Source organism: Mesorhizobium sp. (genome assembly GCF_041661565.1).
Taxonomy (GTDB): Bacteria; Pseudomonadota; Alphaproteobacteria; order Rhizobiales; family Rhizobiaceae; genus Mesorhizobium.
Genome location: NZ_JBAZUD010000007.1, coordinates 1 through 57,671 on the forward strand (window position 1 = coordinate 1; position 57,671 = coordinate 57,671).

Below are 57,671 nucleotides of genomic sequence, written 5' to 3' on the forward strand. Positions count from 1 at the left end.
GAATGACCGACACGGCTTGTTTACCTGAACGACAGTTTCCTCGGTTTCCGCAGCGTCACTTCGCCTGGCTGCCACTCTGAAACAGCCTTTCTAAATCTTTCTTAAGGCGGATGTGGCACTGCTTGGCCCCCAAGAGTTGGGATTCAGGCGTTGAATCTGAGAAAAAAGAACGAGATCCCGGTCGACGTCTATATTCCGTTCGTGGAAACCCTGTTTCGCGACGGGATGACGCTTTCGATCGGCATTCTCGCGCAGACTTTCCTGATTGGTCTTGTCTGGTGGAAGAATGGCGACCCGCTTTATTTGCTGGTCGCCATCTCGATGATTCTCGTCGGCATATTCCGCATGAGAAACTTTCGAAAATACAACAGCATGCCCTCGCCGACGACTTGGGAAGAGGCGCACAAGCGCGAGAATGATTACATTCTCTATGGCTCCCTGCATGGTTTGACGCTGGGCGCGTTCTGCCTGCTCGGCATCTATTTCGCGCGCGACAATTTCGCCGAGATCGCCTCCGTCTGTTTGACGCTGGCGACCGCCACGTCCATCGCCGGCCGCAACTACGGGTCGCCGCGCATGGTCACCATTCTGACCCTTGCCCTGACCTGGCCGATCTCGCTGGGGTTTCTGCTGCGCGGCGACATCTATCACGTTCTGCTTGGACTGTCGGCGGCGCCGTTCCTGTTCGCCATCCGCAAATTCGCCAACACCGTGCGCGATGTGCTCTTCGCGGCCGTGTCGGAAGAGAAGAAGGCCAATCGCATCGCCCAGCGCTTTAACAGGGCGCTCAACACCATGTCGCATGGCCTCGTCATGCTTGGCCCCGACGGGCGCGTCGCAGTGGCCAACGCCGAGGCCGCGCATCTGATGTCGCTCAAATCGGCCGATGCGCTGCTCGGCCGGTCGATCCACGGTCTTTTGATGCGCGGCGTTGCCGGCGGCATGCTGGCGCCGAAGGACTGCCGCTATATCGAGGCCCAGCTGACCCGCGCCCTGCGCGAGGGGCGCGACCGCAAGGTCCTGGTTTCCCTGGCCAACGGCCAGCACTACGAGTTCTCGGCCCGCGAGGGCAGCCAGGAACTGGGTGTCATCACCTTCGAGGACGTGACCGCCCGTGTCGAAGCGGAAGAAAAAATCCGCTTCATGGCACGCTATGACAATCTGACCGGCCTGCCCAACCGGGCCTATTTCCACGAACTGGTCGCCGAAGCCATGGCGTCCGGCGACCGCGATCGCCTCTGCGCCCTGGCGGTGCTCGATCTCGACGATTTCAAGAGCGTGAACGACACGCTTGGACATCCGATCGGCGATGGATTGATCTACGCCGTGGCCGAACGGCTCGCCGCCATTGCCAGGCAAGGCATCAATGTCAGCCGTTTTGGTGGCGACGAGTTCATGATCTTCTTCGACCGCGTCGAGGACCAAAGCGATCTGACCGGCAGGCTCGACGAGATTTTCGCCGCCTTGCAGGGGGAGGTGGACGTCGCGGGTCATGGGCTGCGCATCCAGTCCAGCGGCGGCGCGGTGCTGTCGCGGGTCGGGGACACCGATGTCGACGCCATGATCGTCAAGGCGGACCTCGCGCTCTACAAGGCCAAGGAACTTGGCAAGAACAGCTGGCGGCTGTTCGAAGCCTCGATGGATGCCGCTTTCCGCAACCGCCAGCTGATGAAGGCCGACCTGCGCGGCGCGGTGGAAAGCAAGAGCTTGCGGGTCGTCTATCAGCCCATCGTGGCGATGAGCACCATGCGCATCGCCAGCTGCGAGGCGCTATGCCGGTGGGATCACCCCGATCTCGGCCCGATCTCGCCCGGCATCTTCATACCGCTGGCCGAGGAAATGGGCATCATTTCCGAAATCAGCACCTTCGTGCTCGAGGCGGCCTGCACCGAATGCGCCAAATGGCCGGACCAGACCAGCGTCTCGGTCAACCTGTCCGCCAAGGATTTCCGCAGCCGTGACGTCATCCAGAAGGTTCGCGACGCGCTGGTCCGCTCCGGCCTTGCCGCCGGCCGGCTGGAGATCGAGGTCACCGAAACGGCGCTGCTCGACGACAAGTCTCTGACGCGGCAGTACATCGAGGAACTGAAGCAGCTTGGCGTGCGCATCGCGCTTGACGACTTCGGCACCGGCTATTCGAGCCTGAGCTACCTGCACAAGCTGCCGCTCGACAAGATCAAGATCGATCGCTCGTTCCTTATGGACGTCACGCAGAACAGGCGTTCGCTCGAACTGCTCAAAGGCATTGTCAACCTGTCGCGCCCGCTCGGTCTGTCCGTCACCGTAGAGGGCGTCGAGACCTTCGAGCAGCTCAAGATCCTGGCCCTCGAGGTCAAGCCCGACCTGGTGCAGGGGTTCCTGTTCGGTTCGGCGCTCAGCGCCTCTGGCATCGAGACGATGTCGAGCACCGTGTGGCCCTTCGCAAAGGACATCAGGACGGCCAGGAAAGCGGTACGCCGCTGATTGCGCGCCTTGCGTCTCGGGACTTCATTCCATCCAGCATTCCGCGGCGTCGGGCCGGGCTCGGCTCCTGCCCACGGCAATCTATGCGGCGGCGTCTTTCTGCCAGCATGAAAAACCAAGAAAACCATCAAATTTTAGTAATATTTTGTTGAATGTTAACCTTAACGACTGGTAAACGATCCCCTTCCCATTTTCATCTTTACATCGCATAACCCTGACGTAGTGTCGGTTTGCGGCGTCAATGTGCGGGGTATGAGTAGATGATTGTGCAGTTGAGTTCGGTTCGCTCAGCAGCGGACCTGGACGGCAAGGACGCCTCGGACAACATGTCCGGCTTCGCACGCAACGTCTCCGCGATGCTTGAGCGAACTGAATATCGTCGTTGCGACAAGGGCGAGGATCTCGAGGATATCTACCGCCTGCGCTACAAGTCATATCGCTCCAACGATATGGTGCCCGACAACGAAAATCAGACCATCTACGACGAACTCGACGAGACGCCGAATGTCTACCGCTTCGGGGTCTATATCGACCAGGTGCTGCTCAGCACGCTTCGAATTCATCACGTGACCTTGGCAACGCCGATGTCGCCGTCCACGAAGGCTTTCGGCGACATTGTCAGGCCGATGCTCGCCGACGGTTTGAGCTTCATTTGCCCCAGCCGGTTTGCCTCCGACCCCGAATGGTCGCGCATCTATCCGCAGATCCCCTATTTGACGTTGCGGCTTGCCGGCATGGCGTGTTTCCACTTCAACGCGCCCTATTGCCTGTCCACCATTCGCGAGGACCATGCCGGCTTCTACAAGCGGATCTATTATTCCGAGAAGATCAGCGAGCCGCGCGCGTATCCTGGCGTCTTCAACAAGGTCGTGCTCTACCGCGCCGACGTCAACGCCATCCGCGAGCGGTCCCTGTCGCGGTTTCCCTTCTTCCGTTCGACGCCGATGGAACAGCGCATGCTGTTCGATACGCCGCATGCGGGCGAGCTTGCGCCGCTGACGATCCTGCCGACCGCGAAATATTACCGCGAAGCCGCCTGAAATCGCGCGCGCGCGATTTCGCCGGGCGAACGTGGAGCCTTTGGGCCGCTTCAGCGTTTTCGGGGATGCCAAGGGCGGCACCGGCGCCAGCTCATGGCCTCGAAGCCTGGTAAGGAACATCTCATGCACATCTCCCAGCTCGCTCTCACCCCGCTCATTTCGCTGATCGCGGGCGTTCTGATCCTGGTGATGCCAAGGCTGCTGAACTACATCGTCGCCCTTTACCTGATCGTCGTCGGGTTGCTCGGACTGTTCCCGCATCTCGCCGGCTGAAGACGGTCCGAAGGGTGACCAGCGCCGCCTTCGAGCCGACGGCGCGCCTGCCGTCAGCTTTTTGGGGCGGCGTGACGTAGGTTGCCCGTCGGCCTTTACGACTACGATGCCATCCGAACCGCTCTGAAGACTGCATGTCGCCCCCGGAGATGAGTTCTCCCTGAGGGCCCTGTGGGCTGCGGTGCGGCAAGAGCGCCATTGCTCTCGGCCCAGCTTTTCGCTATGTGCCTGAAAGATGTCTTCGAAGGGGTACTTCCATGGCTGATCACTCGGCGAACGGGCCTGTCGAACTGGGCGCGAAGATGGACTATGCCGAGCACGACCGCACCTATGCGGGATTCCTCGCGCTGGCCAAGTACGGATCGCTTTTCTGCGCCGCCATGCTTCTGGCCATGGCCTTCGGCTTCTTCGCGGGCGGTTTCTTCTCGGCGACAATCCTGTTCGTTCTGATTCTGGCCGTCGGCGCCTTCCTCCTCCGATAAGAATTTCCGACATTTCGTCCACGGCGCCGCCGCGAGGCCGGCCGGCGTCCTGCGGGAACAGTTTCCGGCCGAAAGGATCATGCGGTGGGACAGACGGTTTTCATCCCTCGTGAACTCGATGCCAACGAGCCTCGTGTGGCGGCATCGCCGGATACGGTGAAGCGGCTGACCGCACTGGGCTTCGATGTCGTCATCGAGACCGGCGCCGGCACACGCTCGCGCATTCCCGACGAGGAGTTCGCCAAGACGGGGGCCACCATCGGCAAGGCTTCCGATGTCGCCAAGGCCGATGTCGTACTCAAGGTGCGCCGGCCAAGCGATGCCGAGCTCAAGAGCTACAAGGCCGGTGCGGCCGTCATCGCCATGATGGATCCCTACGGCAACGATGACGCCGTCGCGGCTCTGGCCAGGGCCGGTGTCACCGCGTTCTCGATGGAGTTCATGCCGCGCATCACGCGCGCCCAGTCGATGGACGTCCTGTCCTCGCAAGCCAATCTTGCCGGCTACCAGGCGGTGATCGACGGCGCTTCCGAATACGATCGGGCCTTGCCGATGATGATGACGGCGGCGGGCACCGTGCCGGCGGCTAAGGTCTTCATCATGGGCGTCGGCGTCGCAGGCCTGCAGGCGATCGCAACGGCGCGCCGGCTTGGCGCGGTCGTCACCGCCACCGATGTGCGCCCCGCCGCGAAGGAGCAGGTCGCTTCTCTCGGCGCGAAGTTCCTGGCCGTCGAGGACGAGGAATTCAAGGCCGCCGAAACGGCCGGCGGCTACGCCAAGGAAATGTCGAAGGAATACCAGGCCAAGCAGGCGGCACTCACCGCCGAGCACATCGCCAAGCAGGATATCGTCATAACCACGGCGCTGATCCCCGGCCGGCCGGCGCCGAAGCTGGTCTCGGCCGCGATGGTCGCTTCGATGAAGCCGGGCTCCGTGCTCGTCGATCTCGCTGTCGAGCGCGGCGGCAATGTCGAGGGCGCCGTGGCCGGTCAGGTTGTGACGACGCCCAACGGCGTCAAGATCGTCGGCCATCTCAATGTGCCGGGCCGCATCGCCGCATCCGCATCGCTCCTCTATGCGAGGAACCTGTTCTCTTTCCTCGAGACGCTGGTCGACAAGACGACCAAGACGCTGGCCATCAACCGCGATGACGATCTCGTCAAGGCGACGATGTTGACCGACGGCGGCAAGATCGTCCATCCGGCGTTCGTCAAGGCTGATCAGCAGCCTCATGTCGAGCCGGCCGCGATCCAAGCCACGACAATAGTTGCCGACGCCTCGGCCGAGCCGGCCGCCCGCAAGGCGGCAACCAGGAAACCGGCCGCGCCCAAATCGCCCTCGTCGAAGCCGAAAGGGATAGCGTGATGGATCAGACCCTGCAGAAGGCTCTCGACCAGCTCGATCAGGCAAGCGCCGCCGTCCGGCTGGCGGTGCACGACATGGCAGCCGCGCCCGGCGCTGCCGATGCGGCCGGTGGAGCCGCGCACGCGCTGTCGGGCGGCGCCATCGATCCCTTCGTCTTCCGCTTCGCCATCTTCATCCTGGCGATCTTCGTCGGCTATTATGTCGTCTGGTCGGTGACCCCCGCGCTGCACACGCCGCTGATGGCCGTCACCAACGCCATCTCCTCGGTCATCGTCGTCGGCGCGTTGCTTGCGGTCGGCATCGCCGCCTCAGGCATCGCCGCCGGCTTCGGCTTCGTCGCGCTGATGCTGGTCTCGGTCAACATCTTCGGCGGCTTCCTCGTCACCCAGCGCATGCTGGCCATGTACAAGAAGAAGGACAAGTAGAGCGCCATGAACGCCAACTTCGCGTCCTTCCTCTATCTCGTCTCCGGCGTCCTGTTCATCATGGCGCTGCGCGGCCTGTCGCATCCGACCACCAGCCGCCAGGGCAATCTGTACGGCATGGTCGGCATGGCCATCGCCATTGCCACCACGCTGGCGCTGGCCACCCCGTCGGCCGGGCGCTTCGGCCTCATCGTGCTCGGCCTCGCCATTGGCGGCGGCGTCGGCGCCATCACGGCGCGCCGCATCGCCATGACCTCGATGCCGCAGCTGGTTGCCGCCTTCCACTCGCTCGTCGGCCTTGCGGCCGTCATGGTCGCGGCCGCGGCCATCTACGCGCCGGAAAGCTTTGGCATCGGCACCGACGGCGACATCCATGCGCAGGCGCTGATCGAGATGAGCCTGGGTGTGGCCATCGGCGCCATCACCTTCACCGGCTCGGTCATCGCCTTCCTCAAGCTCGACGGCCGCATGTCGGGCAAGCCGATCATGATCGGCGGCCGCCATTTCATCAACGCCGCGCTTGGCATCGCGCTGATCGTGCTGATCGTGCTGCTTGTCACCACCGAGTCCAAGCTGGTCTTCTGGCTGATCGTCGCGGCATCGCTGGTGTTGGGCATCCTGCTGATCATCCCGATCGGCGGCGCCGACATGCCGGTCGTCGTTTCGATGCTCAATTCCTATTCCGGCTGGGCGGCGGCGGCGCTCGGCTTCACCCTGGGCAATCTGGCGCTGATCATCACCGGCGCTCTGGTCGGTTCGTCAGGCGCCATCCTGTCCTACATCATGTGCAAGGGCATGAACCGAAGCTTCATCTCCGTCATCCTTGGCGGCTTCGGCGGCGAGACGGCCGCTGCAGCCGATGACGGCATCGAGCGCACGGTCAAGCAGGGTTCGGCCGACGACGCCGCCTATCTGATGATGAACGCGCAGAAGGTGATCATCGTGCCCGGCTACGGCATGGCGGTGGCCCAGGCGCAGCATGCGCTGCGTGAGATGGCCGACAAGCTCAAGGCCAATGGCGTCGACGTCAAATACGCCATCCATCCGGTCGCCGGCCGCATGCCCGGCCACATGAACGTGCTGCTCGCCGAAGCCAACGTGCCTTATGATGAGGTGTTCGAACTGGAGGACATCAATTCCGAGTTCGCGCAGGCGGATGTCGCCTATGTCATCGGCGCCAACGACGTCACCAACCCGTCGGCTCGTGACGACAAATCCTCGCCGATCTACGGAATGCCGATCCTCGACGTCGACAAGGCTCGCACCTGCCTGTTCGTCAAGCGTTCGCTGGGCTCCGGCTATGCCGGCATCGACAACACGCTGTTCTACAAGGACGGCACCATGATGCTGCTGGGCGACGCCAAAAAGATGACCGAGGAGATCGTCAAGGCCATGGATCACTGAACCGACCAAACGGTGATCTCATACCTCAAAAAAGAAAAGAGCCCGGTTTGAAGCCGGGCTCTTTCATGTCTGGGAGATGCTGGCGGTTAACGGGTGGTGATGAAAACCGCTTCCTCGTCGTCGCGCTGCCTGCCGCCGAGCGCCGCAGCGGCACTGGCAATGAAGGCACCGATGACAAGCGACAGGGCGCCCAGCAGGGCAAACGTCGCGCTTGCCTTCCTGGCAGCGTCAGCCGCCTCCTTGGCCTTGACCTTGGCGTCCTCCACCTTGGCGACGAGCGCGTCGACACGTGCCTTGGCATCAGCCTCGGAAAGACCGGTGCGGGCAGCGACCAATTGCGCAAGGTAAGTCTTGTCGTCGGCGGAGATCTCGCCGGCGGCGGCGCTGGCCATCAGGATGCGAGAGGCCTGTCCCGTCGCAGCTGCATCGCTGTCAGCATTGGCGGCGGCGAGCCTGGCCGGATCGGCCGGTCGAAACAAAGAGTCGACCAGGTAGGACGTCGCATTGTCGGCCGAAGCGTTGTCTGCGTTGGCCGAGGCGCCGGCCGATGCACCGAGCGCAGCGCTCGAAGCAACCGTGGACACCGCCTGGACGCCGGTACCGAGTGCTGCGGACAAGGCCGAGCCCAGAATGCCGACGACAAGCAAGGTAGCCAATGCCCAGGCAAGGAAGCCGTGGGCTGTATCACGGAAATAGACCTCGTCCGTGTGGACACCGACCCATTTCGTGCGAAGACGTCCGGCCAGATAGCCACCGACACCCGAAGAGAGCCACTGGACAATGACCAGCCAGATGGCGGTCGACACCGCGAAGGTGGTGATCGATGCGCCTGAGCCGGACCATGGCGAAACCATGGTCAGTCCGAGCCCGGAGCCGAGCAGCATCAGGATGAACGTCAGCGTGGAGGCTGCGAACGCGCCTGCGATGATCGGTCCCCAGCTGACGGCGGTGGATGACGATTCCGTCGAGGCGGATACGTCGACAGCCGATAGGGTGGACTGCATTTCCGCCCCCTACCGTACGAACAGCATAAGAAGGATGATGATCGGAATCGGAATACCGAGCAACCAGAGCAAAATTCCACGTCCCATGAAGGCCTCCTGTGAGAAATTGTGATCGATGCTGTCACAATGTCTTGCAGGAAGTTCCGTTCCGGGCCGCTGCAAAATGATTTGATTGGTACAGACGGAACAAACGGGGGGCCATGGGCAGCAACGCCCCCCGAACTCGAGATCAGATATCCAGATTGGCGACCGACAGCGCGTTGTCCTGGATGAACTCCCGCCTCGGCTCTACCTCGTCGCCCATCAGGCGCGAAAAGAGCGAATCCGCGTCCGTCGCGTCAAGCACCTTGACCTGCAGCAGCGAGCGAACATTCGGGTCGAGCGTGGTTTCCCAGAGCTGTTCGGCATTCATCTCGCCGAGACCCTTGTAGCGCTGCATGGTCAGCCCCTTGCGGCCCGTCGCGAAGACCGCGTTGAGCAGTGCCAGCGGCCCCGAAATGGTTTCGGCGACATCCTTGCGGCGCAGGACCGGGGGCGCGTCATAGACCTCGCTGAGGCGCGGTGCATAGCGGTCCAGCTGGCGCGCGTCGGCCGAATTGATCAGCGCCAGGTCGAGATGCGCGTATTCTTTGACACTGCGCACCGTGCGCTCGAACACATAGCCGCCAGTGCCTTCGTTCGATGTCGACATGCGGCCGGTCCAGCCGCGTTCGGTGTCCTCGGCGATGATGTCCAGTCGTTTGGCCACCCGATCGGCCATGGCGTTGGCGCGTCCCAGATCGGTGAACACCTCGGGGTTCAGGCCGCCGGCGATCGCCGCCTGTTCCACCACGCCCCTGTTGTAGCGGGTGTGCAGGCCGTTGATGAGCTGACGCACGGCCAGCGCGTCGTCGATGGCGGCGCGTAGATCCTGTCCGGTGCGGACCTCGCCAGAGCCAAGCGACAGCGACGCCTCTTCAAGCCCCGAGCCGATCAGGAACTCTTCGAAGGCGGCCTCGTCCTTGATGTATTGCGAGCTCTTGCCGCGCGTGACTTTGTAGAGCGGCGGCTGGGCGATGTAGAGATGGCCGCGCTCGATCAGTTCCGGCATCTGCCTGAAGAAAAATGTCAGCAGCAGGGTGCGGATGTGGGCGCCGTCGACGTCGGCGTCGGTCATCAGGATGATCTTGTGGTAACGCAGCTTGTCGGCGTTGAACTCGTCCTTGCCGATCGAGGTGCCGAGCGCGGTGATCAGCGTGCCGATCATGTCGGAGCCGAGCATGCGGTCGAAACGCGCCCGCTCGACATTGAGGATCTTGCCGCGCAAAGGCAAAATGGCCTGGTTCTGCCGCGAACGCCCGCCCTTGGCCGAGCCGCCGGCGGAATCACCCTCGACGATGAAGATTTCTGATTTCGCCGGGTCGCGTTCCTGGCAGTCCGCCAGCTTTCCAGGCAGCGAGGTGACGCCGAGCGAGCTCTTGCGGGTGATGTCGCGCGCCTTGCGTGCAGCCTCGCGCGCCGCCGCCGCCTGGATCACCTTCTCGATGACCACCTTGCCCTCGGTGGGGTGTTCCTCCAGCCAGGTGCCGAGCGCCTCGTTGACCAATCCCTCGACGACTGGACGCACTTCCGACGAGACCAGCTTGTCCTTGGTCTGCGACGAGAATTTCGGATCCGGAACCTTGACCGACAGCACCGCCGTCAGGCCTTCGCGGCAATCGTCGCCGATCAGCGAAACCTTTTCCTTCTTGGTCAGGCCCGAGGATTCGCCATAGCCGGTGATCTGGCGCGTCAACGCCCCACGGAAGCCCGCCAGATGCGTGCCGCCATCGCGCTGCGGAATGTTGTTGGTGAAGGCCAGCACATTCTCGTGGTAGCTGTCGTTCCACCACATCGCCACTTCCACGGTGATGCCGTCGCGCTCCGCCTTGATGGCGACCGGCTTGTCGATCAGCGGTTTCTTGACCCGGTCGAGATATTTGACGAACTCTTCCAGCCCGCCGTCATAGTGCAGCTCATGGCGCACGATGTCGGCGTGACGCGCATCGGTCAAAACGATGCGCACGCCGGAATTGAGGAAGGCGAGTTCGCGCAGCCGGTGCTCCAGCGTGCCAAGGTCGAACTCGACCATGGTGAAGGTCTCTGCCGACGGAAAGAACGTGATCTCGCTGCCGCTGCGGCCCTCATAGGTGCCCGGCTGCTTGTCTTGCTCGTAGCTGCCCGTCGCCTTCAGCGGTGCGTCGGCGTTGCCATGCGTGAAGCTCATCTCGAAAATCTGGCCGTTGCGGCGGACCTTGAGTTTCAGCCATGCCGAAAGCGCGTTGACCACCGAAACGCCGACGCCATGCAGGCCGCCGGAAACCTTGTAGGAGTTCTGGTCGAACTTGCCGCCGGCATGCAGCTGCGTCATGATCACTTCGGCCGCCGAAATGCCTTCCCCGGTGTGGATATCGGTCGGAATCCCGCGGCCATTGTCGATAACAGTCACCGAGCCGTCGGGGTTGAGCGTCACGGTGACGAGGTCGGCATGACCGGCCAGCGCCTCGTCGATGGCGTTGTCCACCACCTCATAGACCATGTGGTGCAGGCCCGACCCGTCGTCGGTGTCGCCGATATACATGCCAGGGCGTTTGCGGACAGCGTCCAACCCCTTCAAAACCTTGATGGAATCGGCGCCGTATTCGGCGTCGGCGCCATTGGCGTTCTCGTTCTGGTCGCTCATGAAAACCTGTTGTCTGGATGCCGCTTGCTCAGCGCGAAAAACCGGCCCCGAATCGCGCCTCTGATATTGCCTAGATATAGGCGCGAAAGGCGGTTTTTCCAAGGTTTGCGGGCATTTCCAGGCCGAATCCGGAGCTGGCAGCCGGCTATTTTTTTCGAGCGTCGAATTTGGCGAGAAGGTCGCGCAGATATCGGATCGTCGATTTGTCCCTGGGCGCCAGCCGGCCGGTGCGGTCGAGTTCCACCGTCAGGTCCAGAGCCTTGGTCAGCACGGCCTTCGGATCCTTGGCCACATACGCGTAATTGATATAGGCCTGCACCAGGTCAAATTGCCAGATCGCATTGTTCGGATCGGATTTCGCCAGGTGCTGGCGGATCTTGAGGCTGGCCTCGAAGGCTTTCCGGGAGCCCTCGAAGTGGCGCTGTTTTGTCTCCATCATGCCGATTTCGGCCAGAGTGATCGAGAGGTCGCGCTGCCAGTCCGAATTGGCCGGGTCGAGCTTGGCCAGCCGGTCGGCAATGGCAAGGCTGTCCTGGTAGTGTCGCAGCGCGCCGCTGACATCGCCTTGCTGATCGAGCACACCGGCCACCTTCTCCAGGCAGACCGACAGGTCGCGCTGCCATTCGCTGTTGGCGGGGTCGCCGGCGGCAAGGTCCCGCGTTACAGCCAGTGCTTGCTGATACGAATTCAGCGCCGCGGGCCAGTTCTTCTGGTCGCTCAGCGCGTTGCCGATCTTGACATGACTGATCGACAGGTCTCGCTTGAGATCGGTATGGTCAGGGTCCCGGCGCGCCAGTTCTTCGGCGATCGCCTGGCTGTTGGAGTAGGCCGCGAGCGCACCGGCCACGTCGCCGCGCTCGCGCATCACGTCACCGATCCTTTCCTGGCTGACAGCGACAGCGCGCTGGCGCTCAGGGTCATCGGGCTTGTTCTCGGCCAGCGCCAGCCGAATTCTCAGGCTCTCTTCAAAGGCCGTCTGGGCGCCGTCCAACTGGCCGGCGGTCCGCGCAAGGTCGCCGATTTCATCATAGGTAATCGTCAGGTCGCGCAGCAGACCGGCGCTGTTCGGCTCCGCATCGACCAATTGCTGCTTGATCGACAGGCTCTGTTGATAGGCCTTGGCGGCGGCCCCCACGACGCCTTGCGTCGCCAGCACGTTGCCGATCTTGTCGTTGGCCGTGGCCAGATCGCTAAGCCAGACCTTCTTGTCCGGCATGCCTGCGGTCAGGTTTTGCAGTATGTCCCTGGCCGCCTCGTAGTTTTCCAGCGAGGTTGGCAGGTCGCCCTGAGCCATCCTTATGTTGGCGAGCTTGATATGGCTGACGGCGAGATCGCGCTTGACGCTGGGGGCGGTTTCCTGACGCGACCGCTGCTCGAGATTGGCCAACAGTGCGGCAAAGGCGCGGCCGGCCGCCTCGACGTTGCCGACAGTCGTATAGAGAACGCCCAGTTCCTCCAGCGTGCGGCTCTGGCGGTCGGCCTGTTCCAGGCTGAGCGGGGTCTGGCCGGCTTCGCCATAGAGCGCCAGCACGGATTCGTAGTCGCCGATGGCGGTGGCATAGTCGAGCTCGGCGCGCGCCGCGCCGCCGGACAGAAAACGCGTCGCGGCTTCGGACAGCGTCCGGCTGACGAAATTGACCTTCAGCGCGTTGCGCGAGACGTTGTCGATGTCGGCCGCCTTGGCGAGGATGGCGCGGGCGCCGTCGAACGCGCCGAGCGAAAGCTGTTCCTCGGCCTGAAGGCGCAGTTCGGTCACCTTCGGGTCGTCGGAGGCGAGCATCTTCATCTCGCCGCGCACCTTGACGAAGGCGTCGGCCGCCTCGCGCAACCGGGCATTCAGGCTGTCCGCCGAAAGATGGCTCGCATCGGCGCTGATCAGCGCGCCGTAGAGCGGCGCCAGCGGCACGTCCGCATCGCTGGCGATCTGTTCCACCTCGACGCGCATTTCCGGCGTAACGTCGGCCATGGCCAGCAAAAGCCGTTCGCGTTCCGGCAATCGTTCCTTGGCCTCGGCGGCAAAGAACAGTTTCGGCAGGCCGCTCTCGACATAGGGCAACTGCTTTCCCCGCGACAGATCATAGACCTCCTGCTGCACCAGCGTCAGCACCGAGCGGATTTCGAGCCCGTCGGTGCCGAGATACTTGGTCAGCGCGGTGGTGAACGGCGAGTTTTGTCCGGTGCCGTCGGCGGCCGTCTCGCCTGGCGCCGCAGAGAAGGCGAACAGGATGTTTTCCGCGCGGCCAATCCTGCCGAGACCAGGCTTGACCTTGTCCGCGATATCCTTCGCCAGAGACGTCGCGCCACGCCCTTCGCTCATCGTGCCGGAGAACGGATCGCTGCGGCAGGCGTCGAGCACGACCAGCCCGACCTTGGCGATGGCGGCGACAGCGTCGCGTACCTCTTCCAGCTTCAGGCTGGTCTTGGCCAGCGCGTCCAGCGAGGACGCGTCGGCATCGACCGGCAGCAGCCGGTTCTCGCCAGAGATTTCAACGCCATGCCCGGAAAAATAGACGAGCGCCACATCGGCGCCCTTGGCATCCTCGCGAAAATCGTCGAGCGCGCGCCGCATGCGCCTGAGGTCGCGGTTGGTCTCCAGCACCACCTCGAAGCCCAGCGTCTTCAGCGCGGCTTCCATCGCTTCGCCGTCATTCACGGGGTTGGCCAGCGGCCGGACCAGCCGGTAGTCGTCATCGGCCATCACCAACGCCACGCGCCGTTCCGCCGCCCCGGCGGCGGTGGTCGCGAACATCAGCAGCGTGGCAAACAGCAGGCGCAAGTCGAACCGCCCCCCGGCTGGTTGATCGACGCGAGCATTCCACCTCTTTACGGCATGGGCAAGCCGCGCTCTTGGTCGAAGCCGGGCTCGTTCAAGCAGTGCGCAGCGGCTTTAGCGCTTGGCTCCAGCGCAGCAACTCGTCCAGCATGGTCCTGGCGCCGCCCTGGACCTGTTCGCTGGCGTTGAAAGCGCCGTGTTCGTCGAGCAGTGTCTGGTACATCGGCAGCGCGATGCCCTCGGAGATCGGCATGACGCCGACTGCGGCCAGCAATGGCTTGAGGGACTGCGCCGCGCGCAGGCCGCCGGAGACGCCGCCATAGCTGAGGATACCGGCGGCTTTGTACTTCCATTCCCGCGACAGGTAGTCGATCGCGTTCACGATCGCCGGTGCCGCGAAGTAGTTGTATTCCGGCGCCACGAACACGAAGGCGTCGGCGGCATCGATGGCCTTCGACCAGGCCTTGGTATGCTCGTTCTGGTAGTTGCCGAGCCGCGGATGGTGCGGCTCATCCAGCACCGGCAGGTTGAACGCGTGGATGTCGGTCAGCACCGGTTCGAACTTGCCGTGCTCGCGCGCGAATGCCTCCAGCCACTGCCCGAAGACAGGCCCGGCGCGGCCGGGCCGCGTGCTGCCGATGATGATGTTCAACTGATGTTTCAAGGTGGGCTCCTTTGCCTGGCGGTATCTGTTGGTAACCGTCACTACGGCAGCGCGCCTTGATGGACAAGGCAGGACCTCGCCCACGGCCGTCACGATTGGATGAACACACTGTCTGGCCCCGGAGTCCGCCAAGCCCAACAAATGCCTGCCGTTCCGTCACATGGACGCCCGGAGTGCCAGCCACTACATTGACAGGACCAGCGGAGCACTTCATGGACGCACAGCCCGCCCCCTTCGTTCCCCCGGCGCCGAAGCCGCGCACGACGCCGCCCTCGACGCTGGAGATGATCCGCATCGTCTACCGCAATCCGCTCGAATTGTGGGGCGAGCTCACCTACAACGAGCCATGGATTTCGGCGAATGGCGTCGGCGGGCATCTGATCGTCGCCAATGATCCGGGGCTGATCCGCCATGTGCTGGTCGACAACGCCAAGAACTACAAGATGGCGACGGTGCGCCAGAAGATCCTGCGGCCGATCCTGCGCGACGGGCTGCTGACCGCCGAGGGCGAGGTCTGGAAGCGCTCGCGCAAGGCGATGGCGCCGGTGTTCACGCCGCGCCACATCTTCGGCTTCGCCCAGCCGATGCTCAAGCGAACCCGGGAGTTCGTCACCCGCTACGAAGCGGGCGGCACGTCTGACATCGCCCACGACATGACGCTGCTGACCTACGACATCCTGGCAGAGACGCTGTTCTCCGGCGAGATCGCCGGCGAGCCCGGCAGTTTCGCCCACGAGATCGACCGCCTGTTCGAGACCATGGGCCGTGTCGACCCGCTCGACCTGTTGCGCGCGCCCGACTGGCTGCCGCGCCTGACCCGCCTTCGCGGCCGCAAGACCATGGCCTATTTCCGCAAGATCGTCACCGACACGGTCAAGATGCGCGAGGCCAGGTTCAAGCGCGATCCCGAAGGCGTGCCGCAGGACTTCCTGACGCTTCTGTTGAAGGCCGAGGGACCCGACGGGCTGACGCGGGCCGAGGTCGAGGACAACATCATCACCTTCATCGGCGCCGGCCACGAGACGACGGCGCGGGCGCTGGGCTGGACGCTTTATTGTCTGGCGGAATCGCCGTGGGAGCGCGCCAGGGTCGAGCGGGAGATCGACGAGGTGCTGGCGCGCGAGTCCGATCCGACCAAATGGCTCGACGCCATGCCGTTCACCCGCGCTGCCTTCGATGAGGCCCTCAGGCTCTATCCGCCGGCGCCGTCGATCAACCGCGAGCCAATCGTGCCGGAGACGTGGAAGGATCTTTATATTCCGAAGCACGCTGCCGTGCTTGTCATGCCCTGGGTCGTCCATCGCCACAGAAAGCTCTGGGACAGGCCGGACGCGTTCCTGCCCGAACGGTTCCATCCGGGAAATCGTGAAAAGATCGATCGCTTCCAGTATCTGCCCTTTGGCGCCGGGCCGCGTGTCTGCATCGGAGCCAGCTTCGCCATGCAGGAGGCGATCATCGCGCTCGCCATCCTCCTGTCGCGGTTCCGCTTCGATACCACCGCCGAGACAAAGCCCTGGCCGGTGCAGAAACTGACCACGCAGCCGCAAGGCGGGCTGCCCATGCAGGTCACGCCTCGCTAGGCATGCCGATATTCAGGTGATGCCGGCCTGCGAACGATGGCTTCCTGCGCTTCCGGTGCTCACGTACCAAAAGTACGCTCCGCTCCGGTTCTCGTAACCCACCGTTCTCGGCTCGGCCTGACCTGAATCTCAACACGCCTAGGACTTATGCTACGGGCTTGCGCTGCTGGAACTGACCGGCGGCGCGGAAGCGCCAGAGATAGCTCGGCAGGATCGTCGCCAGCGATTGCGGCTGGATGCCCAGCCCGGCGAACGTCCGGTTGGCCTTGACCGCCGCGTCCGAGACGATGTTGTGCTCGCGCAGCTGCGTCACCTGGTCCTTGGTCAGCAGCGGATTGGGCAGCAGGCCGAGGATCGAGGCCTGGATGTTGGCCACCCACCACGGCACCGGCACCAGCAGGCGCTTGCGCTCGATCACTTCGAGCAGTTCCTCCATGCACTCCTTGAAGGTCAGCACCTTCGGCCCGCCAAGCTCGTAGATCTGGCCGCCGCCAACCTTGCCGTCGACCGAACGCGCCACCGCTTCGGCGACGTCGCCGACATAAACCGGCTGGAACTTGGTCTGGCCGCCGCCGATCAGCGGCAGCACCGGCGAGTAGCGCGCCATGTTGGCGAAGCGGTTGAAGAATTCGTCCTCGGGTCCGAAAATGACCGATGGCCGGAGGATGACGGCGTCCGCGACCGTATCGAGAACGGCCTTTTCGCCAAGCGCCTTGGTGCGCGCATAATCCGATTCGGACTCCGCATCGGCGCCAAGCGCCGAAACATGCGTAAGGCCGGCACCCACCGAGCGGGCCGCTTCGGCCACGGCGCGTGCGCCGAACTCGTGCACGGCGGCAAATCTCTGCCGCCCGCCCTGATGCAGAATGGCGACCAGATTGACGACATGGTCGGCGCCTTGCACCGCGCGGTCGACCGACCAGCGCATGCGCACATTGGCTTGCACCGGCTGGATCTGGCCGACATTGCCGAGCGGCTGCAGGTGGCCGGCAAGATCGGGCCGCCTGCAGGCCACCCGGATGCGATAACCGCGCTTGGCCAAGGCGCGCACCACATGGCGACCGACAAAGCCTGATCCGCCAAAGACGACGACCAGCTTTGGGGTCTGCAGGATTTCGGTCATGGCTGGCTCCGGCGCTCGCAAGCTTGGCTGAAGCCGTTTCATAATCCGTTTCGCGCCAAAGGCAAAGGGCGACGCGTCGTCGCTGTCGCCCTTGTTTGCAGGGCAATTTTCAAAAATGTGCGGAGCAGGACCCGTTGGCAATTCAAACGCAGAAAACCCCGCCGAAGCGGGGTTTTCCGGATGACATCATGCGAAGCCAGGGGCCGACGGAGCGGCCTGACCTGAGACGGTATCAGGAGGGCGTGAAGCAAGTACGCCCACCCCAGCCCTGAACATCCGACATGGTGCCACCGACCTTCTTGCAGGCCGCGATGAAATCGGCACTGCAGCTGGCAAATTTTGCGTGACCGTTCTTGCAATAATGATCCTCGGTGGCGCCGCCGCTCGGAGCGGCGATGGCGCCGGGTGCGGACGGTTTCACCGGAGCTGCCTTCAAATTGGCCGCCTGGGTGGCACCCATGAACGAGCCGAAAAGAAGAACCGCGGTGAGCATGGTGATCTTGGTGTTGGTCATGGCAATTTTCCTTTATGTTTCGGTCGAGTTTCCGGGGCGCGAAGGGAACATCCTTCGCATCAAACAGGCTTTCGCTTTCGGTTTGCTGTTTCCCCCGGCGTGGGTCGGGCAAGCTCGCCTTGCCCTGGACAAAGCTGGGTCGTCGCAACGCGCAAAAAGGTTCAGCGGCGCGCACAAAAAATCGCGCCCTGCCACGCAAGGCGCAGGCAGGGTTCACATAACTATCTGATAAATAAGATTATTCAGGCCGAATAGCGCGCCGCGAATTCGGAAATGCGCTGCACCACCGCCTTGGAAGCGGTGATGCCGCGCGCCTGTGCCTTTTCCGCGGCTTCGGCACGGGACCGTCCTGGCACATGCACGCCGAAGCGGCGTCGCAGCCGGTCGAGCTGGTCCCTCATCCGCCGTTCGAAGTCCGGGTCGAGCAGCTTGGGCTCGATCGCCAGCACGAACAGCCCGGTTCCGGGGCTGTCCGGCCCGCCGGTGAACCATGGCGCGTCGAGCGACCAGTTGGCGCCCGACAGGCCGGCCGCCAGCACTTCGACCATCAGCGCGATGTTGGCGCCGCGCTGGCCGCCGAAGGCAAGCATGGCGCCCTTCATGGCGGCCGCCGGATCGGTGGTCGGGTTGCCGCTGGCGTCCAGCGCCCAGCCTTCGGGGATGGTCTTGCCGTCTTCCGCCGCCTTGCGGATGTTGACGAAAGCGGTGGCGCTCGACGACTGGTCGATGACCAGCGGCGCGCCATCGGCGGCGGGCGCGGCAAACGACATCGGGTTGGTGCAATAGACCGGCTTGACCGAGCCCGAGCCGGCAAGCACGGCAGGCCCGTTGGTCGCGGCGAACGATACCATTCCCTGCGCCGCCAGCCGTCCGGTGAAATAGCCAAGCGCGCCGCACGTATATGCATTCTTCTGCGAGAAGATGGCGACGCCGAACAGCTTCGCGGTCTTGACGAGGTCGTCGATGGTGCGGTCGAATCCGGTATGCGCAAGCCCGCCGCGCGCGTCGGAGAGATAGATCGCCAGCGCCGGCCGAGTGATCACGGGATCGGCGTTGCCATCGATGCGGCCGGCTTCCAGCCCTTCGAGATAGTCGATGAAATGCGACAGCCCGACGGTCGCAAGTCCCTCGGACTCGGCTGCGATAATCGAAGCGGTCAGCGATTGCGCCGCTTCCTCGTTCGCGCCGGCGCCGAGTGCCGCCATCCGGCATAGCCCTGTTGCCTGGTCGAGACTGAGTTGCATCGGGATAAGTTCCTGAGTGAGTGGCGAATAGGGGATAGCGAATAGCGTAATGGCGAGCTGTCGGCTATCGCGCGGTCCCCGGACCCCGATAACTACTCGCTATTGGCTATTCGCTGCTACCCAATTTTGTTGGGAATCCGGGCCGCTATCCTGCCGAAGGCGAAGACCAGGATGCCGGTGATCGTCATGTAGATCAACGCCAGCAGCAGCAGCGGTTCGTAGGTCAGCAGGGTGTCCTGCCGCACCTTGGACGAGACGGCGAAGATGTCGATGACGCTGATCGTCGCCACCAGCGGGGTCGACTTCAGCTGCAGGACGGTTTCGCCGGTCAGCGTCGGCAGCGCCCGGTAGATGGCTTGCGGCAGCCAGATGCGCCGGAAGGTCTTCCAGCGGCTCATGCCGAAGGCGCGCGCGGCCTCGAGTTGTCCCTTCGGCACGCCGGCAAAGGCGCCGCGCATCACCTCGCCCTCATAGCCGGCGAAGGAAAAGGTCAGCGCCACCACGCCATAGGGCCAGGCTTGCCGCAGATAGGGCCACATCCAGGATTCGCGGATCCAGGGATATTGCGGAAATAGCGAGCCGAGGCCGTAATAGAGCAGCCAAAGCTGGATTAGCAGCGGCGTGCCCCGGATGACGGTGCAAAAGGCCTTGGCGGGCGCCGCAAACCAGAAGGATCCGGTGGCCTGCGCCAGCCCGAGCGGCACGGCGAGCAGAAAGCCCAGGACGCAGGTGACGGCAAGGATCCATAGCGAGCGCCAGATGCCGGCCAGGCCCATCTCGTAATATTGCGGCAGCCAGTCCCAGCGCATGAAGAACACAGCCGACAGAACGAGACCGATCGCGATCAGGATCAGCACGATGCGGTGCGGCTGCAGCCACAGTGACGTTCTCGCGGCAACATTGATGATGGCCGTCTCGTTTGCCATCAGCGCGCCTCCTTCAGCGAAGGCATGCCGCGCCGCGACCAGGCCTCGACGCGTCCGATGAGGAGGTTCGATAGCAGCGACAGCAGCAGGTAGAGCACGCCGGCCGCGACGAAGAAGGTGAAATAGGCCTTGGTCACGCCGGCCGCCTGACGCGTCGCCAGAGCCAGCTCGTAGAAGCCGACGACCGCCAGCAGCGCGGTGTCCTTGGTCGCGATCAGCCAGAGATTGGCAAGCCCCGGTATGGCGAAGGGCAACATCGCCGGCAGCGTGATGCGCCGCAGCAGCAGGCCGGGAGACATGCCGTAGGCGCGGGCCGCTTCGATTTGCCCCTGCGGAATGGCAAGGATGGCCCCGCGGATCACTTCCGTCGAATAGGCACCCTGGACAAAGCCGAGCACGGCGATGCCAGCCGCCAGGCCGCTAATGTCGATGCGCTGATAGCCGATCGCCGTCAGTGCCTTGTTGATGAGATCGGTTCCGGCATAATAGAGCAGCAGGATCAGCACCAGTTCGGGCACGGCGCGAACGATCGTGGTGTAGACCGCAAGCAGGTCGCGCACCACCGGGCCGCCATAAAGCTTGCCATAGGCGCCGCCGGTGCCGATCAGCAGGCCCAGGACCGTGGCGCCGAGCGCGATCTCGATTGAATGGAGAAGCCCAAGCAGCAAAGCCCCGCCCCAGCCCGGCGGGCTGGGCGAAAGCAGGTCGATGATGCCGGCCGCGGAGGCCGAGAGAAATGCGTCGATCAGCGTCGCCCCCGAATTGCTGGCGTCAGCCGCCGTCAGGTCCGCTCAGCGGAAAGCGTGCGTGGACAGGCCAGGCGAGACCGCACGGCGCGAGGCCGTGCGGCTTTTGTTCATGCGCCGGCGACCTTCAGTTCGCCTGGTTCTCGGCACCGAAGATATCGAAATCGAAGTATTTCTTGGTGATCTCGGCATACTTGCCGTTGGCGCGGATTGCCTTGATGCCGGCGTTGATCTTTTCCTTCAGGTCGGTGTCTTCCTTGCGCACACCGGCGCCAACGCCGGGCCCGAGGATCTCCACGTCCGGCTCGACCATGCCCTTCAGGTCGCAACAGGCCTTGCCCTGGTCCGATTTCAGGAACGCGTCGAGCGCGATCGAATCCGCCTGCACCGCGTCGAGGCGGCCGGCGGCGAGATCCTGGTTGGCCTCGTCCTGGGTCTGGTATTCCTTGATCTCGGAAGCCGTGGGGCCAAAGTGTTTCTTGGCATAGGCGGCGTGCGTGGTCGAAACCTGCACGCCAAGCACCTTGCCCTTGAGGTCATCGGGCGTCGCGCCGAACTTCTGGTCCTTCGGGCCGATAATAGCTGTCGGCGTGTTGTAATACTTGTCCGAGAAGTCGATCGTCTTCTTGCGCTCGTCGGTGATCGACATCGAGCTGGCGATGACGTCGATCTTCTTGGTTGTCAGCGCCGGAATGATGCCGTCCCAGGCAACCGGGGTGATGACGCAGTCGAGTTTCTCCTCCGCGCAGACCGCGTCGATGAATTCGATCTCCCAGCCCACCCATTTGCCGGACGCATCCGGCGAGGTGAAGGGCGGATAGGGCTCCGCGGCGACGCCGATCTTGATCGGATCTGCCTTGGCCGCGCCCATGGCGGCGACGCCAAGCAGCAGCGCTGCGGCGAATGTCTTCAGAACGGTCTTCATGTAACGACTCCCAGTTTGTTGTTGGTTCCCGGTTTTCTTCCGCCCTGACGCTTCCTAGCCGATGTTGCGGATGAACTGTTTCAGCCTTTCGGATTTGGGCGCGCCGAAGATCTGCTCCGGCGGGCCTTCTTCCTCGACCAGCCCGTTGTAGAGGTAGACGACATGCGTCGCGACCTCGCGGGCGAACTTCATCTCATGGGTGACCAGCACCATGGTGCGGCCCTCGCGCGCCAGGTCGCCTATCACCCTCAGCACTTCGCCGACCAGTTCGGGGTCGAGGGCGGAGGTCGGTTCGTCGAACAGCATGACACGCGGATTGATGGCCAGTGCACGCGCGATCGCGGCGCGCTGCTGCTGGCCGCCCGAAAGATAGGCCGGATAGACGTCGCGTTTCTCGGCCAGGCCGACACGGGCGAGCAGCTTTTCGGCCTCGGCGATGGCCACGTCGCGCTTGACGCCAAGCACGTGCACCGGAACCTCGATGACGTTCTCGATCAGCGTCATGTGGCTCCACAGATTGAAATTCTGGAACACCATGCCGAGCTTGGAGCGAATGCGTTCGATCTGCTTGCGGTCGGCCGGAACGGTGTGGCCGTGGCTGTCGGCCTTCAGCTTGATCTCTTCGCCATTGACGCGGATGACGCCGCTGGTCGGGTTCTCCAGGCAGTTGATGCAGCGCAGCAGCGTCGACTTGCCCGAGCCCGAGCCGCCGATGATGGCGATCACTTCGCCGTCGCGCGCCGACAGCGAGACGCCCTTCAGCACATGCAGCTCGCCGAACTTCTTGTGCAGGTTCTCGACATGGATGGCTTCGGCGGCGCCTTCTTGCGCCATGTGTTTCGATGCGGATGCGGCGCCTGACGCCATCATGGCTTCGACGCCCCACGGAGCGGTCGAGCCCATCGCTGCTGGTATCTTTTACCCATTACCCGTCACTGGACAGAGTTCCCATTCTCAAGATGGACCGTTCCACTTGCCTCCGTCAACCGTGCTTTTTTGGACCATTGATCATGGCTTGCCGAGTGGCTATTGGCAGGTGAGGCTTTTCAGGAGAGTTCATTGGACAGAGCTTACGGGTCGCAGTCGATGGCCGGGCCGTTGAAGCGTGTGCTCATGCGCTCCGCAACCAGCGCCATGCGTCATGCCAAGGCGCCGGATTGGCACTACGGCCCCGGTTTCGATGCGCGGAAAGCCGCTGTCCAGCATGAACAACTGACCGCCATGGTCGCGGCCTCGGGAGCCGAGATCGAATGGTTGACGGATGCCGATGACGGCCTGGCCGACTCCGTCTTCACCCATGATCCGTCGCTGGTGGCCGATCAGGGCGCGATCATTCTCTCGATGGGCAAGGCGCTGCGCCGCGCCGAACCAGGTCTGCACGAGGCGGCCTACATCAGCATGGGCGTTCCCATCCTGGGCCGCATCGAGGCTCCCGGCCAGGTGGAAGGCGGCGACTGCGTCTGGGTCGACAAGACCACGCTCGCTGTCGGCCGTGGCGTGCGCACCAATCAGGCTGGCATCCAGCAGCTCTCGGACCTGCTCTCGCCCAAGGGCATTTCGGTTCTTGGCTTCGACCTGCCGCTCTGGCAAGGCGAGGAAGCCTGCCTGCACCTGATGTCGGTGATCAGTCCGCTCGCCGACGACCTGGCTCTGGTCCACGCGCCGCTTCTGCCCGCCGCCTTCTACCAGATGCTGCGCGCGCGCGGCATCGGATTGGTCGAGGGCGACGCCGACGAGTTCATGGCGTCCAACGGGCTCAGCCTCAATGTCCTGCCGACAGCGCCGCGCCAGGTCATCGCGGTTGCCGGCTTTCCCCGGACGGCGGCCGCCATGCGGGCGGCCGGCTGCACGGTTTCGACCTTCGAGGCGGACGCGCTCTGCATCGCCTGCGAGGGCGGCCCGACCTGCCTGACGCGACCGGTGCTGCGCCAATGACAATCGCTCGGGCCACCACCGGGACGACCGTCGGCGAGGCACTCATTTCGCTGCTCGAGGCGCATGGCGTCGATACCGTGTTCGGCATTCCGGGCGTGCACACGGTTGAGCTCTACCGGGGCCTGGCGCGCTCGAAAATCCGCCACGTCACGCCCCGCCACGAACAGGGCGCCGGCTTCATGGCCGATGGCTATGCGCGCGCCAGCGGCAGGCCGGGCGTCGCCTTCGTCATCACCGGACCCGGACTGACCAACGCGATCACCGCCATGGGCCAGGCGCGCGCCGATTCGGTGCCGATGCTGGTGATATCGGGCGTCAACGCCACGCCGACCCTGGGCAAGGGCCTGGGCTATCTGCACGAACTGCCCGACCAGCGCGGCATGATGGAGAAGGTGGCGCTGTTTTCGACGCGCGTCACCGAGGCCGGCGAATTGCCCGGCGCGCTGGCGCGGGCCTTCGCGCTGTTTTCATCGTCGCGGCCCGGCCCGGTGCATATCGAGATCCCGACCGACGTCATGGTCAAGACAGGCCAAGGCCTCGCCGCCATGTTGGGCAACGCCGCGCCGCCAGAGCCGGACGCCACGGCGATCGCCAGCGCCGCCGGGCTCATCGCCGCCGCGCGCCGTCCGGTCATCCTGGCCGGAGGCGGCGCCAAGCGCGCCGAACACCCGTTGAGGCGCCTGGCCGAGCGACTGGGAGCGCCGGTCATCCAGACCGCCAATGCGCGCGGCCTGCTGCATGGTCATCCGCTCTGCGTGCCGACCAGTCCCAGCTTGAAAGCGGTGCGGGTGCTGATGGCCGAAGCCGACCTGGTCATCGCCGCCGGCACCGAATTCGGTCCGACCGACTATGACGGCTACAGCGACGGCGGTTTCGTCCTGCCCGACAACCTGATCCGCATCGATATCGGCGCCGACCAGCTTGCCCGCCGCCCCGTGACGGTCGCCATCCAGGCCGATTGTGGCGAGGCACTTGAAGCGTTGCTCCTGGAAACCGGCCAGGTTGCCGCCAGCGAGAGCGGCCCGGCACGCGCGGCAGCGACGCGCGAAGCCGCCTTTGCCGAACTTGCTCCGGTGATGCAGGCGCAGGTGCGCGCCGTCGAGATGATCCGGGATGCGCTGCCCGGCTCGATCATCGTCGGCGATTCCACGCAGCCGATCTATGCCGCCAACCTCTATTACGACCACGACCGTCCGGGCGGCTGGTTCAACGCCGCCACCGGCTTCGGTGCGCTTGGCTATGGCCCGCCGGCGGCGATCGGCGCGGCCCTTGCAATGCCAGACGCGCCGGTTGTCTGCCTGACCGGCGATGGCGGGTTCCAGTTCACACTGTCGGAACTGGGCGCCGCGCTCGATGCCCAGGCGGCGGTCATTTTCGTCGTCTGGAACAACAGAGGCTACCGCGAGATCGAAACCTCGATGCTCGATGTCGGTGTCGAGCCGGTCGGCGTGTCGCCGGCGCCACCGGATTTCTGCAAGCTGGCCGAAGCCTACGGCATCGGCGCCCAGCGGCTTGGCGACATCGGCGAGTTGCCGCGGGCATTGCAGGACGCGCGGGCAACCGGATTGCCGCGCGTCATCGAGATTACCGTCGATTGAGGCATCCGCCCGGGCGTCGGTTTGCCAGCATGCGTCGGCCTTTCGCCGGCTTGGCTTCTGGCCGGGACGAGCGATGGAGCCGGCGCGTCGCTGTTGTCGGCGGCCTACTCATGCAAAGACGCGACGGCTGCCATGTCGAGATATCGGTTGAGTGATCGCGCAAAAGGCGCGACGCTTCGCGTCGGGCGCGGCAATCAACATAATTATAAGAAAATATCAGGAGCGGTCCAAGGATGACGGAAACACTTCAGGGAAGGCATATCGTCGTGACCGGCGGAACCGGAGCGCTGGGCGGCGCGGTCGTCGGCAAGCTGCTGGGCGAGGGCGCGATCTGCCACGTGCCGAATGCCCACGCCACGGCGCCAGCCCATTTCCCCTTCGCCGCGCATGACCGGGTCATGCTGGCACACAATGTCGATCTCTCGGACCCTGCCAAGGTCGAGGCATTCTACAGCCAGGTTCCGGGCCTCTGGGGGTCGATCCATCTGGCCGGCGGCTTTGCCATGGCGCCGGTGGAAAAGATCGAGTCGGCATCCTTCGCCGAGATGATGGACACCAACGCGCGCACTGCCTTCCTGTGCTGCCGCGCCGCGGTGCGCTCGATGCTGGCTTCGGACACGGCCGGCCGTATTGTCAATATCGCCGCGCGGGCGGCGTTGGAGCCACGCAAGGGCGCCGGCGCGATCGCCTACGCGGCCAGCAAGGCGGCAGTGGCGGCGATGACTGTGGCGATGGCCGAGGAGCTGAAGCACAAGGGCATCCTGGTCAATGCCGTGGCGCCGTCGACACTGGACACGCCGGCCAACCGCGCCGATATGCCCGATGCCGATTTCACCAAATGGGTCAGCCTCGAGGCGGCCGCCGAAGCCATCGCCTATCTCGCCTCGCCGGCCAACCAGGCGATGAGCGGCACGCTGGTGCCGATCTACGGCCGGGCCTGAGCGGAGAGCGTCGAAGCGGGGCAGCCGGCGTCCGATCCATCGGGATTGCGGTAGCTGTAGATTCGCAGCGGCGATGACGCGTCGGTAGGGCACTCCCTCAGCCATGCCGGCGGGTGCCCCTCCATCAGCGCCGCAGCGAATGGATAGGCGGTTGCCAGATCTGGCGAAGGCGGCCCGCGCCATGCGCAAATCGCAACATGCGTCGCCTTGGAGGCATCGAGAATCGCGCGCGGGTCGGCGGTAGCAGGATCGAGGAAGCGATAGCTCCGTTCGATGCCTTGGGCCGAAGGGTGGTTGGGGATCGTCACGACCTTCGGGCCTTGCGCAAGAGCGACAAAATGCGACCCGATCAATGGCGGCGCAAGAACGACGGCGCCTGCCGGCCAACCCCGTTGCGGCTCGAGATGACTGAAATAGCAGCTGTCGGCGAACTCGGCAGCGGGAATCGCTGCCTCGGATGGTCTCACCGCCAGGTGGTATAGAACCATGGCTGCAGACAAGACGAGACCGGGGACGATCAACGCGTATCTGCGCGATCCCACCGGCACGGGAGAGTCCAGGTAGCGGGCCAGTCTGGCGTCGCGCGGCAGGAAACTCGCCAGCACGAAGACCAGGCCGATGGCGGAAAAAATCGGGAGATAGCGAAAGTAGCGGAAATAGTCGATCGCCAGCACCAGCGCGAGTAGCGAAAACAGTGCCAGTATGATGCGGGGCCGGCTTCGGCCATGCGGATCGAGGCAGACGACAACCGGGGCAAGCGCGCCGACAAAAAGCAGCGCCATGCTGGGAAAGCTTGCCGACAGAACGAAATCAGGGCGCCGAAACAGGCTCAATTCCTGGAGAATTCTGTTGAGCATGTTGTCGCGAACGTAGGCGTCGAGCGAGCCATAAGGGCCGCCCAGGCATTGTGGAAACAACATCACCAGCGCCGCCAGGCTGGCGGCCGCGAACACCAGCAGAATTGCCGCGCGCGCTGCCCATCCGCCGCGCCGGCCGACAAGCAGAGGCACGATGGCAAATGAAAGCCCGGCCGCGGCCAGTGCCGTCATATGAGGCACCGAATAAGTGTCGCATCTGACGGCGGCATAGGCTGAAGGCGGCACGATTGCGGCGAACAGACCGATCGCGCCTATGGCCAAGGCCAGCCCAAAAGCGACGATCCTGTCTTCGCCGCCCTCGTGGCCGAAGATCCAGTCAAAGGCGTAGACTGCCATCACGAGACCATAGAACGGCGCGAATTCGGCGCTGACGGCAATTGCCAGGGCCGCCAGCAGCCCGTTGACGAAGGCTGAAAAGCGGCTCGGCGACATCATAAACACCAAGGCCGCAAGCAGCAGCAATATTTGCAGATTGTGATAGTCGATCCGCCCCGGGGCGTACTCGAGAAAGGTGCGCACGGCAAAGATCAAAGCCAGCGGCAGCGCAACGGCCGGATAGGCAAAGCCGATGGCGATCACCAGTCGATTGTAGAAATAGAGCGCCGGCGCAAGCAGCAACAGGGGAACTGCTAAGCTTGCCAGCATCAGCGCCGGCTCGAGGCCGGTCAACGGCGCGAGCAGCCGCGCGAAGGCCACATAGGGCAGGTCCACGATCCATGGCCAATGCGAAATATAGGGCTCTGGCTGGACGATGCCGGGCAGCGTCCGGTCGAAGATGTTGCCCGTTTCAAGCAGGGTACGGACTTCATGCAGTTTCAGGAGGTCGTCCGCGTCGCCATTGAGCCGGACGTCCAGGGACCACAGAACGGTCATCAGGATCGCCATTGCGCAATAGCAGAAAAAGGCCGGCGACCTGATGTAGAGGCGTAGCAACCACGACGATCCGTTGGTGGAACGATCGTCGCCATTGCGCATGAAAAGTCTCCGTCGCGGACCATTGGCCAATACGCGAGGAAGTTTATCTTACCGTAAAGAAAAACCCCGCCGGAGCGATCCGGCGGGGTTTTGTCGAGAGGCCGCGCGCGAGGCGCGACCGATGCTTAGCTGCCCTGCTTCTTCAGCGCGGCACCCAGGATGTCGCCAAGCGAGGCGCCGGAGTCGGTCGAGCCATACTGGGCAACCGCTTCCTTTTCCTCGGCGATTTCCAGCGCCTTGATCGAGACCTGCAGCTTGCGGGTCTTCTTGTCGAAGGCGATGACGCGTGCATCGAGCTTCTGGCCGACGGAGAAACGCTCGGGGCGCTGCTCGTCACGGTCACGGCTGAGGTCGTTGCGCTTGATGAAGGTCTCGATGCCGCTGTCGACCAGCCGCACTTCCAGACCGCCATCCTTGATCCCGGTGACTTCGCAGGTGACGACGGCGTTCTTGCGCAGTTCGCCTGAAGTCGCCGCCTCGCCGACCGAATCCTTGGCCAGCTGCTTGATGCCGAGCGAGATGCGCTCCTTGTCGATGTCGACGTCGAGCACCTGCGCCTTGACCATGTCGCCGCGATTATACTCTTCGATGACCTGCTCGCCCGGACGGGTCCAGTCGAGGTCCGAGAGATGGACCATGCCGTCCACGTCGCCGTCGAGGCCGATGAACAGGCCGAACTCGGTCTTGTTCTTGACCTCGCCCTCGACCTGGCTGCCGACCGGATGGCTGTTGGCGAAAGCCTGCCACGGATTCTCGAGCGTCTGCTTGAGGCCGAGCGAGATGCGGCGCTTGGCCGGATCGACCTCGAGCACCACCACGTCGACTTCCTGCGTCGTCGACAGGATCTTGCCGGGATGCACGTTCTTCTTCGTCCACGACATTTCCGAAACGTGGATGAGGCCTTCGATGCCCGGCTCCAGCTCGACGAACGCGCCGTAGTCGGTGATGTTGGTGACGGTGCCCTTGATCTTCTTGCCGATCGGGAACTTGGTGCCGATCTCGGACCACGGATCGCTCTCGAGCTGCTTCATGCCGAGCGAGATGCGGTGGGTTTCCTGGTTGATGCGGATGATCTGCACCTTGACCGTCTGGCCGATGTTGAGGATTTCGGTCGGATGGTTGACGCGGCGCCATGCCATGTCGGTGACATGCAGCAGGCCGTCAATGCCGCCGAGGTCGACGAACGCACCATAGTCGGTGATGTTCTTGACGACGCCTTCGACAACCTGGCCTTCCTCGAGGTTCTGCACGATTTCCGAACGCTGTTCGGCGCGGCTCTCCTCGAGCACGGTGCGGCGCGACACCACGATGTTGCCGCGGCGGCGATCCATCTTGAGGATCTCGAAGGGCTGCGGGTTGTGCATCAGCGGGGAGACGTCGCGGATCGGGCGGATATCGACCTGGCTGCGCGGCAGGAAGGCCACGGCGCCGTCGAGGTCGACGGTGAAGCCGCCCTTGACCTGGTTGAAGATGACGCCTTCGACGCGCTCACCCTTGGTGAACTTCTCTTCGAGGCGGACCCAGCTCTCTTCGCGGCGGGCCTTCTCACGGGAAAGCATCGCTTCGCCAAGCGCGTTTTCGATGCGCTCGACATAGACTTCGACGGTGTCACCGACCTTGAGGGTGGTGTCCTTGCCCTTGACGCCGAATTCCTTCAGCGGCACGCGGCCTTCGACCTTGAGGCCGACGTCGATGATGGCCATGTCTTTTTCAATGGCGGTGATGATGCCCTTGACGACCTGGCCTTCGCCGGAATGGCCGGCGGTAAATGATTCTTCAAGCAGGCTCGCGAAATCGTCGCGAGTGGGATTTGCAGCTGACATTGTTTCTCCTGGAATGCCCCGCAACTGTCGCGGGGCGGGCGCCGTGGGTTAGCGTTGCGTTGGCCTGCCGGCGCTCCGGGCTACAAAAGCCCTGGGCCGCTGTTCAGGCGGCAATTCCGGCGCATGAAGAATGCTGGCAGGCTGTTTGATGCCCGATATGGGTATTTTCAGCGCTTCCGGCAACGGAAACACGGGAGAAACCCGGATCAGGCGTTGTTTCTCCTAGCCAAGGCGTCGTCGATAACAGCTCTGGCTGCGAGAAACGCGGCTTCTATAGCCATTTCGCTGGTATCAAGCAAGTGCGCGTCGGCGGCGGGCTTCAGCGGGGAGTCGGCGCGGCCCATGTCGCGCTCGTCGCGCCGCTGGATATCGGCGAGGATTTCGGTGAAATCGGCGGTGCCGCCGATGCTCTCGATCTCGGCCAGGCGGCGCCTTGCCCGCACCTCCGCGCTGGCGGTAACGTAGAGCTTGATGTCGGCGTCGGGGCACACGACGGTGCCGATGTCACGGCCGTCGAGCACCGCGCCCGGCGGCGTCCTGGCGAAGTCGCGCTGCTTTTCGACCAGGATGCGCCGCACCGTCGGGAACACCGCGACCTTCGAGGCCGCTTCGCCGACCGCATGCGCCGACAGCACCGCCCGGTCGAGGCTCGCCAGATCGACCTGGCGGGCAGCGGTTTCGGCGGCCGAGACATTGTCGAGCGGCAGCGCGTGCTGGATGAGCGCATAGGCCACGGCCCGGTAGGTGAGGCCGGTGTCGAGCAGGTTGAGGCGATAGTGATCTGCGAGACGGCGGGCCAGCGTGCCTTTGCCGGCGCCGGCGGGGCCGTCGATGGCGATGGTGAACACGTGTGTCATTGGCGGGCCAGTGAAAGAGGCAGGCGCCGTGATCCTTCGCGCCCCCCTCTGTCCTGCCGGACATCTCCCCCACGGGGGGAGAGATTGGCCGTCATCTTGGACTTCGCCAATTGTCGACGCTGCAGGAATGAGCGGAGCGCCAAAGCTGCCAATCTCCCCCCTTGTGGGGGAGATGTCCGGCAGGACAGAGGGGGGCGCTGTCCCTCCAACGTTCCAATCCGGCCCCTATTGATTGCCATCACCCGTCACTCGATCTCCGCGCCCAGCCCCGTCATCAATCCCATGAACTCCGGAAAACTCGTCGCGATCATCGCCTGGTCGTCGATGGTCACCGGCTTCTCCGTCGCCAGCCCCATCACCAGGAAGCTCATGGCGATGCGGTGGTCGAGATGCGTCTGCACCGTCGTGTCCTGGCCGTTGGGGTGGCCGCCGAGGCCCTTGCCGCCCGGCCTGCCGCGCACGGCAAGCGAGGCTTCGCCCTCGGTGCAGTCGACGCCGTTGAGCTTCAGCCCGTTGGCGACGGCCGACAACCGGTCGGATTCCTTCACCCGCAGCTCTTCCAGCCCCAGCATCAGCGTCTCGCCTTCGGCGAAGCTCGCGGCAACGGCCAGCACCGGATACTCGTCGATCATCGTTGGCGCCCGCTCCGGCGGCACGGTGACGCCCTTCAATTCGGAATAGCGCACGCGCAGGTCGGCGACATCCTCGCCGCCTTCATTGCGCGGGTCGAGGATATCGATCTTGCCGCCCATTTCCTGCAGCGTCAGCAACAGCCCAGTGCGGGTCGGGTTCATCAGCACGTTTTCGATGACGATGTCCGAACCCGGCACGATCAGCGCGGCCACCAGCGGGAAGCCGGCCGAGGACGGGTCGCCCGGCACCGCGATGGTCTGGCCGGTGAGTTTGCCCTGGCCTTCGATGAAGATGTGGCGCACGCCGCGCTCGTCGGTCTCGACCGTGAGGTTCGCGCCGAACCCCTTCAGCATCTTCTCCGTGTGGTCGCGCGTCATCACCGGTTCGATGACGGTGGTGATGCCCGGCGTGTTGAGGCCGGCGAGCAGCACCGCCGACTTCACCTGCGCAGAGGCCATTGGCACGCGGTAGGTGATCGGCGCGGCATGCTTGGGGCCGTGCAGGGTGATCGGCATGCGGTCGCCGGGCGTCGCTTTCAGCACCTGCACGCCCATCTGGCGCAGGGGCTCCAGCACGCGGCCCATGGGCCGGCCTGACAGCGAGGCGTCGCCGATGAAGGTGGTTTCCATGTCATAGGTGCCGACCAGGCCCATGGTCAGCCGCGAGCCGGTGCCGGCATTGCCGAAATCGAGCGGCCCCTCCGGCTGCAGCAGCGCGCCATTGCCGGTGCCGCGGATCACCCATTCGGCGCCGCGCTTCTCGATATGGGCGCCCATCGCCTTCATGGCCGCGCCGGTGCGCATCACATCCTCGCCTTCCAGCAGGCCGGTGATGCGGGTCTCTCCGGACGCCAGCCCGCCGAACATGAAGGAACGGTGCGAGATCGACTTGTCGCCCGGCACGCGGGCCTTGCCGGCAAGCGCCGGTGATTTGCGGGCGGTGGCCGGCTTGGCGGCGGCATGAGACATGGGATTTCCCTGGATGGAATGCCGGCGGGCCGGCGCTTTACATGTGTTGCGGCGGTCTCGTATCACGGCGGGCCGCAATGGTCATCCCCATGGCCGTCACTTGACGCGACGCCTTTCAATGCATGGTTTTGTGGCGCCGGCTTTTCGCTTTGACAGCGCTGCAAACTGTGGTTATGGGGACCACTCTTTTACTGACGAGGCTTGCCGTGGCAAAAACCGAACTTGGCACAAAACGCATCGACCCGGAGACGGGGCGAAAATTCTACGACCTGAACAAGGATCCGATCGTCTCGCCCTACACCAACAAGACCTATCCGCGCTCCTACTTCGAGGAAGGCAAGATCGCCGCCATCGAAGAGGAAGAGGAAGTGGTCGAGAAGGAAGTGGACGCCGAGGAAGAAGAGGGCGTTGAGGTCGTCTCGCTCGAAGAGGCCGACGAGGACGTCAAGGCTGACGACCTTCCCGATCTTGGCGATGACGAGGACGATGTCGACCTGGGCGACGACGAGGATGACACCTTCCTTGCCGACGAAGAGGAAGAAGACGACGACGTCGCCGACATGATCGGCGTCGGCGACGACGACGACGAGGTCTGATGCGCCTTCGGGCGCGGGCCTTTGCCGGCTTTCGCGCCCCGAGAAGAAAAAGCCGCTGCCGAAGGCTTGATATTGACGAAGGGCGGGGTTAGAAGCCGCCTGCACTGACGGCGCGGCTCCAACCCGCGCCGGATCTCTTCGCCGGAAACGGCGCCGGCTGACTGCCGGAAGTGGGGCCATAGCTCAGTTGGGAGAGCGCTTGAATGGCATTCAAGAGGTCGTCGGTTCGATTCCGATTGGCTCCACCAGTCATCTCCTGGGATTTCAATACTTTAGGAGATAGCCTCATTTGGCTGTCATTCCCGCAACCGGTTCCGGGCTCCCCTGGAGCTAAATCCTTCCGTTCTGCGGCGCAGAGAAATTCGGCCCTTTTTTAGTGTCCGGAATTTTCGGAGACAGTATGGGAGGCCATTGCCAATGGGAGTTTATGGGCGGCTCGACCCATTGGCTACCTCGTCCACCAGATCGCACCAGCGATCAGCAACAACACAACGACAAGCCAGAACAGCAATTGGCCGCCCCGGTTGCCGCGTTTCCTGTCGTATTCGGTCATCCCGCGACCGTACCCCAATAATCCGAAACTGATCAACCTACCCCGGCACTAGCCCCCAAGAGGTTCAAAAGGGCTGGCGTCGCGCTTTGCGCAGCGGCGCGGCAGTCTTTATCCACGAAAAGGAACGAATTTCTCGACCGTGGCTTACCTGACGGTGCGCCTCGTCGTGCATCTCGTCCGTTGGAGAACTCCTATGCCGGTAAAGATCATGGTTGCGTCGTCAGTCCTCCTGGGCCTGCTGACCGGAAGCTGCCTTGCGCAGACAACCGACGATCCAGCAATTAGCGCTTGCAAATCCACCGGCCTGTTGGCTCTTCAGGAAAAGTCGAAGGACATTAGCGACCTCGTCATCGACATGGAAAGTGTCGCGATGAGCAAGGCTGACACCACCGTTGGGGACGTTCCAATCAAAATAGTCGTCCTCGGCGAGGCGTACATTGCTCGAGGCGGCAAGACCGGAGCGCCAGACCGGTTCGTTTGCTTGGTCGGGGACAAAGGCAAAGTTCTGCTGACATTCTTCACAGCCAAGTAAGTTGCGGGCGCTGTCTGGTGCAGTGTGACCCGATGGCTCCCGCCCCGGTCCAGATCGGCCGCGAGCCCCCTGGTCTCTATCGCGTTTTTCTTGGCAGCTTTCCAAGCCCTTCGCACTTTCAAAGTCGAGGGAAACGGAAAGGGGAATTTCCATGAAGAAGACCTATGAAAAGCAGCTACTGACGAGATAAGATTTCAGCCGTCACTGCATTCTGCGCCTTTTGACCCGTGCCTTCCCTAACTAGTATCGCCAGCAGAGTTCGCGCCTTATCACAAAGCCCGCGGCTTCGGCTGGCGGGCTTTCGTGTTTGAGGGCTGGCCCTCCATCAAATTTTATTTTGCAGCGATCCAGTCGCTGCTATTGTGCGGGGCTGTAGGCTTTCGAGGAGGAAAGACTATGCTTTTCCCTGGCCAGTGCCTTGAACCCAGTGAAATCGATATGCTCGCTCGGGTGTGCCGCACAGTTTGTGACGAGCATGGATTATCGCTCAATTCGCGGGAGGCCGAATGGACGGGTTCACGGCTACTGACCCTATTCATGAATGGCTTGAAGCGCGAAGAGGAGTTGCTGGACGCGGAAAGGAACCGGGCTCGAGTCCTGCGGCCGGGGAGCCGTGGATATGGCAGCCGTCGCGGTGCGGTGCAAGCGATGCCTGAATCTGCCCCGGCCTGATAGGGCGGGCGCCAATCACCGCGCACACAATACATCCAGACAGCGATGGCTCCGCGACATGAACCGGGAGGGTTCTGGCGAGATCCTGCTCAGCCTTGTCCACCCCGGACGGGTCTTGGACACTCAGGCTTGATGATCAGCCCGACGAAGCGTCGCGATGCCATAGCCTCCCGGATCATCGCGAACTATATGGCTGCCGATTGATCAAAGCGTACGGCCAAAGCCTGCTTGTGATAGCGATTTCCAGCACATATAGATCGCTTTCGTCCCATTCGGGGTATCACGGCCGCATATGCAAAGACGCTCGGCACCGCCAAACCTCACATTGGCGGCCCAGCAGAAGTCTGCAGACGCCTGGCATGCAATTTTTGAGACCATATGATGATGCGAAGCTCTCTCTCAGGTCAGTCTGAACGCACGCTCGGGCTCGACCCGGCTGTTGCGTTGGGCCTTGCGGTCGCCGTGGTTTTCTTTGTGGTCAGCGGCACGCTTGCGTATTTCAATCTGCAGGCCGTGCGAGAGGGCAATCAGAAGATTGTCCAGTCCTATGACGTCATCGTGGCGCTCGATGCCTTGCTGTCGAGTGCCCAGGACGCCGAGACGGGTCAGCGCGGATTCCTGCTGACGAACAATGAAAAATATCTGGAGCCCTACGGCAAAGCCCTGGCAGAGATCCCGGCAAAGCTCAATGAGATCGTCCTGCTGACACGGGACAATCCTGCCCAGGAACGAACGACCGCTACGCTCAAGCTGCATGTCGAGGCCAAACTCGCCGAACTCGCCAGGACGATCGAGCTGCGCCGTACGCAAGGCCTCGAGGCGGCCCTGGCGGTCGTCAACGGCGATCGCGGCAAGACCGAAATGGATGCCATCCGCACACAGCTCGCGACCATGGCCCAGGAAGAGGCAACGCTTCGCTCAAGGCGGCTCGCCGAGATGGATTCAGCGCAGCAGACCGCGCTTGCCAGCGGTTTCCTTTCTGCCGTGCTGGGTATCGTGCTCACAGCCGCGATCGGCTTCCTGATGCGCAGGGCCACGCTGGCGCGTCGACGCGAAGAGTGGCTTCAATCGGGCCAGGTTGGATTGGCCTCTGCCATCATCGGCGACCAGCAGGTCGAGCAACTCGGCAACAGCATTCTGGAATTCCTCGCTGGTTACCTTGGCGCCGTCGCGGGGGCACTGTTTGTCGGCAGCGGCGAGGTCTATCGGCGCGCATCGACCTACGGCGTCCCCACCGACGCCAAAGTCCCCTTGCAGTTCTCGCGCAGGGAAGGCCTGCTGGGCCAGGCCGTTTCCGACGGTCGGTCCATGCTGGTCGCGGATGTGCCGGACGGGTATCTCGCATTCGGTTCGGCGCTGGGTCAGGATAGACCGAAGCATCTCATCATCGTGCCTGCAAGCATCGACGGAAGGGTCAACGCCGTGCTTGAGCTCGGCTTCCTGCGTAGCGTCGATGAGCGAGTTGTCAGCCTTCTTGAAGAGGCGGCGCCGGCGGTCGCGATCGCGATGCGTTCCGCCAACTACCGTGGCGAGTTGCAGAACCTCCTCGAAGAAACCCAACGCCAGTCGGAAGAACTGCAGACGCAGAGCGAGGAGTTGCGTGTCTCGAACGAGGAATTGGAAGAGCAGAGCCGGGCGCTCAAGGAGTCCCAATCGCGGCTCGAACTGCAGCAGGTCGAACTCGAACAGACCAATTCGCAACTGGAGCAGCAGGCCCAGCAGCTGGAATTGCAGCGCGACGATCTGGAGCGCGTCAATGCCTCCGTCAATCTCAAGGCCCGGGAACTCGAACAGGCGAGCCGGTACAAGTCCGACTTTCTTGCCAACATGTCACATGAGCTGCGCACGCCGCTCAACTCGTCGCTGATCCTGGCCAAGCTCCTTGCCGACAATCCCAACGACAATCTCAGCGCCGAGCAGGTCAAGTATGCGCAAACCATTCAATCGTCGGGCAATGATCTTCTCAACCTGATCAACGACATCCTGGACCTTTCCAAGATCGAGGCCGGACATGTGGAAATCAGGCCTGAGCCAGTTGCCGTCCGGCGACTGGCCGACAGCATCCGCCAGCTCTTCGACCCCGTTGCGAGGGACAAGGGCCTGGCGTTCAAGATCGAGATCGACCCGGAGCTTCCCGCCAGCATCGAAACCGATGCGCAGCGCCTCGAACAGGTGCTGAAAAATCTTCTGTCCAACGCCTTCAAATTCACCGAGGCGGGCGAGGTCGCGGTTTCGATACGTCCCGCTGATGAAGGACAGATTTCCTTTGCCGTGTCGGATACCGGTATCGGCATCGCCAAGGAGCAGCAGCAGAGCGTCTTTGAAGCATTCCATCAAGCCGACGGCACGATCAGCCGCAAGTATGGCGGCACGGGGCTTGGCCTTTCGATATCGCGGCAATTGGTGCGCCTGCTGGGCGGTTCGATGGAGCTGGACAGCCAACCCGGCCAGGGCAGCACCTTCACGATCACGATTCCGGTGTCCTATGACCCCGCAAAGGTCGCGCCACGCGAGGCACAGGAAGACGTTGCTGCCACGCCTGCGCTCCCCGGTGTCGAAAAACCTCGCTCGGCTGCGCCGGCGCGGCCCCGTACGATCGAGGATGACCGTGACGGGACGCCCGACGGCAAACGTGTGCTTCTGGTCATCGAGGACGACGCCAACTTTGCGTCCATCCTGCGCGATCTGTCACGCGAGATGGGGTTCCGCTCGATCGTCGCCGGGACAGCTGAAGAAGCGCTGACCCTGGCCAAGGAATTCCTGCCCAGCGCCATCATTCTCGATGTCGGCCTGCCTGATCAGTCCGGTCTGGCCGTGCTCGACCGGCTCAAGCACGATGTCGAGACGCGCCACATCCCCATCCATATCGTCTCGGGCGGTGATCACGCGGCAACGGCGTTCTCGCTCGGTGCCGTTGGCTACGACCTCAAGCCGGTCAGGCGCGAGCAACTTGTCGAGGTCCTGCAGAAGCTTGAGGCAAAAATCTCGCAGCGCCTGCACCGCGTGCTGATTGTCGAGGACGACCGGGTTCAGCGCGAGGCGATGGCGAAGCTGCTGACGTCCCACGACGTCGAAACAGTGACTGCCGGAACCGCGGCCGAATGCCTGGAGCTTCTGAAGAGCCAGACCTTCGACTGCATGGTACTGGATCTGTCGCTCCCGGACGCGTCGGGCTATTCATTGCTTGAGACCCTGAGCGGAGAGACCGCCTACTCATTTCCGCAGGTGATCGTCTACACCGGCCGGGAATTGTCGGCAGCCGACGAACACCGCCTGCGCAAATATTCGAAATCGATCATCATCAAGGGCGCGAAGTCACCCGAACGGCTTCTGGACGAGGTCACCCTTTTCCTCCACCAGGTGGTCTCGGAACTTCCCGACGAGCAGCAGAAGATGATCCGCAAGGCGCGAAACAGAGACGCCTTGCTGGAAGGGCGGCGCATCCTTGTCGTGGAGGATGACGTGCGCAACGTCTATGCGCTGACAAACATCCTGGAGCCACGCGGCGCTGTCGTCGAGATTGCCCGCAACGGACGCGAGGCCCTGGACGCATTGACAAAATTTTCCAGCCGCGAGGGCTCGGCGATCGATCTCGTGCTGATGGATGTGATGATGCCGGTCATGGACGGGCTCGAGGCGACGCGCGCGATACGCAAGAACGCCGCCTGGAAGAAACTGCCCATCATCACGCTCACAGCCAAGGCGATGCCCGACGACCAGCAGCGCTGCATCGACGCCGGTGCCAATGACTACATGGCCAAGCCGCTGGATGTGGAAAAGCTTCTTTCCCTCGTGCGTGTCTGGATGCCCAAGTGACGGACACGGCCCCCTCGGAAAAGACGGAGGACATTGAAATCCGGCTCCTGCTGGAGGCGCTGTACACAAGATATCACTATGACTTTCGCAACTATGCGATGGCCTCCATCAAACGTCGCCTGAAGCAGGGGCGAGAGCAGTTGGGGTTTCCGACCTTCTCTGCCATGCAGGAGAGCCTGCTGCACGATCCCGCCATGCTGGGACGCCTGCTGCGGTATCTGACCGTCCAGGTCAGTGAGATGTTTCGTGATCCCTCGTATTTCAAGGCGATCCGCGACAAGGTTGTCCCTCATTTGCGGACCTACCCCTCGCTCAAGGTCTGGATTGCCGGGTGCAGCAGGGGCGAAGAGCTGTACTCCCTCGTCATCCTGTTCCGGGAAGAGGGGCTCGAGGACCGCACCCTGTTCTACGCCACAGACATCAGCCAGGACGCGCTGCAGGCGGCTGAGGCCGGGATCTTTACGATGGACCGGATCCCGCTGTTTACGGAGAACCATCGTAAGTCGGGCGGCAAGTCATCCCTGTCCGATTACTATCAGGCGGCCTATGGCAGGGTTTCGTTCGACAAGAGCCTGCGCCGCAACGTGGTCTTCTCCGACCACAGCCTGGTCACCGACGCCGTGTTTGGCGAAATGAACCTGATCTCGTGCCGCAACGTCTTGATCTATTTCGACCGGGCTTTGCAGGATCGCGCGCTTGGCCTGTTCAAGGAGTCGCTGGCGAGAAAGGGATTTCTGGGCCTTGGCGCCAAGGAAAGCCTGCGCTTTTCCAACCAGGGTGGAGCCTTCACCGATTTCGTGCGTGAAGAGAAGATCTATCAAAGGCGTGCCGACTGATGGGCGTAGCGGTCGAAGCCATCGTGATAGGGGCCTCCGCGGGCGCGCTGGATGCGCTATCGGCCATTCTTCCAGCCTTGCCGGAAGGCTTCAGGCTGCCGGTGATCGTGGTCGTCCATGTCCCGCCCGACAAACGCAGCATGCTTGCCGAACTGTTTCAGGCGAAATGTCGGGTTTCGGTTCGCGAAGCGGAAGACAAGGAACCGATCGTTGGGGGCACGGTCTATTTCGCGCCGCCCGATTATCATCTGCTGGTGGAGGCGGACAGATATCTATCGCTTTCCAGCGACGAACCCGTTCTCTTTTCGCGGCCCTCGATCGACGTCCTGTTCGAAACCGCCGCCGACGCCTATGGCCCGGCCTTGATGGCGATCGTCCTCACCGGCGCCAACCATGACGGCGCCAAAGGCATGCGGGCCGTTGTCGAGGCGGGTGGCAGCGCGATCGTTCAAAGTCCGAAGGGCGCTTTCGCATCCGCGATGCCCGAAGCCGCCATTGAGATGTGTCCGAGTGCCAGCGTTCTGTCGCTGAGCGCCATAGCCGCCTATTTGCAAGAGGTTTGAGGCCGACCATGCACCCCGTCACTTGTCTGTTGGTCGACGATCTGGAGGAAAACCTCCTGTCCCTGGAGGCGCTGCTGCGCCGGGAGAATCTTGTTCTTCTGAAAGCCCGCTCCGGTGATCAGGCGCTTGAACTCCTGCTTCAGCATGATGTCGCTCTGGCGCTCGTCGATGTGCAGATGCCCGGCCTCAATGGCTTCGAACTGGCCGAACTGATGCGGGGCAACGAACGCACACGACGCATTCCGATTATTTTCGTCACCGCCGGCAGCGCCGATAATCAACGGCGGTTTCGCGGCTATGAGGCCGGTGCCGTCGACTTCATTCAAAAGCCCATCGAGCCGGATATTCTGCGCAGCAAGGTGGAGGTGTTCTTCGAGTTGTACCGGCAGCGCCAGCAGATAGCCCAACAACGAGACGAGTTGGAGGCGCAAGCGCAGGCGCTGCGGGAAGCCGGGCGCCGGAAGGATGAATTCCTCGTCACCCTGAGGGACGACATCACCCAGCACAAGGACGCCCGTGCACAGCAGGAGGTGCTGCTGCGTGAAATAAATCACCGCATCAAGAACCTGTTCAGCGTGACGGCAGGGATGATCTCGCTCAGCGCCCAAAGCGCCACGAGCATCCAGGAGTTTTCGGTGGATCTGAAGTCGCGTCTGCACGCGCTCGGGCGCGCGCATGATTTGACGCTGCCCGATCTGAGCAATCAGGGCGCCATGGGGGCGACGACCACGGTTTTGGCCCTGATGAAAGCCATATTGGCGCCGCACGAACATGTGCAGCATTCGCGCATCCTGGTCAGTGGTTCCGACGTGCCGCTTTCAGGCAGCGCCCTGACGTCACTCGCACTATTGCTTCACGAACTGGCGACCAATGCAGCAAAATATGGCGCGCTTTCTACGCCAAGCGGCCGATTGATGATCGACGTTTCACCGGTTGACGCCGATCTTCATGTTGCCTGGGATGAGCGCGGCTCAGCGCCTTCACCCGAAGCGTCGGGCCGTGAGGGTTTCGGGACGACCCTAGAAAGGGTAGCGTTGCGGGGCCTTGGGGGGACCATTGACAGAGACTGGAAAAGCGATGGGCTTTCCCTGTTGCTCAAGATTCCCTTGGCAAGTCTCGTGCCCCATGGCGCCTAACCCGCGCGAGACAGTCTCGATCACGGGACCGAGCTTCGGACTTTGTGTCCCCTGGAAGCCTCGGCGCGGCAAAGGCAAATAGATGGCAGAAGATCCATTCGACCTGCAGCGCTTCGTCCACGCGCAGGCAGACACATTTGAAAGCGCGATCGGCGAACTCCGTGATGGCCACAAGCGCACACATTGGATGTGGTTCGTCTTCCCGCAATTGCGAGGCCTCGGCCGGTCATCCACGGCGCAATTCTACGGCATTGGATCGCTCGACGAAGCCGTCACCTATCTCGCGCACCCTGTTCTTGGTCCACGCCTTGATCTTGCAACGCGGGCGGTGCTGGCCACAAGCGGACTGTCGCTGCGCCAGATTTTCGGGTCGCCGGACGACCTCAAGTTCCACTCGTCGATGTCGCTCTTTGCAGTGGCCTGCGCCGCTGCGGACAATCCCTTCCGCGCAGCGCTTGATCGCTGGTTCGCCGGCAAAATGGATGATGCCTCTCTGGCCATCCTGAAAGGCTGAGGAGTTAACCGGCGATACCTGGAGCCAGCTCGACATCCGGGGCGGCTCGCGGCGGAACATGTGTCGCCTGGGGGCATTCATATCGAGCGAGAACCCTGGGGATGCTTATGGCCAGCGACAAGCTCACCACTTATAAATCGAAGCGTGATTTTCGACAGACGCAGGAACCGAGCGGCCAGGATGCGGTCAAGCCCTCCAACCGTCGACGCTTCGTCATCCAGAAGCATGATGCAACGCGGCTGCACTACGATCTGCGTCTCGAGCTCGACGGTGTCTTCAAATCCTGGGCGGTGACTCGAGGTCCTTCCCTCGATCCGCATGACAAGCGGCTCGCCGTCGAAGTGGAGGATCATCCGCTGGACTATGGGGATTTCGAGGGCACGATCCCCAAGGGTCAATATGGCGGCGGCACCGTCATGCTTTGGGACCGCGGCTATTGGGAGCCGGAAGGCAAGAGAAGCCCCGAACAGGCGCTCGAAAAAGGTGATTTCAAGTTCACACTGGAAGGCGAGCGGTTGCATGGCAGCTTCGTGCTCGTTCGAATGGCAAATGACCGCGAGCGGAGCAAACGCACCAACTGGCTCCTGATCAAGCATCGCGACGACTTTGCGGTCGAAGCGAATGGAGCGGCAATCCTCGATGCAAATGACACCTCCGTTGCTTCCGGGCGCAGCATGGATGCGATCGCCGCGGGCAAGGGCCGCAAACCGAAACCCTTCATGCTGCAAGGCGGCAAGATGGGAGCCGACGCGATCTGGGACAGCAGCACGGGCCTGGCGGCAAGAGAGCGGAAGGCAGGCGCGGGCGGAAGGAAGGGGCGGCAGGCGGTTGTCGCCAATCTTCCCGATTTCATCGAGCCCCAGCTATGCGAGACCTTGCAGCGTCCCCCATCGGGCGGCGGATGGCTGCACGAGATCAAATTCGACGGAGACCGCATCCAGATGCGAGTGCTTGGCGGCAAGTCAACGCTGAAGACCCGCAAGGGCCTTGACTGGACCGCCAAATATCCGGCGATCGCGCGCGCCGCCGGCAAGCTTCCCGACGCAATCATCGATGGCGAGATATGCGCTTTGGACGACAGCGGGGCGCCGGACTTCGCCGCACTTCAGGCTGCCCTGTCCGAGGGCAAGACCGATGAACTCGTCTATTTTGCCTTCGACCTTCTGTTCGATGCCGGTGAGGACCTGCGGGCCTCGCCATTGGCCGATCGCAAGGCCCGCCTGCAGCAGCTCCTGGCGGACGCCGGCGAGGACAGCCGCCTCCGTTTCGTCGAACATTTCGAGACCGGCGGCGACGCGGTTCTTCGATCGGCATGCCGTCTTTCGCTCGAGGGCATCGTGTCGAAGCGCGCGGACGCTCCCTACCAGTCAGGCCGCACGGACACCTGGGCAAAATCCAAATGCCGTGCCGGACATGAGGTCGTCATCGGTGGCTACGCTACGACGAACGGCAAATTCCGGTCCCTGCTCGTGGGCACCCACCGCGGCGACAATTTCGTCTATGTCGGGCGTGTCGGAACCGGCTATGGCGCGGCCAAGATCAAGGCATTGCTGCCCAGGCTGAAAGCGGTCGAGGCGGCGAAGTCGCCGTTCACCGGGATAGGCGCTCCGAAGAAGGAGCCCGGCGTCGTATGGCTGAAGCCCGAGGTGGTGGCCGAGATCGAGTTCGCCGGCTGGACTTCGGACGGCCTGGTGCGTCAGGCGGCTTTCAAGGGTGTGAGAGAAGACAAGCCTGCCGCGGAGGTCGAGGCCGAGAAGCCGGCGCCGCCGGCAAAGACCCCGGTGCGGCAGCCGGCCCCCACGACCTCCTCCAAGGCACCCAGGCGGGGCGGCAAGGCCGATGTCATGGGCGTGCTGATCTCGAACCCTGACAAGCCCCTGTGGCCGGACGCCAATGACGACACGCCGGTGACAAAGGAAGACCTGGCTCGTTACTACGAAGCTGTCGGTCCCTGGCTGATCGACCATATCAAAGGGCGACCGTGCTCGATCATCCGCGCGCCGGACGGCATCGGCGGCGAGGAGTTCTTCCAGCGCCACGCCATGCCCGGAACATCCAATCTGCTGGAGCTGGTGACGGTATTCGGCGACAAGAAGCCGTATCTGCAGATCGACCGCATCGAAGGCCTCATTGCCGTCGCCCAGGTCGGCGCGATGGAACTGCATCCCTGGAATTGTCAGCCGCAACACCCGGAAGTGCCTGGCCGACTTGTCTTTGATCTCGATCCAGGCCCGGACGTGCCGTTCTCGACGGTGGTCGAGGCGGCGCGGGACATGCGCGACCGCCTCGATGCGCTCGGGCTCGTCAGCTTCTGCAAGTCGACAGGCGGGAAGGGGCTTCACGTGGTTACGCCTCTTGCCGTCGCCAAACGCAAGAAGCTGTCCTGGCCCGAGGCCAAGGGTTTCGCGCATGATGTCTGCCTGCGGATGGCCCGCGACAACCCCGAATTTTACCTGATCAAGATGGCGAAGAACCAGCGCCACGGCCGTATCTTCCTGGACTACCTGCGCAACGATCGCATGGCGACGGCGGTCGCGCCGCTGTCGCCTCGCGCAAGGCCCGGCGCGACGGTCTCGATGCCTCTCACCTGGAATCAGGTCAAGACCGACCTCGATCCGAAGCGCTTCACTGTTCGCACCGTTCCGGCGTTGTTGGCAAAGACCACCGCATGGCAGGACTATGAGGACGGTTACAGACCGCTGGAGGAGGCGATCAGGCGGCTGGCAAGATCGACGAGACAAGCGGCATGATCAGGGGTGTTCGGCGACGGTGAACACGGCTGCATGGTCCGACGTGTCGCGCAGTCCCTTGTAGGACGCATGCCGCAATTTCCCGTCCTGCGACCAGCCGCGAAACTCGATTTCCGCGACCAGAACGGGCTCGGCAAAGACCAGCCTCTTGCCCTTCAGGGGCACGGCGGGCGTGGCCGTCCTGAGATCATCGAGCGCGCCACGCAGATCGCTGCCGACCTGGCCGCTGAAGCCGGTTCCGACCGCGCCCACATAGACCCACCCATCTCCGCCCTTGCCGGCAAGCAAGAGGCTGCCGATGCCACCCCTCGCGGCGGCCGACGCTTCATAGCCGACGATCATGAAGCTCTCGCTCTGGACGCACTTGATCTTGTGCCAGTCGCCGGTCCGGCCCGATCGATAGGGCTGGCCGCGCTGCTTGGCGATGATGCCTTCGAGGCCCAACTGGCAGGCTTGTTCCAGGAGACTGGCTCCGTCGACTTGGACCTCTTGCGAAAGGCGGATTTCTCCAACACCATCTGCGGTCACCAAGTCTTCGAGCAGATGGCGGCGCACCGACAATTCCGTTCCGGTCAGGTCGTGGCCGTCGAGATAGAGAAGATCGAATGCCATGAGGATGGATTCCGTCGAAATCCTCTTGCCGCCGCGCCCGCCCAGCGACCGTTGCAGGGCCCCGAAGTCCGAACGACCATCCCCTTCAAGCACGACGGCCTCACCATCGAGGATCGCCGTCTTGACGTTGAGCTGCCTTGCGGCAGCTGCAATGGCGGGGAACCGGTGCGTCCAGTCATGCCCGCCACGCGTGATGATCCGCACTCCGGTCGGTTCGATGTGAACCGCAAGCCGGTATCCGTCCCATTTTATCTCGAAGAGCCAGTCATCCCCCGTTGGCACTCGCGGCTTGAGCAACGCCAGGCAGGGCTCGACGCGCTGTGGCATTGGATCGCCCTGCGGATCAGGCTGCCGGGCATCGCGCCCGTGCAGTCGCCGGGATTGAATTGTCGCTGGTGACGATGCGGTGAGGGGAATCGCGGACGTGGGCGACCGCCTCCGCACGCCGGCCATTAGCGTTTGCCCGGGCGGTTCTCGGCTTCAACGGATTTGCGCAGGGCGTCCATGATGTTGATGACATTGCCCGAGGGGGCCGTGTCGGCCGAGGCCTTCGTCTTGCCCTGCCGCTTCGTCTTCTTGCGCTTGGCCTCGATGATTTCGAGCAGCTTGTCCTGCACCGGGTCAGATACCAGCTTGCTGTCCCAGTGCCGGGTCTGCTTCTTGATCAGCTGTTTGATGAGCGGCATCATCTCCGCGTCGGAGACCGAGTCGTCGATGCCGCTGAAGTAACTGTCCTCGTCGCGCACCTCGTCGCCATAGCGCAAAGTCCACAGGACGATGCCCTTGCCTCGCGGTTCCAGCATGACGGCCCGCTCGCGACGCGACAGGACGAGGCGGGATATGCCCACCATGTCTTCCGCGGCCATCGCATCGCGGATCACCGAGAAAGCTTCCTGGCCGACCGGATCGTCGGGCGAAAGGTAATAGGGCGTGTCGAGCCAAATCCATTCGATCGTATCGCGCTGCGAAAAGACGTTGATGTCGATGGTCTTCGTGCTGTCCAGGGCGACGTTTTCGAGCTCTTCATCCTCCAGGATGATGTAATCGTTCTCGCCTCGCTGGTAGCCCTTCACCTCGTCTTCTTCCTTGACCTCCTTGCCGCTGACGGCGTCGACATAGTGGCTGACGACGCGATTGCTGGTCTGGCGGTTCAGCGTGTGGAAGCGCACTTTTTCGCTGCCCGAAGTCGCCGGTGTCATCTGCACCGGACAGGTGACGAGGGAAAGCTTCAGGTAGCCTTTCCAGTAAGGACGCAAGGCCATCTCGTTCTCCGATCACGCCGCGCGCTTGGAGCCGGCATTTCTTCTGGGTTGCTTCGCGTTTGCGGGGACCGGTGCCTTGCTCGCAGGGCGTTTTTCCTTGCCCAGGCCTAGGCCGGCGCTCTGCCGCAATGCCTGCAACAGGTCGCTGGCCTTGGACGGTGGCGGAACCTTCTTCTTGGGAAGCGTGCGGCCCTCGATCTTCGCCTTGACGAGTTCAGCGACCGCGGCGTCGTAACGGTCGTCGAAGGCCTTGACGTCGAATGAGCCTTTCTTGGTGTTGATGATGTGCTTGGCGAGATCCAGCATCTCGCCTTCGATCTTCATTGCGGGCACATCGTCGAAAGCTTCCTTGGAAGATCGAACCTCGTAGTCGAAATTCAGCGTTGTCCCGATCAAGCCCTTGCCATGCGGGCGGATCAGCACAGTGCGCAGACGCCGGAACAGGACGGTCCGCGCCAGGGCGACGACCTTGGCCTGCCGCATGCCGTCGCGCAGCAGCCTGAAAGCGTCGGCCCCCATTCTGTCAGGTGCCAGGTAGTAGGGCTTGTCGAAGTAGACGTCGTCGATCTCGTCGCAGGGGACGAACGCCTCGATCTTCAGCGTCTGGTCGCTCTCCGGAATTGCCGCGGCGACTTCATCGGGTTCGAGCACGATGTAGTCGCCGTTCTCGATCTCATAACCCTTGACCTGGTCCTCGCGCTCGACAGGGTCGCCCGTCTCGCTGTCGACGAACTCGCGCCGCACGCGGTTCCCGGTCGTTCTGTTGAGGGTGTTGAAGGCGATGCGTTCGGATGACGACGCCGCCGTGTACAGCGCGACCGCGCAGGCCACTTCGCCGAACTTGATATAGCCCTTCCAGTTGGCACGCGCCGCCGCAACCATGATACCCGCACTCCGACACAACTTATACGAGTCATTAAAGCTGCATGCGGCCACTATGTTCCGAGTCGAAATGAATCTGTTTTCAAGAGCTTAGGTCGGAATTTGCGGCGCAGTTGCCGTCCCTATCAACGACCCAGGCGGGCAGCGATCGGGGAAGGCAGCAGCCAGCTAGCGCCCGGGATTGGACGGATCATGGCCGTTGATGCGGTATTAACCTGACCGGCAATGAGCTCAGCTGGTTCATCTTGTGAGCGGGGTACCAGACCGGCGCGTCAGCCAATTCAGGGATGATGCCCATCTCTTCACACTGTTCAATGAGTATCCGCACAAGCATGACGCCGACATAGCGTCCCGGACAGATATGGACGCCCTTGCCGAACGTCGTCAGCCCTGTATGGGGCCGGTGCAAGTCGAAACGTGCGGGATCTTCGAACACCATGGGGTCGTGGTTTCCCGCCGCCCACAACATGCTTATGATTTGTCCGGCCGACACCACGAAGCCTTCGTAGTGAAAATCGCGCATGACATAGCGAGACAGCAGGAGAACCGGTGGTTCGAGCCTCAGTGCTTCCGCGATGGCCCGCGGCAGAAGATCAGGGTTGCCCTTGACCGCCGCGTAGGCCTCCTTGTGGGTGAGCAGCGCGTGGAAACTGTTTGCGGTTGCAAGCGCGGCGGTATGAAATCCATCGACCAGATTGCCCGCGAGCGCCGCGCCGAGCGACGTTGGTTTCGTTCCAGCCTCGAGAGGATCGTCCTCCAAGGAGAGGCGACCTATTTTTTCGTGGATTTCGATCATCGTCGCATCGCCCTTGGCCAAGCCGCGATCGGCGGCGATGCCGATGATGCGAGCGTACTCGGCAAAGGCCCGGTCCAGGACAGCAAGATCCTCGGCTGTCCGGTTCATGTGGAAAAGCCGGGTCATATCGTGCGCGCACCGGCCGATAGAAACCTGCTCATCCTGCGTGAGGTGAAGAAGCCTGCTCCAGAAGCCGACGACGAACGCGTCCGCGACAAGGGAGACGAATTCTATCTCGCCGATGCCCGCGGCCGCCTGGATGACATTGCCGGCGACTTCCCGCGCGAGGTCCTCCATGAGCGCAACCTGCTTCGGGCTCAGCCAATCGGTCAGGATTCGCCGAGCCGGGCCATGCAGGGGAGGATTGTAGGTAAAGACCTGGTTGCCGATGACTTCCTTGATTGCCCACCCGGGCGTCTTTTCCGCGGGTGCAACAGCGGACGACATGCTGTTGGGAAAAAGCTTGCCGATGGGGACGTTCCCGATCTCGGGCGCGACGCCGAACGCCTGTAGGTCCCGGTGGCGAAACACCACCAACTGGTCGCGCTCGTCCTTGAGAAACCGTGGCTGCGCAGCGCGAAAGACGTTCCTGCAGAACATGCGGAAACTGTCGCGTCCACCGGTGAAGCCGAAATCCTGCAAGGATGCCAGGCCGGTCGTGTCCAAGGTTTGGGGCATGTGTTCGCCTCATTGATCGCGGCGTTCGGTCAGAACGGGCGAAGGGTCAGTCCTTAAGGATCGTCATGTCGCTCGACGACCATCCGACATCGACCTGCGTGCCGGTCTCGAAAAACTCTGTATTCATCTGTGGCAGGACGCGGATCTTCATCATGTCGCCGGTGCCCGCCAGTTCGACCCGGTACCGGATGCTTCCCGGGGTGTAGAGACACTCCCGCACGGTGGCGGTGTAGTGATTGTCGAGCGTCGCCGCGCCTGAGCCTACCGTGATGCGCTCAGGGCGAATGCAGGCGAATTTTCCCGGTCCCGCAGCCTTGTCCCCGCGGATGACGACCTGCGTGCCGCCCTCGAGCACGATCCGTGTCTGGCCCGGACCTGAAGGTATTGCCGCTTTCACCGCGAAGATCGAGGCCTCGCCCAGGAACTCGGCCACGAATCGGCTGTTTGGATGCTCATAGAGTTCTCTTGGGCTGCCGATCTGGGTCAATGAACCATCACGCATGATCGCGATGCGGTCGGCCAGGAAAGCCGCCTCCTGCTGGTCGTGCGTCACGTAGATGACCGTGACGCCCATCTCCTGCTGGAAGCGCTTGATCTCTTCCTGCATCTCGTCGCGCAGGTTCTTGTCGAGGGCGCCAAGCGGCTCGTCCATCAACAGGATCGACGGTTTGTAGATGGATGAACGCGCCAGCGCCACGCGCTGCTGCTGGCCGCCGGACAGCTGCGAGGGCAAGCGCGTCGCGAAGGCATCGAGCCGCACCATGCCCAGGCTTTCATTGACGCGCCTGGCGACCTCATCCCTGGGCACGCCGCGAATCCTGAGCGGATACCCGACATTTTCGGCCACGGTCATGTGTGGGAAGAGTGCGTAGTTCTGGAAAACCATGCCGATATTGCGTCGGTAGATCGGCTCCGGGACGATGTCATGCCCATCGATTACGATCTGTCCGGCGGTGGGGTCTATATAGCCCGCGATCATGCCGAGCAGCGTCGACTTGCCGGAACCGCTGGGGCCGATAATGGCAAAGAAATCGCCGGATTCTATGTCGATCGTGGTCGGGATCACGGCGTTGAAGTTGTTGTAGCGCTTGCTCAGGTTGCGGATCGATACCGCGGCGCCGCCGAGGCTGGCTTGACCCGGTGCTTGCGATCGACGTGCCATTTGCAGCATCCTATTTGTCCTTGCCAAGGCGCGGCAACAGCGTCGCCGCGACGATGAGTAGGCTGGTCACCACGAGGACGACAGTGGCCGCCGCCGCGATTTCAGGCGTTACCTGGAAGTTGAGCTGTTCCCAGAGCAGAAGGGGCAGCGTCCGCGTCGAGGGGCTGCTCAGGAACAAGGCCAGCACGAGTTCGTCCAGAGACGCCGCGAAGGCGAAAATGAATCCGGCGATGACAGCTGCCCGGATCATCGGGAATGTGATCAGCCTGAAGGTCTGGAAGGCGTTCGCGCCCAGCGTCATCGACGCGATCTCCATGCGGCTGGAATAGGAGGTCAACGCGCCGCACACGGTGATGAACGGAAACGGCAGTCCGATCACCGCATGGGCCAGGATCACGGCGCCGAGCGTCCCCTGCAGCCCCAGCCAGACGCTGATCGGAAACAGCCCGATTGCGAGGACGATCTGTGGCAGGACCGCAGGCGCGACCGCCAGCACGCTCAACAGCGACTTGCCAGCCATGTCGGCGCGGATCACGGCGAGCGCGGTGCAGACGCCGACGACGGTGGCCAGCGCCGCGGCGCAGGCGCCGATCATCACGCTGTTCAGGATCGCGTTCAGGTAGTCTTCGTTGCCGAGGAACTGCTGATACCAGCGGATGGACAGATCGGTTGGCGGAAAGGAAAGGTATGATTTGCCCTGGAACGACACAGCGACGACGACCAGGATAGGCACCAGGAAGCCGATCAGGACAGCGCCCACGAGACCGCCAAGAAATCCGCTCCATGCCGACCAGAGTCTTTTTTCGCTGATCACCCCAGGATCCCCGCTTGGGCCCTGCCGCTGCGACGCGAGACCAATTGACTTAGCCTCAGCAGGCCAAAAACCAGGACGGTGAGCAAGAGAACGACAATCGCCAGCGACGAGGCGAGGGGCCAGTTCAACAACCTGTTTGCCTGTTCGCTGATCAAGATCGAAACCACCGTCATGTTGCCGCCAAGCAGGGACGGTGTGACGAAGAAGCCGAGCGACGTCACGAAGACGATGGTCGTTCCGACCATGATGCCGGGCATGGACAGCGGCAGGGTGACCGCGAGAAACTGCCGCCACGGGTTGGCGCCCATGACCGCTGCCGCCCTCGGAAGATTAGGATCGATCGCGCGAAGCCCGTTCAGGATGGGAACGACCATGAACGGCACCATGATGTAGGTCATGGCGATCATCAGACCGATGCCGTTGTCAATGAAGCGGATTGGTTCATCGATCACGCCGATGCCTGTCATCAGCGAGTTCACCGGGCCGTTCCGGCCCAGCAAGATCATCCATGCGAAGGAGCGGATGACGGTGCTGGCCCAGAACGGCAGGAAGATGAGGAAGATGCCGATCGTCGCCAATCTGCCCTTGAGGCGGGCGAGAACATAGGAAATGGGATAACCGACCAGCAGCGACAGGATCGTGACCATCAAGGCCACGTAAAACGTGTTGTACAGAACCTTTCGGATGCCCGGGTCGGTGACCACCTTGATGTATTCGCCGGCCGGACCGTTCTGGCCGCTGAAACTTTCCGTGCCGATGACAAAGAGCGGCGCCAGGAAGAACGGCGTCAGCAAGATCGCGGCAGGCACGGACAGCAGGTATCTGCGCAGTTTCATGACATCAGGTCTTTCGACGCGGGCGTGTTGGCATCGCGAACCGGGGCTCGGCGGAAATCAGGCGGCAATCGACGATCACATGGGCAAGCCACGGTGGGGGCAATGGCTTGCCCGCACCGTTTGGCCTCGTCACCGCTGCTTACTGTGACACGACCCAGTTGTTGAAGCGATCATAGATCTCCGTGCCGTTCTTCAGCCAGTAGTCGCCGTCGATGGTGACCGCCGACTTGGCGTTTTCCGGCGCACTCGGCATGCGGGCACGTTCGTCCGGGCTCAGCAGATCGAACGCGGCGTTCGCCGTCGGGCCGTACGGAATGTGCTTTGAAAATGTCGCCTGATGCTCGGGGTCCATGCAGTGCGCGATGAACTGCATCGCCGTATCGCGGTTCTTGCCGCCCTTGGGCAGGCTCCAGATGCCGGGCGTGTGCAGGGAGTTCTCGAACGTGTAGTCGACCGGACCGCCCTGCTGCTTGATGGGGTCTACTCGGCCGTTCCAGCACATGCCGTAGTCGGCTTCGTTGCTTGCCAGCAGCTGAGCGCTTTGCGCGCCCGACGTCCACCAGGTGATTTGCGAGCGGATGCCGTCCAGCATTGCGAAGGCCTTGTCGAGATCGAGCGGATAAAGCTTGTCGATCGGCTGGCCCGCGCCAAGTGCGGCGACTTCAAGCGTCTGGGCGGCGTTCTTCCAGAGCGTGCGGCGACCCTTGACCTTCGGATCGAAAAATTCCTGCCAGTTCTTCGGACGGCTGCTCTTGGCGGCGGCGTCGGTATTCCAGCTGAGCACGCAGCCGGCGACGTAGCAGGTCGTCCAGTACTTGCTGGCCGCGCCGTCTATCAAGCCGTCCTTCGGCACCACGCTATAATCGATTTCGTCGAGCAGCCCCGCAACCGCGAGAGGCGCCACTTCTGAAGAGTCCGTGTCGGCAACGTCGATGTCGACAGCTCCGGCGTCGACCATGGCCTTGAAACGCGCGCCTTCCAGATACGGGGCGCTGATGATCTTGACGCCGGTCTTCTTCTCGAACGTGTCGAAGAAGGCCACCTTGAAGGCGTCGCCCAACGCGCCGCCGCCATTTGCGACAGCCAGGGAGGCCGGAGCGGCACGAACGATGGCCGGCATGCCGATCAGCGAGACCGCGGCCGTGCCCGCACCAAGTTTCAGAACGCTGCGTCTGCTCAGGCGATTTGCGATGTTCTTCATGAAGTTCCCCTTTTTTGATTGGTGGACCAGGTTGCGCGCGCCATCCGGCCTGTTTGCCGGGCGAACTGTCGTTGCAGGTTGGCGGCCTGTGCTGTCCGACGATCGTCCAAATGGATTGTTCTCCAAAGCCACATGGTTGTAGAGCTTGCACGGTCGTGCGTTTCCAGCGCCGGTACTTGCTCCTCGATTTTTGTAGCGGAAAATTTCGGGGCAATCCATCCTGATTCGCGTTGATAGTGGATATTTTTCTTGCTATAGCCCGTTCCGAAAAATGGAGGTCTTTTCGCGATGCCCTGGTCGAACCGCAAGAATTCAGAACTGGTGGAGCGGGCGCGTCGCGTTATCCCGGGCGGTATGTATGGTCATGAATCGACTGCGCTTTTGCCTGCCGACTTCCCCCAGTTCTTCAGCCGCGCGAAGGGTGCCCGGCTCTGGGACGCCGATGGCAATGAATATATCGACTATATGAGCGCCTACGGACCGAACCTGTTCGGTTATGGGAATGCCGATATCGAGGCCGCCGCGCGCAAGCAGGCCGACCTCGGCGACACGATGACCGGACCTTCGCATGTCATGGTCGATCTGGCCGAAGCGCTGGTGTCGATGATCTCGCATGCCGATTGGGCGATGTTCTGCAAGAATGGCAGTGACGCGACCACGATGGCCATGACGACGGCGCGCGCTTACTCGGGCCGCAGCAAGATCATCGTGGCGGTCGGCGCCTACCATGGCAGCCAGCCATGGTGCACGCCCAACCGGACCGGCATCGTCGACGACGACCGCCGCAACATCATCACCTATGAATACAACAACATCGAAAGCCTCGAGGCCGCGGTGCGCCAGGCGGAAGGGGACCTGGCCGGTATCTTCGCCACGCCGTTCCGACATGAGGTGTTCGCCGACCAGATGATCCCGTCGGTGGAGTTCGCCCAGGCCGTGCGCAAGATTTGCGATGCCCAGGATGTCGCCCTCATCGTCGACGATGTCCGCGCCGGCTTCAGGCTGGCGCGGGATTGCTCGTGGTCGATCCTGGGTGTTCAGCCGGATATCAGCTGCTGGGGCAAGGCGATCGCCAACGGGCATCCGATCTCGGCCATGGTCGGCTCGCACCGCTTCTACGCGGCGGCGCGTTCGATTTTCGCGACCGGATCGTTCTGGTTCTCCGCCGTGCCGATGGCGGCCGGCGTTGAGACGCTGCGGCTCATCCGCGAAACCAGATATCTTGAACAGACGGTCGATTTGGGCGACAGGCTGCGCGCCGGGCTGGACGAGCAGGCCGCCGCTTTCGGCTTCTCGCTGCGCCAGACCGGTCCGTCCCAGATGCCGCAGATCCTGTTCCACGAGGATCCGGACATGCGGCTTGGATATGCCTGGGTGGCGAACGCGCTCAAACACGGCGTCTATTTCCACCCTTACCACAACATGTTCCTGAATGCGGCGATGACGGCCGCTGACATCGATCAGACGCTGCAGGCGAGCGAGCGCGCTTTCGCTGAACTGAAGGCCGATCGTGCGCGAATTCCGGCGAACGAGAATCCCCTGGTGATCGCCCGGCTGAAGCGAGCCCGTTGAGGCCAGGCGAGAGCCGGACCGTGGCCGGGAAGACCCTCTATCGGGCAGCTCTGCCGTGATCTGGTGTTCGCGGGTTGTCGGACATTTGCTGGGCGGCGGGAATGCGGCTGTGCTCGCTCTCGCGGTCTTCCATCGCGCATCATAAGCCCAAGACAGTCAATGGCCGATTTGTCCATCTTCACCGAGCGACGCACCCATAACAAATGGGTGGACCGACCCGTCGAGGACGAGCTTCTCAGGGAGCTCTATGATCTTGTGAAGATGGGGCCGACTTCGGCGAATTGCTGCCCCGCGCGCTTCGTGTTCGTGCGCACGAAGGACGCCAAGGAGAAATTGCGCCCCTCTCTGAGCCGTGGAAACACCGACAAGACAATGGCCGCGCCGGTGACGGTCATCGTCGCCCACGATATTGAATTCTATGAACGCATGCCGCAGCTTTTTCCGCATGCGGACGCACGCTCCTGGTTCACCTCAAGCCCGGAAACAATCCAGGAGACAGCGTTCCGCAATGGCAGCCTCCAGGGCGCTTACCTTATCATCGCGGCGCGGATGCTTGGCCTGGACACGGGTCCGATGTCAGGCTTCAAGAATGACATCGTCGATGAAGCGTTCTTCGCCGGGACAGGCTGGAAAAGCAATTTCCTGGTCAACCTTGGCTATGGCGATCCGTCCGGTCTCTTCGCAAGGCTGCCGCGGCTCGCGTTCGAAGACGCGTGCGTCTTCGCCTGAGCTTCGCACGGCAACGAAAGAGGTGGCTTTAACGGCCGTCTCTTGCGTTGGTACGCCGGGAACCTTCCCGTCCTCAAGCCTTCAATAGTTGATTGCGAAGCTGCGCATCGGATCGTAGTGCGCTTCCCAATAGGCCTTCCAGATCGTCTTGCTGAGGAGCCCGACGTCGCCATTGCCGACGGGCGCTCCGTCCAGCGTGGTGATGGGCATGACGCCGCCGGCCGTGGTCACGAACAGCAGTTCGTCGCAGTCATAGGCGGCGCTGACCGGCACGTCCTCGACATGGCATTCGATGCCGTTTGCGCGGGCAACCTCAAGAACCGTCTTGCGCGTCACGCCTTCCAGAACGCCGCGCTTCGGCGTCCGCAGGATCCCGTCCTTGATGACACAGACATTGAATCCGGACCCCTCGGTCAGGTTTCCATCGCCGTCTGTCAGGATGGGATAGTTGGCGCCGCGATCGCGCGCCTCAAACATTCCGCGGACGAAGTCGCCCCACTGCAGATTCTTGACGGTTGGATCGATCGCGCCGGGCGGCACACGGCGCACGTCGCGCGCGATGATCGCCGACCCGCCGGTCTTCTGCATCTCCTCGCCCATGACCCAGAGGAATGGCTGAACGATGAGGTAGAGGTTGTTCTCGATTTCTTCCGGGCTGTACTGGCGGATGAATTTCAGGCCGCGGGTCACTATCATGCAGACATAGGCATCGCGGATCCCGCTCTTCGCAGCCATTTCGACCAGCTTCTGGCGGATACCATCGCGGTCCAGCGCACTGCGAAGGCGCAGGATTTTCATGCTGCGCTCGAACCGATCAAGGTGGTCATCCAGCCGGAAGAAGCGACCGTCCCATATCGACGGCACGTCATAGGTCAGGTCCGAGTGCATGAAGCCCTGGTCAAGGATCGGGATGCGCGCCTCGTTGATCGGATAAAGTTCGCCCTCGATATAGGCGACGCCTTGGGCAAGCGGGTTGTCGCTCGCCTGCAACTCCGCCACGCGCTTTCGGTAGTCAGTGAAGATGAAATCCGTATAGGACACCGAAACCTCCGAAAGTGGATATTTTTTGATTATGGAAATTTGAGCTTAAGCCGCTGATTTGTCAACTATAATCCTGCGGATCTGCAGAAAAAAGGCCCCCGGGGAGGGGGCCTTTTCTTTGGTTGCTTTACCAGTCTCAATTGTCGATCGAGATCTCATAGAGCGGCACGTTGGAACTCGGCGAACTGCGGACGCCGTGGACCTTGCTGCCGTAGGCGAGAATGGTGTTCGGGCTGATCATCGGAATGATCACATTCTGGGCCCGGATCTTCTCGCCGATGTCGAAGTAGATCTTCTCTGCTTGCTCCGGCGTCGACTTCAACGCTTCCGCCAGCATGGTCTTGGTGTCGGGCAACAGGAAGGAAGGATCGCGTTCTCCGCCGCCACGCTTTGCCCAGGGCGAATCCGGCGCCAGGCCGAAATAGCCCACATACTGCGACGTGCCGTAGAAATCCGGTGCGAAGAAGACGAAGGAAAGCGGAATGTGATCCTTCGTCGCCTTCTCACGCCAGTTCGGGAATTCGACCGGCTGCAATTCCAGCTTGATGTTCACCTTGGCCAGGTCCTGCTGGATTTTCTGCATGGCCAGTGTGAAGTCCACGCCGTAGACGTTCAGCTTGGGGTAGGTCGCATCGAGGGTGAATCCGTCGGCATGACCGGCTTTCGCCAGGATTTCCTTGGCCTTTTCCGGATTGTATTCCGGAACAGGGTGGTTGGCGCCGCCTGGAAAATCAAGCGGGAAGGGCACGGAAATCAACCGGCCATTGCCCGTGCCGAGCGTGAACTCGATCAGCGAATTGCGATCCACCGCGATGGAGATGGCTTCGCGGATATCCGGCGTCATCGGTACGGGATTCGAAACCGCGCCGGGGCTGAGCGTCATGTACACGAAATTGTTGGAAGGCGCGGACTCGGTCTTCACATTGTCGCCGGTCAGCGTCTTGGCGGTTTCCGGATCGATGTTCATGGCGACGTCCGCCTGCCCGCTCTGCAGCAATTGGGCCTGCGCGACAGCATCGCCGACCTGGCGGATGACGATCTCGTCGACCTTGGCCGGATCGCGCCAATAGTTCTCATTGCGCTTCAGGCGCAGTTCGGAGCCAGGCTGGTACGATTCCAGCACGAACGGACCGGCGCCGACCGAGTGGGCCAGGAACCAGGGTTCCGCCTGGTCGGTCGTCGCGGCGTCCGCCGCGGACGATGCCTTGCCTTCGGCCTGTGCGACATCGCTGTTGACGACGCCGAAATAGCTGGCGGCCAGCACATTCAGGAGTTCTGAATTCGGCGCCGCCGTCTTGACGACGACGGTTGCCGCGTCCGGCGTTTCGATCGATGCGATCGAAGCGGCGAGGTCGGAAGGGCTGCCCTTAATGTTCTTCAGCCGCTCCCACGACCATTTGACATCCTTGGCCTCGACGGGCGAACCGTCGGAGAACTTGGCCTTGGGGTTCAGCTTGAAGGTGAAGGTCGTCTGGTCGGCGCTTGCTTCCCAGCTTTCCGCGATAACCGGAACCAGCTTGTTCTGGGCATCGAGGCCGACGAGGCCGTCATACACCGCGGCGTTGTAGATCATGCAGGTGTCGCACCAGCCGCGCGTGATATCCAGCGAGTTGATGTCCATGTCGCGTGCGATCACCAGGGTCTTGGCGTCGGCCGGCGTGGCGATCGCTGCCAGGCCCAGCAGCATGGTCGCCGAAGCCAGGCCCTTCCAGCGCAGCTTCGAAAATTGATTGATGTTCCCCATTTTCATTATCGTGCTCCTCTTGGTTTTGATCAGGTTATGCATTCTCGGTAATCAACTCCATCGCATCACGCAATTTGTCGGCCGATCCGAGCGCGGCCTTGTTGAGGACGGCCG

47 protein-coding genes and 1 tRNA gene (1 of these 48 running past the window's edge) are annotated in these 57,671 nt (G+C 62.8%); 21 read left to right on the forward strand and 27 right to left on the reverse strand.

What is annotated here, in order from left to right; genetic code table 11:
* The first annotated feature begins 150 nt into the window (after nucleotides 1-150).
* The 7 genes from WC739_RS02440 to WC739_RS02470 all read left to right on the forward strand — a co-directional run bounded on the left by WC739_RS02440 (nucleotide 151) and on the right by WC739_RS02470 (nucleotide 7,452).
* Complete coding sequence (locus WC739_RS02440; protein ID WP_372951419.1) at nucleotides 151-2,463, forward strand: putative bifunctional diguanylate cyclase/phosphodiesterase; 2,313 nt, start codon at nucleotides 151-153, stop codon at nucleotides 2,461-2,463.
* A 260-nt stretch (nucleotides 2,464-2,723) separates the two neighbouring features.
* Nucleotides 2,724-3,503 (forward strand): hypothetical protein, encoded by a 780-nt coding sequence (locus WC739_RS02445; protein WP_372951420.1) that lies wholly within the window; start codon nucleotides 2,724-2,726, stop codon nucleotides 3,501-3,503.
* 123 nt (nucleotides 3,504-3,626) lie between these two features.
* Complete coding sequence (locus WC739_RS02450; RefSeq protein WP_080680904.1) at nucleotides 3,627-3,776, forward strand: DUF3096 domain-containing protein; 150 nt, start codon at nucleotides 3,627-3,629, stop codon at nucleotides 3,774-3,776.
* A 257-nt stretch (nucleotides 3,777-4,033) separates the two neighbouring features.
* Nucleotides 4,034-4,258 (forward strand): aa3-type cytochrome c oxidase subunit IV, encoded by a 225-nt coding sequence (locus WC739_RS02455; RefSeq protein ID WP_372951421.1) that lies wholly within the window; start codon nucleotides 4,034-4,036, stop codon nucleotides 4,256-4,258.
* An 84-nt stretch (nucleotides 4,259-4,342) separates the two neighbouring features.
* On the forward strand, nucleotides 4,343-5,623 hold the full coding sequence (locus tag WC739_RS02460; RefSeq protein ID WP_372951422.1) for a Re/Si-specific NAD(P)(+) transhydrogenase subunit alpha: 1,281 nt from the start codon (nucleotides 4,343-4,345) through the stop codon (nucleotides 5,621-5,623).
* Nucleotides 5,623-6,048 carry an NAD(P) transhydrogenase subunit alpha gene (locus WC739_RS02465; RefSeq protein ID WP_372951423.1) on the forward strand — a complete coding sequence of 142 codons (426 nt, stop codon included), beginning with the start codon at nucleotides 5,623-5,625 and terminating at the stop codon, nucleotides 6,046-6,048. The genes WC739_RS02460 and WC739_RS02465 overlap by 1 nt, the downstream gene beginning before the upstream one ends.
* A 6-nt stretch (nucleotides 6,049-6,054) precedes the next feature.
* On the forward strand, nucleotides 6,055-7,452 hold the full coding sequence (locus tag WC739_RS02470) for an NAD(P)(+) transhydrogenase (Re/Si-specific) subunit beta (RefSeq protein ID WP_372951424.1): 1,398 nt from the start codon (nucleotides 6,055-6,057) through the stop codon (nucleotides 7,450-7,452).
* A gap of 86 nt (nucleotides 7,453-7,538) precedes the next feature.
* Here the strand turns inward: WC739_RS02470 and WC739_RS02475 are convergent, their stop codons facing one another.
* The 4 genes from WC739_RS02475 to WC739_RS02490 all read right to left on the reverse strand — a co-directional run bounded on the left by WC739_RS02475 (nucleotide 7,539) and on the right by WC739_RS02490 (nucleotide 14,594).
* Nucleotides 7,539-8,456 carry a hypothetical protein gene (locus tag WC739_RS02475; protein WP_372951425.1) on the reverse strand — a complete coding sequence of 306 codons (918 nt, stop codon included), beginning with the start codon at nucleotides 8,454-8,456 and terminating at the stop codon, nucleotides 7,539-7,541.
* A gap of 229 nt (nucleotides 8,457-8,685) precedes the next feature.
* A complete protein-coding gene (gene gyrB, locus WC739_RS02480; RefSeq protein WP_372951426.1) occupies nucleotides 8,686-11,157 on the reverse strand; it encodes a DNA topoisomerase (ATP-hydrolyzing) subunit B in 2,472 nt (823 codons plus the stop codon).
* A 145-nt stretch (nucleotides 11,158-11,302) separates the two neighbouring features.
* Nucleotides 11,303-13,933 carry a caspase family protein gene (locus tag WC739_RS02485; protein ID WP_372951427.1) on the reverse strand — a complete coding sequence of 877 codons (2,631 nt, stop codon included), beginning with the start codon at nucleotides 13,931-13,933 and terminating at the stop codon, nucleotides 11,303-11,305.
* 91 nt (nucleotides 13,934-14,024) lie between these two features.
* Nucleotides 14,025-14,594 carry an NADPH-dependent FMN reductase gene (locus tag WC739_RS02490; protein WP_372951428.1) on the reverse strand — a complete coding sequence of 190 codons (570 nt, stop codon included), beginning with the start codon at nucleotides 14,592-14,594 and terminating at the stop codon, nucleotides 14,025-14,027.
* Nucleotides 14,595-14,806: 212 nt separating this feature from the next.
* Between WC739_RS02490 and WC739_RS02495 the strand changes: the two genes are divergently transcribed.
* A complete protein-coding gene (locus tag WC739_RS02495) occupies nucleotides 14,807-16,174 on the forward strand; it encodes a cytochrome P450 (protein WP_372951429.1) in 1,368 nt (455 codons plus the stop codon).
* Nucleotides 16,175-16,319: 145 nt separating this feature from the next.
* Here the strand turns inward: WC739_RS02495 and WC739_RS02500 are convergent, their stop codons facing one another.
* From WC739_RS02500 to WC739_RS02530, 7 genes are all read right to left on the reverse strand, one after another.
* On the reverse strand, nucleotides 16,320-17,297 hold the full coding sequence (locus tag WC739_RS02500; protein ID WP_372951430.1) for a complex I NDUFA9 subunit family protein: 978 nt from the start codon (nucleotides 17,295-17,297) through the stop codon (nucleotides 16,320-16,322).
* 232 nt (nucleotides 17,298-17,529) lie between these two features.
* Nucleotides 17,530-17,811 (reverse strand): hypothetical protein, encoded by a 282-nt coding sequence (locus WC739_RS02505; protein ID WP_372951431.1) that lies wholly within the window; start codon nucleotides 17,809-17,811, stop codon nucleotides 17,530-17,532.
* Nucleotides 17,812-18,053: 242 nt separating this feature from the next.
* Entirely contained in the window at nucleotides 18,054-19,055 is a 1,002-nt protein-coding gene (locus WC739_RS02510) for an Ldh family oxidoreductase (protein WP_372951432.1), read from the reverse strand.
* Nucleotides 19,056-19,171: 116 nt separating this feature from the next.
* Nucleotides 19,172-19,981: an ABC transporter permease gene (locus WC739_RS02515; RefSeq protein WP_372951433.1), complete on the reverse strand. Its 810-nt coding sequence runs from the start codon at nucleotides 19,979-19,981 to the stop codon at nucleotides 19,172-19,174.
* A complete protein-coding gene (locus tag WC739_RS02520) occupies nucleotides 19,981-20,694 on the reverse strand; it encodes an ABC transporter permease (RefSeq protein ID WP_372951479.1) in 714 nt (237 codons plus the stop codon). Before WC739_RS02520 ends, WC739_RS02515 begins: the two co-directional genes overlap by 1 nt.
* A gap of 160 nt (nucleotides 20,695-20,854) precedes the next feature.
* A complete protein-coding gene (locus tag WC739_RS02525; RefSeq protein WP_372951434.1) occupies nucleotides 20,855-21,652 on the reverse strand; it encodes a transporter substrate-binding domain-containing protein in 798 nt (265 codons plus the stop codon).
* A gap of 54 nt (nucleotides 21,653-21,706) precedes the next feature.
* On the reverse strand, nucleotides 21,707-22,519 hold the full coding sequence (locus tag WC739_RS02530; RefSeq protein WP_372951480.1) for an ABC transporter ATP-binding protein: 813 nt from the start codon (nucleotides 22,517-22,519) through the stop codon (nucleotides 21,707-21,709).
* Between the two features lie 219 nt (nucleotides 22,520-22,738).
* Between WC739_RS02530 and WC739_RS02535 the strand changes: the two genes are divergently transcribed.
* The 3 genes from WC739_RS02535 (at nucleotide 22,739) to WC739_RS02545 (ending at nucleotide 26,126) form a co-directional block, all read left to right on the forward strand.
* Nucleotides 22,739-23,587, forward strand: a complete 849-nt coding sequence (locus WC739_RS02535; protein WP_372951481.1) for a dimethylarginine dimethylaminohydrolase family protein — start codon at nucleotides 22,739-22,741, stop codon at nucleotides 23,585-23,587.
* Complete coding sequence (locus tag WC739_RS02540) at nucleotides 23,584-25,185, forward strand: 5-guanidino-2-oxopentanoate decarboxylase (protein ID WP_372951435.1); 1,602 nt, start codon at nucleotides 23,584-23,586, stop codon at nucleotides 25,183-25,185. Before WC739_RS02535 ends, WC739_RS02540 begins: the two co-directional genes overlap by 4 nt.
* Nucleotides 25,186-25,418: 233 nt before the next feature.
* The gene (locus WC739_RS02545; RefSeq protein WP_372951436.1) at nucleotides 25,419-26,126 is read left to right on the forward strand and encodes an SDR family NAD(P)-dependent oxidoreductase; all 708 of its coding nucleotides are present in this window, start codon (nucleotides 25,419-25,421) and stop codon (nucleotides 26,124-26,126) included.
* Here the strand turns inward: WC739_RS02545 and WC739_RS02550 are convergent.
* From WC739_RS02550 to aroA, 4 genes are all read right to left on the reverse strand, one after another.
* Nucleotides 26,111-27,979: a hypothetical protein gene (locus WC739_RS02550; protein ID WP_372951438.1), complete on the reverse strand. Its 1,869-nt coding sequence runs from the start codon at nucleotides 27,977-27,979 to the stop codon at nucleotides 26,111-26,113. The genes WC739_RS02545 and WC739_RS02550 overlap by 16 nt on opposite strands.
* Before the next feature lie 125 nt (nucleotides 27,980-28,104).
* Nucleotides 28,105-29,802, reverse strand: a complete 1,698-nt coding sequence (gene rpsA / locus WC739_RS02555; RefSeq protein WP_372951439.1) for a 30S ribosomal protein S1 — start codon at nucleotides 29,800-29,802, stop codon at nucleotides 28,105-28,107.
* A gap of 206 nt (nucleotides 29,803-30,008) precedes the next feature.
* Nucleotides 30,009-30,659 carry a (d)CMP kinase gene (cmk, locus tag WC739_RS02560; protein ID WP_372951441.1) on the reverse strand — a complete coding sequence of 217 codons (651 nt, stop codon included), beginning with the start codon at nucleotides 30,657-30,659 and terminating at the stop codon, nucleotides 30,009-30,011.
* 245 nt (nucleotides 30,660-30,904) lie between these two features.
* On the reverse strand, nucleotides 30,905-32,260 hold the full coding sequence (aroA, locus tag WC739_RS02565; RefSeq protein WP_372951442.1) for a 3-phosphoshikimate 1-carboxyvinyltransferase: 1,356 nt from the start codon (nucleotides 32,258-32,260) through the stop codon (nucleotides 30,905-30,907).
* Nucleotides 32,261-32,466: 206 nt separating this feature from the next.
* On the opposite strand from aroA, the gene WC739_RS02570 reads away from it, so the two are divergent.
* Both WC739_RS02570 and WC739_RS02575 read left to right on the forward strand, forming a co-directional pair.
* The gene (locus WC739_RS02570) at nucleotides 32,467-32,856 is read left to right on the forward strand and encodes a TIGR02300 family protein (protein ID WP_372951443.1); all 390 of its coding nucleotides are present in this window, start codon (nucleotides 32,467-32,469) and stop codon (nucleotides 32,854-32,856) included.
* A 172-nt stretch (nucleotides 32,857-33,028) separates the two neighbouring features.
* Nucleotides 33,029-33,104, forward strand: a tRNA-Ala gene (locus tag WC739_RS02575).
* A gap of 525 nt (nucleotides 33,105-33,629) precedes the next feature.
* Here the strand turns inward: WC739_RS02575 and WC739_RS02580 are convergent.
* Nucleotides 33,630-34,094: a hypothetical protein gene (locus WC739_RS02580; RefSeq protein WP_372951445.1), complete on the reverse strand. Its 465-nt coding sequence runs from the start codon at nucleotides 34,092-34,094 to the stop codon at nucleotides 33,630-33,632.
* Nucleotides 34,095-34,991: 897 nt separating this feature from the next.
* On the opposite strand from WC739_RS02580, the gene WC739_RS02585 reads away from it, so the two are divergent.
* The 6 genes from WC739_RS02585 to ligD (WC739_RS02610) all read left to right on the forward strand — a co-directional run bounded on the left by WC739_RS02585 (nucleotide 34,992) and on the right by ligD (WC739_RS02610) (nucleotide 44,228).
* Nucleotides 34,992-38,429 carry a response regulator gene (locus WC739_RS02585; RefSeq protein ID WP_372951447.1) on the forward strand — a complete coding sequence of 1,146 codons (3,438 nt, stop codon included), beginning with the start codon at nucleotides 34,992-34,994 and terminating at the stop codon, nucleotides 38,427-38,429.
* Nucleotides 38,426-39,265 carry a protein-glutamate O-methyltransferase CheR gene (locus tag WC739_RS02590; protein WP_372951449.1) on the forward strand — a complete coding sequence of 280 codons (840 nt, stop codon included), beginning with the start codon at nucleotides 38,426-38,428 and terminating at the stop codon, nucleotides 39,263-39,265. The genes WC739_RS02585 and WC739_RS02590 overlap by 4 nt, the downstream gene beginning before the upstream one ends.
* On the forward strand, nucleotides 39,265-39,828 hold the full coding sequence (locus WC739_RS02595) for a chemotaxis protein CheB (protein WP_372951451.1): 564 nt from the start codon (nucleotides 39,265-39,267) through the stop codon (nucleotides 39,826-39,828). The genes WC739_RS02590 and WC739_RS02595 overlap by 1 nt, the downstream gene beginning before the upstream one ends.
* A gap of 8 nt (nucleotides 39,829-39,836) precedes the next feature.
* The gene (locus tag WC739_RS02600; protein ID WP_372951452.1) at nucleotides 39,837-40,964 is read left to right on the forward strand and encodes a response regulator; all 1,128 of its coding nucleotides are present in this window, start codon (nucleotides 39,837-39,839) and stop codon (nucleotides 40,962-40,964) included.
* An 82-nt stretch (nucleotides 40,965-41,046) separates the two neighbouring features.
* Nucleotides 41,047-41,478, forward strand: a complete 432-nt coding sequence (locus WC739_RS02605; protein ID WP_372951453.1) for a DUF1810 domain-containing protein — start codon at nucleotides 41,047-41,049, stop codon at nucleotides 41,476-41,478.
* Between the two features lie 107 nt (nucleotides 41,479-41,585).
* The gene (gene ligD / locus WC739_RS02610) at nucleotides 41,586-44,228 is read left to right on the forward strand and encodes a DNA ligase D (RefSeq protein ID WP_372951454.1); all 2,643 of its coding nucleotides are present in this window, start codon (nucleotides 41,586-41,588) and stop codon (nucleotides 44,226-44,228) included.
* Here ligD (WC739_RS02610) and ligD (WC739_RS02615) read toward each other — a convergent pair whose 3' ends face one another.
* From ligD (WC739_RS02615) to WC739_RS02650, 8 genes are all read right to left on the reverse strand, one after another.
* Nucleotides 44,229-45,293 carry a non-homologous end-joining DNA ligase gene (gene ligD / locus WC739_RS02615; RefSeq protein WP_372951455.1) on the reverse strand — a complete coding sequence of 355 codons (1,065 nt, stop codon included), beginning with the start codon at nucleotides 45,291-45,293 and terminating at the stop codon, nucleotides 44,229-44,231. It lies immediately after the preceding gene.
* Nucleotides 45,293-46,102: a Ku protein gene (locus tag WC739_RS02620; protein WP_372951456.1), complete on the reverse strand. Its 810-nt coding sequence runs from the start codon at nucleotides 46,100-46,102 to the stop codon at nucleotides 45,293-45,295. The genes ligD (WC739_RS02615) and WC739_RS02620 overlap by 1 nt, the downstream gene beginning before the upstream one ends.
* A 12-nt stretch (nucleotides 46,103-46,114) precedes the next feature.
* The gene (locus WC739_RS02625; RefSeq protein ID WP_372951457.1) at nucleotides 46,115-46,984 is read right to left on the reverse strand and encodes a Ku protein; all 870 of its coding nucleotides are present in this window, start codon (nucleotides 46,982-46,984) and stop codon (nucleotides 46,115-46,117) included.
* A gap of 190 nt (nucleotides 46,985-47,174) precedes the next feature.
* Entirely contained in the window at nucleotides 47,175-48,458 is a 1,284-nt protein-coding gene (locus WC739_RS02630) for a cytochrome P450 (RefSeq protein ID WP_372951458.1), read from the reverse strand.
* Between the two features lie 46 nt (nucleotides 48,459-48,504).
* Nucleotides 48,505-49,620, reverse strand: coding sequence for an ABC transporter ATP-binding protein (locus WC739_RS02635; RefSeq protein ID WP_372951459.1), 1,116 nt, complete (start codon nucleotides 49,618-49,620; stop codon nucleotides 48,505-48,507).
* Nucleotides 49,621-49,630: 10 nt separating this feature from the next.
* Entirely contained in the window at nucleotides 49,631-50,434 is an 804-nt protein-coding gene (locus WC739_RS02640) for an ABC transporter permease (RefSeq protein ID WP_372951460.1), read from the reverse strand.
* The gene (locus WC739_RS02645) at nucleotides 50,431-51,270 is read right to left on the reverse strand and encodes an ABC transporter permease (protein ID WP_372951462.1); all 840 of its coding nucleotides are present in this window, start codon (nucleotides 51,268-51,270) and stop codon (nucleotides 50,431-50,433) included. The genes WC739_RS02640 and WC739_RS02645 overlap by 4 nt, the downstream gene beginning before the upstream one ends.
* Nucleotides 51,271-51,409: 139 nt before the next feature.
* A complete protein-coding gene (locus tag WC739_RS02650) occupies nucleotides 51,410-52,471 on the reverse strand; it encodes an ABC transporter substrate-binding protein (RefSeq protein WP_372951464.1) in 1,062 nt (353 codons plus the stop codon).
* Between the two features lie 288 nt (nucleotides 52,472-52,759).
* Here WC739_RS02650 and WC739_RS02655 point away from each other — a divergent pair, with 288 nt between their 5' ends.
* Nucleotides 52,760-54,043 carry an aminotransferase class III-fold pyridoxal phosphate-dependent enzyme gene (locus WC739_RS02655; RefSeq protein ID WP_372951465.1) on the forward strand — a complete coding sequence of 428 codons (1,284 nt, stop codon included), beginning with the start codon at nucleotides 52,760-52,762 and terminating at the stop codon, nucleotides 54,041-54,043.
* Nucleotides 54,044-54,202: 159 nt separating this feature from the next.
* Nucleotides 54,203-54,772 (forward strand): malonic semialdehyde reductase, encoded by a 570-nt coding sequence (locus WC739_RS02660; protein WP_372951466.1) that lies wholly within the window; start codon nucleotides 54,203-54,205, stop codon nucleotides 54,770-54,772.
* A gap of 81 nt (nucleotides 54,773-54,853) precedes the next feature.
* On the opposite strand, the gene WC739_RS02665 is transcribed toward WC739_RS02660, so the two are convergent.
* The 3 genes from WC739_RS02665 to WC739_RS02675 all read right to left on the reverse strand — a co-directional run.
* Nucleotides 54,854-55,813 carry an aminotransferase class IV gene (locus WC739_RS02665; protein ID WP_372951467.1) on the reverse strand — a complete coding sequence of 320 codons (960 nt, stop codon included), beginning with the start codon at nucleotides 55,811-55,813 and terminating at the stop codon, nucleotides 54,854-54,856.
* 136 nt (nucleotides 55,814-55,949) lie between these two features.
* Nucleotides 55,950-57,563: an ABC transporter substrate-binding protein gene (locus WC739_RS02670; protein ID WP_372951468.1), complete on the reverse strand. Its 1,614-nt coding sequence runs from the start codon at nucleotides 57,561-57,563 to the stop codon at nucleotides 55,950-55,952.
* 28 nt (nucleotides 57,564-57,591) lie between these two features.
* Nucleotides 57,592-57,671: the 3' end of a thiamine pyrophosphate-dependent enzyme gene (locus WC739_RS02675; protein ID WP_372951469.1), read on the reverse strand. 2,098 nt of this gene lie beyond the right edge of the window; only the last 80 of its 2,178 coding nucleotides appear in the window; the start codon falls outside the window, past its right edge — the gene reads right to left on this strand; its stop codon occupies nucleotides 57,592-57,594.

What these genes read in the sequence shown, in the direction of transcription:
- WC739_RS02445 (WP_372951420.1), top strand. Translation starts at nt 2,724, where the DNA reads ATGATTGTGCAGTTGAGTTCGGTTCGCTCAGCAGCGGACCTGGACGGC.
- WC739_RS02450 (WP_080680904.1), top strand. Translation starts at nt 3,627, where the DNA reads ATGCACATCTCCCAGCTCGCTCTCACCCCGCTCATTTCGCTGATCGCG.
- WC739_RS02455 (WP_372951421.1), top strand. Translation starts at nt 4,034, where the DNA reads ATGGCTGATCACTCGGCGAACGGGCCTGTCGAACTGGGCGCGAAGATG.
- WC739_RS02465 (WP_372951423.1), top strand. Translation starts at nt 5,623, where the DNA reads ATGGATCAGACCCTGCAGAAGGCTCTCGACCAGCTCGATCAGGCAAGC.
- WC739_RS02470 (WP_372951424.1), top strand. Translation starts at nt 6,055, where the DNA reads ATGAACGCCAACTTCGCGTCCTTCCTCTATCTCGTCTCCGGCGTCCTG.
- WC739_RS02475 (WP_372951425.1), bottom strand. Translation starts at nt 8,456, where the DNA reads ATGCAGTCCACCCTATCGGCTGTCGACGTATCCGCCTCGACGGAATCG.
- gyrB (WP_372951426.1), bottom strand. Translation starts at nt 11,157, where the DNA reads ATGAGCGACCAGAACGAGAACGCCAATGGCGCCGACGCCGAATACGGC.
- WC739_RS02495 (WP_372951429.1), top strand. Translation starts at nt 14,807, where the DNA reads ATGGACGCACAGCCCGCCCCCTTCGTTCCCCCGGCGCCGAAGCCGCGC.
- WC739_RS02500 (WP_372951430.1), bottom strand. Translation starts at nt 17,297, where the DNA reads ATGACCGAAATCCTGCAGACCCCAAAGCTGGTCGTCGTCTTTGGCGGA.
- WC739_RS02505 (WP_372951431.1), bottom strand. Translation starts at nt 17,811, where the DNA reads ATGACCAACACCAAGATCACCATGCTCACCGCGGTTCTTCTTTTCGGC.
- WC739_RS02510 (WP_372951432.1), bottom strand. Translation starts at nt 19,055, where the DNA reads ATGCAACTCAGTCTCGACCAGGCAACAGGGCTATGCCGGATGGCGGCA.
- WC739_RS02515 (WP_372951433.1), bottom strand. Translation starts at nt 19,981, where the DNA reads ATGGCAAACGAGACGGCCATCATCAATGTTGCCGCGAGAACGTCACTG.
- WC739_RS02525 (WP_372951434.1), bottom strand. Translation starts at nt 21,652, where the DNA reads ATGAAGACCGTTCTGAAGACATTCGCCGCAGCGCTGCTGCTTGGCGTC.
- WC739_RS02530 (WP_372951480.1), bottom strand. Translation starts at nt 22,519, where the DNA reads ATGGCGTCAGGCGCCGCATCCGCATCGAAACACATGGCGCAAGAAGGC.
- WC739_RS02535 (WP_372951481.1), top strand. Translation starts at nt 22,739, where the DNA reads ATGGCCGGGCCGTTGAAGCGTGTGCTCATGCGCTCCGCAACCAGCGCC.
- WC739_RS02540 (WP_372951435.1), top strand. Translation starts at nt 23,584, where the DNA reads ATGACAATCGCTCGGGCCACCACCGGGACGACCGTCGGCGAGGCACTC.
- WC739_RS02545 (WP_372951436.1), top strand. Translation starts at nt 25,419, where the DNA reads ATGACGGAAACACTTCAGGGAAGGCATATCGTCGTGACCGGCGGAACC.
- WC739_RS02550 (WP_372951438.1), bottom strand. Translation starts at nt 27,979, where the DNA reads ATGCGCAATGGCGACGATCGTTCCACCAACGGATCGTCGTGGTTGCTA.
- rpsA (WP_372951439.1), bottom strand. Translation starts at nt 29,802, where the DNA reads ATGTCAGCTGCAAATCCCACTCGCGACGATTTCGCGAGCCTGCTTGAA.
- cmk (WP_372951441.1), bottom strand. Translation starts at nt 30,659, where the DNA reads ATGACACACGTGTTCACCATCGCCATCGACGGCCCCGCCGGCGCCGGC.
- aroA (WP_372951442.1), bottom strand. Translation starts at nt 32,260, where the DNA reads ATGTCTCATGCCGCCGCCAAGCCGGCCACCGCCCGCAAATCACCGGCG.
- WC739_RS02580 (WP_372951445.1), bottom strand. Translation starts at nt 34,094, where the DNA reads ATGGAAATTCCCCTTTCCGTTTCCCTCGACTTTGAAAGTGCGAAGGGC.
- WC739_RS02585 (WP_372951447.1), top strand. Translation starts at nt 34,992, where the DNA reads ATGATGATGCGAAGCTCTCTCTCAGGTCAGTCTGAACGCACGCTCGGG.
- WC739_RS02595 (WP_372951451.1), top strand. Translation starts at nt 39,265, where the DNA reads ATGGGCGTAGCGGTCGAAGCCATCGTGATAGGGGCCTCCGCGGGCGCG.
- WC739_RS02600 (WP_372951452.1), top strand. Translation starts at nt 39,837, where the DNA reads ATGCACCCCGTCACTTGTCTGTTGGTCGACGATCTGGAGGAAAACCTC.
- WC739_RS02605 (WP_372951453.1), top strand. Translation starts at nt 41,047, where the DNA reads ATGGCAGAAGATCCATTCGACCTGCAGCGCTTCGTCCACGCGCAGGCA.
- ligD (WP_372951454.1), top strand. Translation starts at nt 41,586, where the DNA reads ATGGCCAGCGACAAGCTCACCACTTATAAATCGAAGCGTGATTTTCGA.
- ligD (WP_372951455.1), bottom strand. Translation starts at nt 45,293, where the DNA reads ATGGCCGGCGTGCGGAGGCGGTCGCCCACGTCCGCGATTCCCCTCACC.
- WC739_RS02620 (WP_372951456.1), bottom strand. Translation starts at nt 46,102, where the DNA reads ATGGCCTTGCGTCCTTACTGGAAAGGCTACCTGAAGCTTTCCCTCGTC.
- WC739_RS02625 (WP_372951457.1), bottom strand. Translation starts at nt 46,984, where the DNA reads ATGGTTGCGGCGGCGCGTGCCAACTGGAAGGGCTATATCAAGTTCGGC.
- WC739_RS02630 (WP_372951458.1), bottom strand. Translation starts at nt 48,458, where the DNA reads ATGCCCCAAACCTTGGACACGACCGGCCTGGCATCCTTGCAGGATTTC.
- WC739_RS02635 (WP_372951459.1), bottom strand. Translation starts at nt 49,620, where the DNA reads ATGGCACGTCGATCGCAAGCACCGGGTCAAGCCAGCCTCGGCGGCGCC.
- WC739_RS02645 (WP_372951462.1), bottom strand. Translation starts at nt 51,270, where the DNA reads ATGAAACTGCGCAGATACCTGCTGTCCGTGCCTGCCGCGATCTTGCTG.
- WC739_RS02650 (WP_372951464.1), bottom strand. Translation starts at nt 52,471, where the DNA reads ATGAAGAACATCGCAAATCGCCTGAGCAGACGCAGCGTTCTGAAACTT.
- WC739_RS02655 (WP_372951465.1), top strand. Translation starts at nt 52,760, where the DNA reads ATGCCCTGGTCGAACCGCAAGAATTCAGAACTGGTGGAGCGGGCGCGT.
- WC739_RS02660 (WP_372951466.1), top strand. Translation starts at nt 54,203, where the DNA reads ATGGCCGATTTGTCCATCTTCACCGAGCGACGCACCCATAACAAATGG.
- WC739_RS02670 (WP_372951468.1), bottom strand. Translation starts at nt 57,563, where the DNA reads ATGAAAATGGGGAACATCAATCAATTTTCGAAGCTGCGCTGGAAGGGC.